The organism is Paenibacillus sp. NAIST15-1, from assembly GCF_001894745.1.
GTDB classification, from domain to species: Bacteria; Bacillota; Bacilli; order Paenibacillales; family Paenibacillaceae; genus Paenibacillus_B; species Paenibacillus_B suaedae.
Window position 1 is genome coordinate 57,672 of record NZ_BBYF01000013.1, and the last position, 57,671, is coordinate 115,342.

A 57,671-nucleotide genomic window follows, 5' to 3' on the forward strand; every position below is an offset into this window, starting at 1 on the left:
TGGATATAAATAGAATTGGGCAAGATGTAAGGCTGAAAATTCTGGCCCAGGGCGGCATAACTCCTTCTATGAACAGAGTAACACGACCGAACAATAATATACTGTCAGTGCGTGCGATCGTTTTACAAATTTGACCATGTTTTATTGTGCTATTTTATCACAGCCCTGGGCGACTGTATTGTGTAATTCTGCCCGTTAACTTAATGAAGTATCGTCAGTCTACCACTTTATTTTTCAGTCTAGAACTTTATTTTCTTCTGACAGTATGAGTTAATGGAATACATCATGAGGAAACACCGATGAATCAGTCTGCAATAATTGTTGCAGGCTTTTTTTGTGATTCAAGGCTTGTACTCCAGCTATTTTTCGAATATGGTTCAATATGGAATCCAATAGTATGATATATGCAGTTATTCCTTGGTCATAGAAGGTTTAATTATGCAAATGCCTGTGAATATCGAATGAGGAGGCGGCCGAGATTCAAAACGTTACATTTGTTTATGCCACGACCAAATCAGATATGCCGTTTGGTGATGCTCCTCTCTGGAAATCCAGACTATACCGAACCAGAAATGAAGGATGAGCTCGCTAAGAAATTAGAGGAGAACATGATCAACGGGAGAATTGGGTTCAAGGAACAAAAATACATCTGGAGTGCTGTGAAGCCATAGGCTTTTTCCATAAAGCTGATGTCATTATTTTAGTGGGGGAATCAGATGAAGGTTCTATATGGGTTTTTAGCGTTGCTTGGGATTGTGCTGCCGTACTCTCAGTTCATTCCCTGGATATACGAACATGGATTGCAGTTACCTTTGCTTATCGAAGAAGCAGCGAGAACCCGAATTGGCTCATTTGCCTGGTTAGATGTCATTGTATCTGTGATCGTATTATTAGTGTTCATTCGATACGAGGGAAAACGAACCGGGATGAAAATGAGTTTGTGCTGGATTCCGATACTTGGCACATTAACTGTAGGAGTTTCTTTTGGGCTGCCTATGTTTTTAATGTTGCGAGAACTGCATTTGAAAAAGATGACAGTTGAATAACCCTACGTATAATACCTCTGAAATTCGCTGGAATGGCTGCAGATAGGGGAAATTAATGTGGTCACATTTGTGAAAGACAAAAATTATCTTACGGAAAAAGGGCTCAACCTTCAACCTAATAATCATAACTTGTAGTAAAAAACGGCAAATTAAAGTACGAGGCAACGGCTGTGGAGCATTCGTGAGCAACAGCTTGATGCTGCTCGGTCTAATACCTATATTTACTCCATGCAGATGGATGGCCAATTAATAGAACCATCTAATGTATGTAAAATATCCCTTTTAGAAGTGAACTTTTTATTACTTGCACAGACGCTGCTGACAATGATGATGCCAGCAGCGTCGTTGTAACATGGAGAAGAGAGGCTTTATATCGAATATTCCGTTGAATATCCATTGAGCGTGTTAACGTAATTTCTAATAAACTTCTTGGTTCTTTCATTTTGCGTGTGCAAAAATAGCTCCTCGGGTGTTCCTTCCTCGATAATGTAACCATCTGCCATAAAAATGACGCGGTCGGCTACATTTCGAGCAAAATCCATCTCGTGCGTAACGATAATCATGGTCGTATTTTTCTTCGTAACTTCTTTAATCACATGCAGCACTTCTTCCACTAATTCCGGATCCAATGACGATGTAGGCTCATCGAATAAGATCACATAGGGATCAAGCGCTAATGCTCTGGCGATACCAACTCGCTGCTGCTGTCCACCTGAAAGTGCGGCTGGATAATGATGCTCTCTGCCTTCCAATCCGACCTCGTGCAGCAGCTGCATGCCAATCTCAATGGCCTGCGCTTTATTCATCTTGCGAGTGACGATTAGGGATTCCGTAACGTTCTCCAGAGCTGTTTTATGCTTGAATAGGTTATAATTCTGGAACACCATCGCCGTTTTCTGTCGCAGCTGATAGACATCCTTCTTCGTATATTTCTCCGCGTTGATCTGAACACCATCGATTGTAATGTTGCCTTTCTGAGGCTGTTCCAATAAGTTGAGCGTACGTAAAAAGGTGGACTTTCCTGAGCCAGATGGGCCGATGATGGCGATAACTTCTCCCTTATCGATTTGAAGATTGATCCCTTTTAACACATCGGTATTTCCGTAGCTTTTATGCAAATTGTCGATTGTAATCATATGTTGCTCCTCCTATCGATAAGGCTTCTCCATTCTCCATTCAATTCGGGATTGAATCGAGGAGAAGATTGCAGTGACGACCCAGTAGATGAATCCAACTGCCAGAAATGCCTCCAGGAACTTATAAGTAACAGCCGCTTCCAGCTTGGCTTGTCCCAACATGTCTGTGACCCCAATTGTAAAGGCGAGCGAGGTTTCTTTGAAAATCATAATGAAATAGTTCCCGGTTGGCGGGATTGCGGTTCTTGCAGCTTGTGGCAGTACAATTCTTCGAATTGCTTGCCATCTTGTCATACCGACGGATAAAGCTGCTTCAGCTTGCCCTTTATCTACCGATGCCAACGCGGATCGGAAGACTTCCGATAGATATGCGGCGTTGCGCAAGCTTAATGCGATGATGACGGCTGTAACTGCATCCATCGAATTCATCCACGGGAACAGCTGCGGCATACCAAAATAAAAAACAAAGATTTGAATGAGGGACGGCGTTCCCCTGAAGTAAGAAATAATTACGAGTAAGATCGGATAAATGATCTTTGTTTTATTTGAAATGATCCAAGTAAACACCATGCCTAGCAAAATAGCGAATAAGAAAGCCAGCAGCGTGATATACAGGACGAGCGGCAAATATTCGAGCAGCGATGGAAACAGCCCAAGCATATACTTCACATCGAAATTCATGGATAGACACCACCAATTGTAGTCTTAATTCATGTTGAATAGGGAATGAAGAAACCCCCTGAAATAGGGGGATCTGTAACATCTAATTATAAGCTGAATGACGAGCTTTAAGGTTTCGTCACGTCAATCTCACTCCATTTGTCCGAAAGCTCCTTCAATTTGCCGGAGTCTTTCAACTCTTGCAGCGCTTTGCTGAACTGCTTAATGAACTCTTCATTCTCTTTGCTCTTCACAAATGGAAATGCATTCTCGGTTGTGTAGAGAGGCTTCTCCGAGAAAATCTTCAGCGGTAAGCCTTCCTTTTTAATTCGAGAGTGCGCAACAAAGTTACTGTCAATGAAGGCGTCAATCCGCCCCATATCCACTTCTTTATATGTACCGCTTACGTCTTGATAGGCACGGATATTGATCTCATTCCCATGCTCTTCATTCCACTTTGTTGCATACTTATGCATATTGTTGCCAAGCAGGGCACCTAGGTTTTTCCCTTTCAAATCATCCATGGACTTGATATCATCACGGTCATTTTTGACGACGAGAGTAACTGAATAATATGCATAGGGATCGGTAAAGTCATATTTTTCTTTCCGTTCATCGGTAACGGCAATTAGGTTGGCGATAGTGTCGATACGACCGCTGTCCATCATGCCGAATAATCCGGAAAATTCAGCTACCGTCCATTCAATTTCATAGCCTAGTTTTTCGCCAACTAGATTCAATACATCGACATCATAGCCTTCAAGCTTTTGGTCCTTACCTTTTGATACAAACGGCGGATAAATGCCAGAAGTCCCGACGCGAAGCACTTTTTTCGGTGATGCTCCTTGGGCATCCTTCGCGATATTCGAATTGGCAGAATCGCCAGTTTTACCTGCACCACAGGCGGTTAGAAATACGGCAAAGATCGTTAACGTTAACAATAGACGATAGGATTTAGATAAATGCTGCTTCATAATGTCCTCCTGTAGATTGTGCATGCTTGCATCTTATGTGTAGTGTAAACATATGCGTAAAGTCGGAATTGATAGATAAGGAATTCAACAAAACGAATGAAATGAACGTGCTCTAAGAATATATGTTCAGAGCTTTGGCGACAAAGAGATTACTTTGCCAGGAGAGCTTCGATTTCAGCCTTCAATTCGTCTGCATCAATTTCTTTAGGGAACTGATATTCTTTATTGTTGATAAATACAGTAGGAACCATCCTCACGTTTCTGCGAATGGCTTCTGCCGTGACATGCAAGCTAATTTCCGTGTTATCCGGCTCTTCTTGCAGTTGATAGTTGGAAGCTAGTAGATTTTTGATTTCCTGATTGTTCAACTGATCCCATTGGGATTGGGTTTTGAACAATTCTTTGATAATCTCTCTTGCACGAGCAGGATTTCTATAGTCCAAGAACAAGTTAACCAGCGTTCCATTTAACAGCATCTCTCTAGGCTTATCATAATGCTTGACGATAAATTCAACTTGACCTTGTTCCAAGAAGGCTGGCAGAACATCTTCCGCGATGCCGAAGAAGGTTGCGCAGTAAGGGCAGGTTAAATTCAAAAATACCTCAACCTTAATAGGGGCGTCTTTCTGTCCAAAACTCAATTGTCTGTTCTCAATGTGATTGGTCATGTTTAACCCGCTTTCTTAGAAGAATGTTGATACTAGTAAACTATAATTATTCCGACCTATATTGTCAACATTAATTGCTATCGGTTAAAAGCTAAGTTACCATACTACAATCCATTATCGAATAATTTGACTTATCGCAGCTGCCCCTCTAATATATTAGGTATCTAACATATTTCAGAGGGTGAGCTGCGTGAACATCTATGAACAAGTAAAACAAATTAATGAAGCTGATTATGCCATTAACCGCTTGATTTTTAAACACTATGAACCATATTTAGCTAGCTCTATCACCACTCAGCAAGCCGTGTTGCTGGATATTGTATATGCAGCCAACAAAATAACGGTAGGTGAGATTGCTATAGAAATGAACATTAGTTCTAGTGCAGTAAGCCAGCTTATTGCGAAGATGGAGAAAAACCAGTTTATTCATCGTGCTATCAATCCTGATAATCGCCGAGAAGTGTTTATTACGCTAGGAATTAAAGGCGAGGAGTACTTTGAAAAGCAAGAATATGTCGAGCGCTCTGTGGCCGATCGTTTATTTTCTAAACTAACTGTTGCCGAACGTAACGAGTTAGAAAGAATTACGAAAAAATTGAAACAAATTGCAGCTGAAGAGTTCATTTGAGTTCTTCTCATCCAATATGTTAGACAACTAATATATTTAGGAGGCTTAATTATGTTTAACTCTATTTATTCTACGCTTGAAAAAATCCAGTTCAATGGTGCAGTTTATGTAGAAACGAGCAATAACGAAATTGTAGATGTGACAATAGGTTTTGCAGATATGAAGAATTCAGTTCCGATTACGGGGGAAACACTATTTAACATTGCTTCTTTAAGCAAAATGTACACTGCTGTAATGGTTCTTCAATTAATAGAGCAGAAGGTGATTCATTTTAAAGACAACCTAACAAAGTGGTTTGATACAAGTATCTTTAAAGATGTAACGATTAAAGATTTGTTGATGCATACATCCGGTATCCCAGAATATATCGATAATTCTTCAGTTGAGAAAATTGAAGATATTTTACATAACAAGGAGCCTTATTTCCTACCAGGTAGCGGTTGGCTTTATACAAATACAAATTATGTTTTGCTAGCTAAAATTATCGAACAGGCAAGTCAACTTTCTTATGAGGATTATTTACAAAGAATGATCGCCCAACCTCTTCAACTTCAAAACACGACAACGAAGCCAAAATTGAAACTAACTGCTGTCGGTAAGCTATTTGATTTTATAAATCAGAAATATATCCATGCAACAGACGATCCGATTTTTAAAGATATCGATAAGAAACACGATTTTTATGGTGACGGAGGCATTTATGCAACAGCTCAAGATATAGCCCGATTTGTAAAAGGGTTTCTTCAAGGTAAATTAGTATCGCTTGAAATGGTGAATCGCGCCCTTACTCCTTCACCGTTACATAGCTCATATGGTTGTGGGTTTATCATTCAAGACGGTTCTATTGGTCACTCTGGTGGTTGGCCTGGCTATTCGTCGCATTGCTTATGTTCCGTGACAAGCGGAGAGGTGACGGTTCTCTTAACGAATGAAGAGGTAAGCCCTTTTTACGAGCAGCAAATATTAGAATTCTTAAACCAAGCTAGTGAAAGTAAAGAACCTGATGCTCCAAAGCATCCTAGTATCATGAAATTCAATAGTGCTGATAATCTCGCAGGTACTTATCAACTCGCTGATGAATATCAAACATCCTTCATAATTAAAGAGGGAATAAACTCGTATATTATTTCTTTCCATGACCAACATGATACCCATTTATTTAAAGTGGAACCGAACCTGTATTGGATTCGAAATACGATGAGTTATATCGATATTTCTGAAGGAATCTTTATTGATGAGGGTGTAGAAATACCGTTTCATAAACTATAGATTAAGGAGTGAAACTTGAAACAAATATTAATTTGTATGTTTCTGTCGAGTCTTCGAGATTGTAAATGGTAGGTAGCAACAACATCATCATCAACAACTGCAACAGTAACTGCAAATGAAAAGGCTACTGTATATGGAACAATCGTATCTCTATCACCACAGAATCAAGTCGTTAGGGGAAAAATAGAGAAAACTGCACCGTGGGAATCAATGAATTCTAATGATGTAGAATCTATATATGTTTTTGTAAAAAGAATTCTGATGTACATGTTAAAGTTCAAGTTATTTTAATTTGTTTCTATTTAAATTAGTTTCTTGAAAGCCGACAATGCCATTCAAGTCGAAGTAATCTAGTCCATTAACAGTTAAATAATACAATGAGGCTACTCCAGTCCAAGGTGACTTAGGTGGGAGCCTCATTTTATTTACAATGAGGGTTTGGATGGTATGACCTGATCCAAACAAAAATCAATGACTATCCATACATTTATGTTTAAAATCAATACTAACAAATGGATTTTTTTATGTTATGATAATATTAATCCTCTAAAGGAGTCACGGCACCCCAGATATACAGCAAATGAGGAGATTCAATGGCTTTTGAATCTAGAGTTTAACAAAGGGGTCTCAATTGATATTCCTTTCCACTGAGAACATGGATCTTTGCTCTCAGGTTGAATTTTTTGCTGTTAAGATTGCTGTTTACAAGTCGTTGGTGAGAAAAGCATATTGGGGATGATCGCTAATCCAAAATTGGTGGTACCACGATGTTATTGCGAAGAGCATTTTTCAAGTCCAAAAAAGCAGTACAGCGCAAACTAGGGGGCTCGCAGGGCGGTTATTCACTGGAATCGGAGCAAACCAAAGCAACATTCCTTGCAAGTAGTTGGGAGAAGGCCTTGGTTTTTATGCATCCCGATTGACTATCTGGATGAATGAGTCAAGCAGGCAGGTGCGCCTATATCTTTTCTACAAATACATTAGCATGTAAGGACGGTAAAAATGATCAACAGACAAACTAAAACAGACGTTATCTTAATTGGTGCCGGAATTATGAGCGCGACTTTGGGGACAATGCTGAAAGAATTAGCACCGGATTGGGAAATTACAGTTTTTGAAAAGCTCGCTAACGCAGGAGAAGAAAGCTCTAACGAATGGAATAATGCAGGAACAGGGCATGCTGCGCTGTGTGAGCTTAACTACACCGTCGAGAAGAAGGACGGAACTATAGATATTAGCAAGGCGATTAAGATTAATGAACAATTCCAGCTTTCAAAGCAATTCTGGGCTTATCTCGTAAGCAGCAATTTAATTCGTAATCCGCAGGATTTTATTATGCCCTTGCCTCATATGAGCTTAGTCCAAGGGGAAAGCAATGTCGCCTTTTTAAGAAAACGTTTTGAAGCGCTATCAAATAATCCGCTGTTTCAAGGTATGGAATTCTCCGATGATACGGCCAAACTATCGGAATGGATTCCGCTTATTATGAAAGGCAGAACGACGAATGAGCCGATGGCAGCTACCAAAATTGACACCGGAACGGATGTTAACTTTGGCGCTTTAACGCGCATACTGCTTGACCATCTGAAGAGCAAAAACGTTGCGATTCAATACAAGCATAGTGTGGATGATCTGAAGCGGACGAAGGATGGCTTATGGGAGCTGAAGGTTCGGAATCTGCAAAGCGGTACCGTCGAACGCTATTCGGCAAAGTTTGTCTTTATCGGCGGCGGGGGTGGCAGTCTTCATTTGCTGCAAAAATCAGGAATTCCTGAAGGCAAAGGCATCGGTGGCTTCCCGGTAAGTGGATTGTTCATGGTATGCAATAATCCGGAAATAGTAGAGCAGCATCATGCCAAGGTATACGGGAAGGCTCCTGTTGGCGCTCCGCCAATGTCTGTCCCGCATCTGGATACTAGATATATTGATAACAAGAAGACATTGTTGTTCGGACCGTTTGCTGGCTTCTCGCCAAAGTTCTTGAAGACGGGCTCCATGTTCGATTTGATTACATCGGTGAAGCCGCATAATCTCTTTACGATGCTAGCAGCTGGAGCGAAGAACGTCCCATTGACAAGATACCTTATTCAACAAGTCATGTTATCCAAAGAAAAGCGCATGAAGGATTTACGGGACTTTGTCCCGGACGCAAAAAGTGCGGATTGGGATTTGGTCGTGGCAGGTCAGCGTGTGCAAGTTATTAAAGATACGACACACGGCGGCAAAGGCACACTTCAATTCGGCACAGAAGTAATTAGTGCTGCTGATGGATCGATTGCGGCTTTGCTTGGTGCATCTCCAGGTGCTTCAACAGCCGTTCATGTCATGCTGCAGGTCATTAAGCAATGTTTCCCACAGTATGTGAAGGAGTGGGAGCCAAAAATCAAGCAAATGATTCCTTCCTATGGTGTAGCGCTTGCGGAAAACCCGGAGCTATTTAAAGAAATTCATGCGTTAACTGAACGTACGCTTGGTCTTAACAGTGAGCTTCAGCCCGTTGTGTAGACGATAAACATAATGAAGAGGCCTTAGTCCTGAGATTTACAGGATCAAGGCCTTTTTAGTAATCAAATATATCAGCTTATATGCCCATTTGTTCTGGGCGATGAGTTATGGATTTGTTGTCTCGAAAGACGCTGCCGCAGCTGCGAGATAATAAGCCAACCCAGTCTGCTGACTTTCGAGCATGTTAAGATGAAAATCATCACTAAGAAAAAATCGAGTCTGTGCTGCAAAGTCTTTAGCAGACGTATTGTGCCCATGGTTATTCATAAACACCAAATGGTATCGAATAAGACTGACTATTTCCTCATCGTTATGCTTAATTCCATCTCGTAAGGAACTAGCCATTTTGTTCATGAATGCCATGGCTTCAATTGCTTGTTCATTGATATTCTGAACTTTCTCAGGAGCAACCTCCAGAGAATCCATCCCGTAGGATGCCTTCAAATACTCATTTTGATCAGTCAGCGCTTTGTTCCACTCGTCTTCGCTTGCAAACCCTTTGAACATTTCCTTGTTATCCATAGTTTCCCCATCCTTTATACACCCAATGGATTTACGCAATGTTTGAACAATGGTGTCCAACCTGTCTTTACGATGGAGGAGCAGCTCCTCCTGCTGGGCAAGAATAGATAGTCGATCTGAATGATGTTCCATCATATCCTTGATTTGATCTAAGGAAAAATCTAATTCTCTGTAAAATAGAATCTCTTGCAGACGTTCAAGCTCTTTCGTTCCATATAACCGATATCCAGCTTCGCTTCGCTTGCTTGGCAAGAGGAGACCAATTTTGTGATAATGATGAAGCGTTTTGATTGTAATATTGGACATCTCGGATACTTCTTTTACGGTGTACAAACGATTGCTTCCTCCCTTCCTTATGTAGTGTAAGGCCTTCCCTAAGAGGAGAGTCAAGACGATTAGCTAGTGTTTGTTTTTTCGCAGGATTTCTAATAATGATTCCGTTTCCGTTCTTCCGAAGCGAAGGTGAAAGGGAAGCAAAAACGTCAAATTCCCTCAGATGTAAGCAAATATCTTTTGTCATAACACAATTGAATGTATAATCGTGGAAGGTGTTGTGGCTGCAGCATCTCGGCCTAAGATCTGCTTATCATGTACAATTAACAGCTAGCAATAGGAGAGGGGACAACCACTATGACCGCGTCCAATAAAACGCTAAGAACATGTAAACAGGGACATCAATATTATAAAAGCACAGATTGTCCAACTTGTCCGGTTTGTGAGCAAGCGCGCAAGCCGCAGGAGGGGTTTCTAGCGATTCTCTCAGCACCAGCTAGACGTGCGTTGGAGCACAATGGAATAACCACGTTGGAGGAACTGGCTAAGCACACCGAAAAAGAGATTATGAAATTTCACGGAATGGGCCCAGCGTCATTGCCTAAGCTTAGAAATGCATTGCAGGAAGCGGGCTTGTCATTCAAATCATAAACAATCGAACAGCAGAATGATCCTGATTATACTTCAAGTTGAAAGTTGAGGAGAATGTGGATGTCGCTGTGGGCTCAGATTTTACTATACGGAGTAGTAGGAGCAGTGCTGTACTGCGGATTTTATGTTTGGACGCCAAAGCTAGTGAACAGGGGAGCCTCCCTTTTGTTTTCGTTCTGGTTCTTTTTATGGGCACCTGTCATCATGCTGTTGCCGGTAAGTATTTTGCTTTATTGGTTAGATGGCGGCGTTCTGTCTCTAGCATCCTTCATAGAGCGATTCCGCTTAACGCCTATTGATAGCCAGGACTGGCTGTGGGTCATTGGCGCCGTTTTGTTCACAATTTTATTTGATCAGTTATTAGAACCGGTAGGTAAATATTTCGCACGCAAACGCCTTTTTGCTCCACCTCCATACCTTCCGGCGCCTTTCAATCCGCTCAAGAAGTTTTCCATACCGCCTACTGAATTTTTTCATACACCGCTGCGTCGAAATGGGAAGCTGCTTGCTTGGTTCATTCCGCTGCATTTGATTGCTATGTTCAGCGAAGAGCTAATGTGGAGAGGGTATATGCTTCCCTTGCAAATCGATCTATTCGGTTCATACGCTTGGGTCGTTAACGGATTGCTGTGGGCTTGGTTGATACATGCATGCTTAAAATGGCATTTTATCGGAATGCTTCCGGGCATGCTCATTGCACCATGGATTGCACAGTATACGGGTTCGACGTGGGCTTCGTTCGCTGCACATGCAATTGGCAATGCGCCACTCTGGGTCTTGCTATGGATTGGCGTTATGCATACGCCGACTACGAAGGTGGATAAAGGCTGCTAAAGGAGAAACTTCATCTGCACAGCAGTCCAGCAGCTCAGATGCTTCAGTGTAGCAATATCGAAGTGCCGCTCCCATCGCATTCACGTAGACAAGAGAAAGTGGGTTCAATCCTGCATTCGAAGATATAACGGGAACTATGTATGGTGTGGAGAGTGTGCACATGGTTAGTAACGAAGGAGCAACAGCCTCCACTTCTGGAAGACGGTTGCTCCTCCTTCCAATGTTATCGAATTAGACTGCACTACATCCGGATTTATTGCAGCGCTTTAATCGCATATTCCAACTCCACATCTATACTATCAACATACTTGGCCTTAAACGTTTCTCTTGTTAGCGGAATTTGAATATCTGGGGTAACGCCTCCTTTTCCGCTAAAGTCGCTGTCGACTTGAATCTCATGGTTGCGGTTCAATGATCTGCCATCTGGCAATTGTACGACATATCCCTCTGGCAGCTGAATGGTAATCGGAGCTGTGTATAGACCAAATGAGCCATTGGTAGGCGTAAATCCAATGATTTTGACATTGGGCAGTCCTTTCAAGGCTAATGGAATTCCTTCTCCAGAGCTGACCGTTTGACTGTTGATTAAGATGGCGATTTTCCCGTTGAACGATGGTTCTGTTGGCGTGAGCGTTCTAGTTTCATTATGATCCAGCTCGAATTTGTGGGTATACCTGTTATAATAGCTCGTAATTTCGTAAAAGCGTTCCTCCTGTACAAAATGCCGGGCTATATCCGCTACTAATTGGTCTTCACCGCCTCGATTATCTCGAACATCAATGATCAATCCTTTCATTTGATGATCCAGATATGCCTGCAACTTGGTAATCAATATTTCTTCCGGACTTGTAGCGAAGAGCTCCTTCTGAAAAGAATTAATCTTCAAATAGCCGTACCCGCTGCTTAATAATTGACCTTCAATGATGTCCTGTCCAGCATTCTCCCTTTGTAAAGTTAAAAAGTTGTCGTCGTATGCCTGAAGTGTAACTTTTTGGGTTTTCGTTTCGTTTAGATTGATAAAGGCGACTTGCACCTCTCTGCCAATTGGGGCTCGCGTCATAAGCAGACCTTGATGATGCATCTTCGCTTGTTCTGTGGCTAAAGAGGTAACAATGAAGCCTGAGTTATTATAAGCTTCTTTCGCATCACGGCCATCCCAAGTCACAATCTCTGCACCGACTTTGATTCCTATCTGTTCAGCAGGACTATCCTTAATGACCTTGTTCACGAGTATCGTACCATCATCCAGCCGGATCGCGGTTATGCCGAATCCGCCTCCAATTTCAGCCTTAAGCTCTGCCTTATTTTCTTTAAGTCCGACATGACCATCGGGAATGGAACTGACGTATTCCTTCAAGGTCTGGTAATAGAGCGCTTTATCCTGATTTTTCTCAGCTTTTTGGAAGATAGGCTCGAACTTACTTCTTAGCGCATCCCAATTGATTTTTTTCCAATCACTGAACGGGTATTCCACTGACAGTCGCTCATTCATCTCCACAAATGCTTGGGAGTAGCTCAGGCTGCTTAAGTCGCTTACCGGATTGTACCTCAATTGCCCTGCGAACATCAGTGCAGCTACAAGCGGGATCACCCCGACGATACAAACTATAATCCGCCATATTCGATACTTAGGAACAAGGATGCGTCGAGAAGGCTTGAATACCTTTTTGATGGTACAAATGAATACGAGGAATGTCCAAGAATAGATGATCAAGGATAGATCTGAAGTATTCCCATCTAGAATGCTTATCACTGCTCCAAGAAGGGTGATACTCGGCACAAAGTCTAACCACCTGTAATATTTCTGAATCGGTACAGCATACCAGATCAGAACAAATAAATTCAAAGCGCTAAGGATTAAATCCCAGACCGTAAACCACTTGATGGAATCAATCGTGCCGTAAAAGCTCATGAAAGAGCACCTCTCCCCATAAAATCAGTTTCTATATAATGCCATTCAGAAGCTGCTTGAACGATACATAAATTGTTCCTAAATTTTCGCACGCTCGTGAATACTGCTCTACAGTGTGTCTGGTCTAAACAGCAATCTTATTTTGAAATGAGCTGATACTTATGCATAAAGGAATCTTTACATTACTGCTTTTATTAATGTTGTTAGGCATTACCGGTTGTGGAAGTAAATCCATAGTTTCTATAGAGCTAGAGTGTCAAGGGTTGGAACGAGTGGAGAAGTGCAGCAATTATAGCAGTAGTAATGAGCAGATCATGAAGAAGTTCGAAAGGGCAACCGATACAGCGACGAAATTGCCAGGCGCATTAGATTACGCAGCAGAATATCGCATGACCATTACTTATTCTGACCATACGATTGCTAAGTACGATTTATCATTAGGTGCAGAGAGAGGAAAGAAAGGCTTACTAGTCGACCTGAATCATTCTGAAGTAGGATACGAAATAGGAAAAACCTATGCCAATCAACTGCGGGAAGTTATCAACAAATCGGGGAAGAGCGAGTAGAAGAAATACGACTGCTTGAACGTACCCATGTAGAATTTCGAATCTGATAAAAATAAAGGGGTGAATACGATGCCCAACTCATCTATGATCTCATTTATCGTTCTTTTTATAGTGCTGCTTAAGTCGGTACTCAGCAGATTGATTATCGGGCCCGAAAAAACGGAGATTCGTGAAGAAGGCAAGAAACTACAATGGTGGGGCTTGATCATAGTAGCGATTATCTATTTAGGTGTATTCTTCTTCTATTATGATTACATCTATTCCAAGACCATCGTATTGAAGATGTTTTGGATATCATTTTTGACGATTACAGGAGCGTTCAATTTTTTTATCGAATGGAAGTATTCCAGCAATCGAAAACAGTGTATCGTAACCGCGATCATTATACCACTAGCAGCATTACTGGTTGCCGTTGTTATTTATGAACCTTGATTTCGTACAGACGGCTTCATTTTGGTTTGTGCTTCACCATTTGTAGCCGAAGATGTTGATTATACCGTGCAAGAGTTGTTTGTATTGAAAAGATATCGGGGTACGAACATTGCATCGATCACAGTAGAGAAGGTGCTTGGGCAGCTTTCTGGGAAGATTTCCATCTGTCAGTTAGCAGCAAACCAACGAGCGGTAGCCTTTTGGAAGAAGTATTATCGGGAACATCATATTGATTACGTTGAAACTCAAGAGCGTATCCCGGTAGATGGACTTGAAGGATTGCGAGAAATTATTTCTCAATCCTTTGAAATCCAGCGCACATGTTGAGTCCATATATGATAGATCTCTAGGTACGATGCTTGCTACCCTCAGGCAAATCCAAAGCATGTATCGGGAATAAGACTTGTTCGATTAATTCCTTAATCATTCGATGTATAAGCCACCCTCACGATACCCAACATTCTCCTATTTATTTAGAAAACTTTAGGTGTTACACTAATTTGTCGATAGCGTAACGGATATTCATTATGTCTATTCTTATCAAGAGTAGCTCAAGGTAACAAAATACAGTCATCAGAGGGAATGATCATCATGAAGAAACGTGCTGTAAGCTTACTTATTTTTATTTTTCTCCTAAGTTTGGCCCTTCCAGGACAAGCTTCGATGGAAGCGGTTAGCCAAGAACCGATTATTAAAGATGGAAATCTCGAAAAATCGATTCGTTCATGGATAGGTAAAAAAGACGATGACCCACTTACCAAAACGGATTTAGAATCTCTCACCGTTGTATCTTTGTCAGGTAAAGGAATTAAAGATCTGCAGGGATTGGAGTATGCCGTCAATATCACAGATCTCGATTTAGACATTAATGAAATTACTGATCTTGCACCGCTAAAGAAACTCTCAAAGATCCATACTCTCAGTCTCAAAGCAAATCAAATCTCATCGATTGAGGAATTGTCAGCTATGAAGGAGCTGAAATATCTAGAAATAAGTTGGAATCGGGTCTCATCCCTAGATGTAGTGAAACAATTGCCTCGTCTAATTGAGTTGGGCGCCGCCCACAATCAAATTTCGAATGTTCCAGCACTCTCTAGTGCCGCAGAATTAGCGTATTTGAAAATGGACGACAATGCGATAGAAGACATAGCTCCTCTCGGCAACATGAAAAAGTTGACATATCTTAATGTATCTAACAATAAAATTAAGGATTTCTCGCCGCTACGAATGCTGTCCAAAAGTCTGACATATCTGGGGATTGATGGACACCAGGTAACTGATCTTAAGCTGCTAGAAGGATTCAACAATCTCGAAGGTCTCTCTGCTAACAACAATAACATCGAGAGTCTTGCTCCTTTAGCAAAATTAACTAACTTGTCTACTTTGGATCTTTCTTCTAACAAGATTAAAGATATAGAACCATTAAACCATTTGAACAAGTTGGATTCCCTCTACTTGAATAACAACCGAGTGTGGAATTTGGAACCGTTAAGAAATTTGAAAGCCCTAAAAATCCTACATTTGAACAACAACCGGGTGTGGGATTTGGAGCCGATTCAAAATAATAGTTATGATTTTCATTGGGATACGGGGGCAGAACGATACGGACTGCAGTTGAACGATAACTACTTGGACTTAAGCCAAGGCACCCAAACCTAGAAAATATTTAAAAAATTAAATGCGGATAACTATGGTATTAAGTCTCAGCGTAAGACTCAACGCTTGGTGATCGGCAGCAAGACAGCCTATGTGGGCGACAGTATCTACAATCTAACAGCAGCGCCATTCATTCAGACAGGCCGTACCTACGTACCTATCCGTTTCATTTCCGAGAAACTTGGGGCAAATGTAAGTTGGAACCAGAGTACGAAGGAGGTAACGATTCAAAAAGACAGCAAAACGATTCGTTGGGTTGTGGGGAATAGGCAAGTTAAGATAAACCAGCGAACTGTGATGTCCGACGCTCCTTTACTACTGAGAAATAACAGCACGTTTGTTCCAGTTCGCTTTGTGTCGGAGCAGCTTAATACTTCGGTTGAATATTTAGGCAGCAAAAAAATGGTCATCATATTCCCAGAATAAGACCGCATAACAGAACTCAATTTTGGACGCATCTAAGGACAACTGGATTGCGTCCTGTTTCTTTACTTGCTGTTACAGACAGCGCGGAGAATATGGCGGAGACATTTTTTGAAAAAATCGAGTTAATCGACAAACGTTAAGAAAGTCCATCCTTAAGCAGGATGGACTCTAATGTCCCTTAGTTTTTACCATTCTTTTGGCTCATAATTTAAGTCTCTAAATAATTGAGATAGCTCCTTCTTTGATAAATCTCTCCATTGTCCAACAGGAAGGTTGGCTAAATGAATATTCATGATTCGGATTCTTTGCAATCGGCGAACGCTGTATCCTAATGCAGTGCACATGCGGCGAATTTGACGATTAAGCCCCTGTGTCAAAATGATTTGAAAATCAAATCTTGATAATTGAACTACTTTACAAGGCAGTGTTGTTGTACCTAATATTCTGACACCCTCTGACATCCTCTTCAAGAATTCAGGAGTAATTGGCTTGTCTACTGCAACGATATATTCCTTTTCGTGCTTATTTTCAGCACGCAGAATTTCGTTAACAATGTCGCCATCGTTTGTAAGTAGAATTAGGCCCTCTGAATCTTTATCCAGGCGTCCAATATGAAATATTCGTAATGGATGGTTGACGAAATCAACAATATTCCCCTTTACACCTTTTTCTGTTGTACTAGTGATGCCTACAGGTTTATTTAAGGCAATATAGACATTATGCTTTGCTTCTCGGTTTTGGATTGGATTGCCATCTACTCGAACGTCATCCCCAGCTTCAACTTGGCTTCCTATAGTTGCAAGTTTACCATTAATAGTAACTCTTCCATCGGTAATTAATTTATCGGCACCTCGTCTAGATGCTTTTCCAGATTCACTTATATATTTATTAATACGCATGCTGACACATCCTTAATGAGAGGATTATTTAATTAGATACTAACTATACTTTATTTTAAGGATGAATCACATACTATTATTCAGATATAACGGATAAAAATTTGTTCCAAAAGTATCCATCCTTTTATTTACATAGAAGCTATTCACCCGTATATCCAACGGTAGATATTGTTGTTTCAGCCGATGGACATAAATTAGAACTAGATTCGATAACGCTGACATTTTATCAAGCACCTGGTCATACGAATGATGGTTTATTTACAGTGATCGAACCATATGGTCTATTTTGTTCTGGAGATTACCTGTCAGATGTTGAGTTTCCGTTCATCTTTAGCAGTTATGAAGACTATGTACATACGATCAATAAAGCAGAAAATATTTTGCTAAATCATCAAATAACGACTCACATACCTGGACACGGATCGACAACACAGAATCAGGAGGAAATTCAAAAAAGGATAAACAGTTCAAAATATTACTTAAAACAGCTTCTTCATGATAACGGAGAGTTAGAAAAATACTTAAGCAGGGAGTATCCATTTTTTGAAGGAATGAAGAGCATTCATGCTGACAATAAAGAGATGGTCAAGGTGCCTTCCCCTCCTTCAAGCGGCTAAATGTCTGCATGAACTGCTCCTTCGTAATCGATACGGTCGATCCAATTTGGTTAAATACAGCATGCGATTGGCGGATTGGAGCGTTTTGCATCGCCCCGCTAGATGAAGGGATTGGATGCAACAACGTCGTATATCTAGAGAGACATTTGTTAATACCAGTCTATGTGAACACCATTTAATTAACCAGCAAATTTACCAGTCGAAATTTTCCCTTGAATCATCATTTTTGGCATTATATTTGGTAAGAGAATTAGGAAACCAAAGAAAGAGAAATGAGGGATCGAAGTGTCGTATATCGTTGATTTTAAAAATGTGTCTACGGTTGGTTTAGAATCTTCACCTGTAGCAGAAACACTTGCTGGTTTACGTGCTAACGAAGCCCGTTACTTCATGAATAAATACAAACATGAATTTACGGTTGTACCAGCTAGCGAAAGTCAGGAGAACCTTGATTACGTGAATCGAATCTTGAAAGAGGAACGTGATATTGAGTTTGCGGCCAAACCTTTAGAAACGTCGCACTTTCAAGTGGAAAATATTCAAATCACCTACGTTTTTTATGAGGATGGTCTTGGGCTCAATGTCATGTATACGGTGGATGACCCGAAGAAGCGAGCTGTTGGATTTAAGCTTTCTGAGGGGATGGAGGTACCAAAGGAGTTAGAGGGGAAGTTTAAGTTTGCCAGACAGAAATCAAAATTGGCGGGAACAATTCGAGGCTCGTATTTTGTGATTAAAGGAGAATATGAATATACATTGTGACAATATGCAGGCCATCCACACTGGATGGCCTTAAAATTTGCCGTTAAAGAAGCGCGATGAACTGTATTACAGGTAAGGCGAGAATGAGTTTTGAGGGATGTGAATGTTCAGCCTCAGCAGCTAGTACGTGGGGTAAGTAACGTTTCATGATATCGAACATTTGTTCTTTTCTGGGGAAGGCTATGATGGTACAATACTCGTATGTGAAGCAGTAATTACATGATGAGGTGTGCGCAAATGAATGATTATATCGTGATCAAGAAGCATAGATCCAATTATCCCAATCCGCTGACGTTAATAAAGGGACAATCCGTCATTATGGGGGAAAAATATGAAGGGCCTGAGAATTGGGAGAACTGGATTTTCTGCACGACGCAATCAGAGGGAAACCAAAAAATCAGCGGATGGGTTCCGATGCAGCTCCTTGACACTAAGGGGACAGAAGCAATTGTCCTTGAGGATTATACCGCACGAGAATTGAATGCAGGAAATCTACAACTTGCAGATGATTATTTTTTATAAGGGGTGGTTGGCGCATTGAGTAACTCGCATATTCTAACAAGGACGGAAATAGAAAGACTCCTCGTTTTCATTGATTGTTTTCAGGACGCCGATCATGAACATATTCGAATCGTGAACGGGTATCCTTGTGAAAGTGAAGTGGTTACCGCATTTCGAAAAGCGCTTGAAGATAGTGGATTTTTGATTGTGTTTGATTGGAAAGCTTGGCTCGCGGCGCACGAAACCTATCAGGACATCAGGAATAATATCGATGAGCAAATTAGGAACGCGGATATCGATACTCTTCGTAAACTTATGACCTGCTATATTCGTGGCGATCGATTCAATGAAGGAATGTTCGCAGCCGTTATTCAAAATGGGAATGTTTCGATAATTTTGCGTCGATTAAGAGAGTTATTTCCGGAGGAATAAAGAGCACTATTAGGTGTCTAGTCAACGAGTTATGGCGAAAAAACGATAACTCGTTTTTTATATCCATAAACATTATAACGTTATATTGACGTCGGTAACATGCGGTGCTACTATGAATTCAAACATTATAATGTTTCGCTTAGTCTTTATCCTTCCAATGTGAAATCAAGTTGTTAGATTGATAGATTGTTTACGCGAAGCGAGGTGAGCAGCATGAGCGAACGGATCGTCATAAGAGGCGTGAAGTATGTGGACGGTACAGAAATAGACATCGTAGTCGATGATGGAACTCTCTCCGCCATCACGGAAGCAGGCAAGGGTCAAGGTGGCCGGATATTGGATTACAGCGGAACGAATACATACGTGTCAAGCGGCTGGATTGATATGCACGTCCATGCCTTCGAGGAATTTGATCCTTATGGCGACGCTATTGATAAGATTGGTGTCGAGCAAGGCGTTGCGACCATCATTGATGCCGGAAGCTTGGGGGCAGAGCGAATAGGGGAACTGAAGGAGAAGGCGGAACAATCTGTCACGAATGTGCTGGCATTCCTTAATATCTCCAAAATTGGACTGAAGCGTATCGATGAATTGTCGGATATGTCTTGGATCGATGAATCAGCGGTGAAGGAAGCGGTAGAACAATATAAAGACTTCATTGTTGGCCTCAAAGCTCGGATTAGTCGAAGTGTTGTGCTGGACGGCGGCATTGAACCGCTTCGCAAGGCACGGCAGTTTTCCGAAGACAGGGGGCTCCCTGTTATGGTGCACATCGGGTCGGCACCTCCGGATATTGAAGAGATCGTTCCTTATTTGCAGCAGAAGGATATCATCACACATTATTTAAATGGTAAAGCAAACAACTTATTTGATGCGAAGGGAGAACCACTTCATGTGTTGAAGGAGGCGGTAGCACGCGGCGTCCATCTGGATGTTGGACACGGTACGGCGAGCTTCTCCTTCAAGGTAGCGGAAGCGGCTAAGTGTCATCACATTCCCGTGGATACAATCAGCTCGGACATTTATCGCGGCAACCGGCAGAACGGTCCTGTGTACAGCTTGGCGCATGTGCTGTCGAAGTTCTTGTACTTAGGGTATACGCTCGAAGAAGTGATCGATGGCGTAACGAAGCGTGCTGCGGAGTGGTTAGGCAAACCGGAGCTTGGTCGCATCCAAGTAGGAGATCGCGCGAACTTGACGCTGTTCGAAGTACGCAATGAGCCAATTGAACTCATCGATTCAGAAGGCGATGTCCGTATCGGGCATCAACATATCGTAACCAAGGGAGTGTTTGCAAATGGCGAGTACGTTGCATGTAAAGTACGGACTGAAGCGCGTCATTAATGCCAGCGGACGCATGAGTATTCTCGGTGTATCGGCTGTGTCCGATACAGTAATGGAAGCGATGAAGGTCGGCGGACAGAGCTATGTAGAAATTGCCGACCTCGTCGATAAAGCAGGCGATTACGTTGCAGCGCTCATCGATTCCGAAGCTGCCGTTATTGTCAACTCAGCCTCAAGCGGGATTGCACTGTCTGTTGCGGGAATCGTGACACAAGGCAATCGCCGCAAGAGCCTCCGCCTGCATCAAGATCCGATTGAGAAGAACGAGATCATTATGTTAAAAGGTCATAATGTCCAATACGGTGCACCTGTCGAGACGATGGTCTACTTAGGCGGCGGGAAACTCGTGGAGGTTGGGTATGCGAACGAAGGCAAGGCCGAGCATATCGAGGATGCTATTCATGAGCATACCGCGGCAATTCTCTATGTGAAATCCCACCATGCTGTGCAAAAAAACATGATATCCGTTGAGGAAGCTTGGGAAGTCGCGCAGCGTAATGGGGTACCGCTCATCGTCGATGCGGCTGCGGAAGAAGATTTGCACAAGTATGTGCAGGTATCTGACCTTGCGATCTATAGCGGCTCCAAAGCAATTGAAGGTCCAACGACAGGCATAGTGGCGGGCAAACGTCAAGCCATCGAATGGGTGAAGGAACAGCTTCACGGGATCGGGCGGAGCATGAAGGTAGGCAAAGAATCCGTGTTCGGACTGCTGCAGGCTTTGGACGAATATATGGTGAAGGAAGACAAGAGCGAACAGGAGAAGGCAGAGCTTGCCAAGCTTATGCCGCTGAATGAGCTCCAGGGTGTCACATGCACGATTGTACAGGATGAAGCGGGGCGTGCAATATACCGTGCTCGCATTCAGATCGATCCTGCTCTGGCCAGCACGACGGCGAAGGACGTTGTGAAGGGCTTGCAAGAAGGGGAGATCGCCATTTATACCCGTGACTACGGGGTTAGACAAGGATACTTCGATATCGATCCGCGTCCGCTTATGGGGGATGACATGGACGTCATTGAGTCACATATTCGCAAATTAGTGGGAGGGCCTACTCATGTCTAATATGGATAAACGTTTATACAAAGGACGCGCGGCGCTGAATGTGCTGGCAAACAGTGTGGAAAATGCAAAGGAAATTTTCGAGGCGGCAGAAGGTCATGTACTTGTTGGCGTCCTGTCCAAAAATTATCCGACGGTTGAGTCTGCTGTAGAAGCGATGAAGGAATATGGCGCAGTGATTGACGACGCAGTTTCAATCGGACTCGGAGCTGGCGACAATCGTCAGGCGGCTGTAGTGGCAGAGATTGCGAAGCATTATGGCGGCGGTCATATCAATCAAGTATTCCCTTCGGTTGGGGCAACACGCGCGAACTTGAATGGCAAGGATAGCTGGATTAACAGCTTGGTATCGCCGACTGGGCAGGTGGGATACGTTAATATTTCGACAGGCCCAGTTAGTGCGGATCAGGCAGACAAGGCCATTGTTCCTATTAAGAGTGCAATTGCGCTTGTACGCGACATGGGCGGGAATGCATTGAAATACTTCCCGATGAATGGGCTTGCTTGCGAAGAAGAGCTTCGGGCGGTTGCAAAGGCGTGCGGTGAAGAAGGGTTCGCACTAGAGCCGACTGGCGGCATTGATCTGGATAACTTTGAAGCGATCCTGCGCATTGCACTGGAAGCGAAGGTGCCAATTGTCATTCCACATGTGTACTCTTCAATCGTGGACAAAGCAACGGGCAACACGAAGGTAGAGGATATTCGCACTTTATACGCTGAGATGAAGAAATGGGTCGAGTATTATGCCTAATGTGCCTAAGCTGGGCATGAAGAAGGTAGCGGCCTTCGGCGAAGTGATGATGCGACTGACGGTGCCTGGCGTGGAGCGATTAAGCCAAGCAAGTCATCTGGATTACTCGTTTTCGGGTACAGGCGTCAACGTTAGCTCGCAGCTTGCTCGCTTCGGCCATGATGCCTATTTGATATCGCGGCTGCCAGACAATCCGCTTGGCGAAGCTGCGGAGGCATATCTGCGCAAGCTCGGGATAGGCACGGCATTCATTAGCCATGGCGGCAAATACATCGGCATGTACTTTTTAGAACAAGGATTCGGTCCCCGTCCTGGGCGCGTAACTTATACAGATCGGCTTGGAAGCAGCTTCAATACGGCGCCCGATGATGTGTATCCATACAGTGAGATTGCTGGCAGCATCGATGCGATTCACTTCTGCGGCATTGCACTCGCGATGAATGATGGTGTTCGACAACATATGAAGGCATTAGCTGCCGCCGTCAAGGCTGCGGGAGGTACTGTCATCTTCGATTGCAACTATCGTCCTGCGCATTGGGGCGAAGAGGGCTATGTGAAGGCAAGAGCACATTATGAAGAGATGCTCAGGTTTGCGGACATCGTCATGATGAATGAGAAGGACGCGATGCTGACGCTCGGGATGGAGACGGAGAAGACGGAGCGGCGTGAACAGCTGGAGGAGTTGATTCCTCGAGTTGCGAAGCTGTATAATATTTCGGTCATAGCAGGTACTCATCGCGCTATTCACGAGAATCAGACGCATTCCTTGCAAGGCTTCATGTATAAGCAGGAATCCTTTACCTTCTCGGAACGATTAACGTTTGCGGTTCATGATCGGATCGGAGCGGGGGATGCCTATACATGCGGTATTTTGCACGGAGAATTCCAAGGCTTTGCTCCAGAGCAGACGGTAGAGTTCGCCGCTGCTTCCAGCATGCTTGCGCACACATTTGAGGGTGATACACCAATGGCCACGGAGCGTGAGGTGCTGCGAGCTATGGTGGAGTCTGGGATAGATGTAGAAAGGTAGGCAGTAACATTGAGATTGTCACGCAACAAACGTCCCTTGTACGTACAGGTAAGAAATATTTTGCGAGAGCGCATTTTGCACGGTGTATATCCGCTAGGGACATACATCCCTTCGGAACCGCAGCTTGAAGAAGAGTTCCAAGTTAGCAAAATTACAGTACGCAATGCAATTATTGAGCTTGTGCAGGAAGGGTATGTGGAAAAAGGAAGCGGCAAGGGAACCAAGGTCATTCGCAATACTTCCGTCTCGAAGCTGTCCAAATGGAAGCGGTTCACGGAAATCCTAGTCGAAGAAGGCCACAAAATTCAGAAAAGAGTCATTCGGGCCGAGGTCATACACAATGAAGCAGGAACGATTCCATTTCCATTGTTCGGGGGACATTGCCTGTGCATTGAACGGGTATATGATTTGAACGGAACGCCATATATTCACTATACCCATTATGTAAGGCTGCAGGAGGAAGGGCTCGATCTATCTGAATTGAGCGAGCAGTCGCTGTATGAATGGCTCGAAGATCAGCATATCGAGCTTGGAAAATATAAAGACGAGTTTGCTGTTGCGACTGCACCAGAGGCTGCGAGATCAATACTTGAAGTCAGTCACGAAATGCCGCTATTAAAGCGTTCCCGCTATTCTTATGACATTGACGGGGCGTTGATTGAATATAGCGAAGGGTATTATCATACGGAACTTCATAGCTATGTTGTCAATTATGATGGTTAAATCCATGCATGTTCGAATCAGATATACGTAAATTCATAAAAGACAGAAGCCCGCTCTTCATGCAAATTTCAGTTCGCTTGCATAGAGGAAGAGGGGCTTCTGTCTTGTTTTGTTTTAGGGGATTGTGCAGCAGTGGGTGAATTGTGAAAAATGATTGACAAAAAACGGTGATCATTTACAAAAAATTAAAGAATTATGCTAATTTATAGTAAATGATATTGTTAATGGCCTCAATACTGTATATAATACGTTATGGAAATCATTAACTTTCTCTACAAAAGGTGCATCTTCTTCCTCCATAGAATTACGCATGTAGAGTTTTATATGAGGAGGTGTCCAGCATCACAAGCAATGCCTAATTTGAGCCTCATAAATGTCTATATTCGTTTCTGCCTCTACACTACTTCGTCGCAATTTGTCAGGAACAGGTTTTGCCCGTAATCCAACTTAGATCCCCATCACAGTTTACGATTTTTCAACAATAACCTTGATAGCCACGATCATGACGAGCAATTATAACTTCATATAGCCATGGATCTTATCTCTTCTGCGGATATGATTGTGAACTCTTTTGGAACAGAATCCACTGATGATGTTTCCGGACGCTTACGAATATTTTTCGAATAGGGGAGAGTCAACGTGAACGCGAATCCTAACGAATGGTATCCTTTGACGCAAGCGCAGCGCAGAATCTGGTACACAGAAATGATGCATCCTAATACGTCAGTTACTACCGTTGCTGGAACAATGTACATACGAGGCAAGGTAGACGTTGAGATTTTGAAAATGGCGATATATCAAGTGATCATGCAGCATGATGCCTTCCGAATACGAATCGCAATGACAGACAATCAGCCGAAGCAGCAATTTGCTCCCGTAGAGCAAATCGTCCCTCACGTTGATTACTTAGAGTGGGATAATCAGAATGAAGCTGAGAGCTGGTTACAGCGATTTAATCATATTCCTATCCATATGTTCGACCCAGCGTTATATCACTTTGTCGTATTTAACGTCAATGATGAGGAAGCATGGTTCAATTTGAAAATGAATCATATTGTAACGGATGGAGTCTCTTCTCATCTTATCGTTTATAAAATCATGAAGAATTATACAGCAATATTGAGTGGCAACGCGGACTCGGACGAACAAGAGAGCACTTACCTGGATTACATATTCGCGGAACGAGAGTATGAACAATCTGATCGATACGCGAAAGATAAGGCATATTGGCTGGATAAGTTCAGCACAATGCCAGAAGTGATAGGTATCAAATCTTACCCTCCTCATTCAATCGGCACTGAGGCCAGTCGGACAAGCACCACGGTTAGCGGAGAAATGTACGAGAAGCTTTACCAATTTAGCCAGCAGCACAATATCAGTCTCTTTACTCTATTTCTAGGTTCTTTATACGCATTTCTATATAAGACGACAGGGAACAACGATATTGCTGTCGGTGCCGCTTATGCGAATCGAACTTCCAGGCAAGACAAGGATGCTCTGGGCATGTTCGTAAGCACGGTAGCCGCTCGTTTGACGATTACCCCAGACCAAGATGTACTAACCTTCCTACATAACGTTGCCAAAGAGCAAAAAGCAATTTTGCGACATCAGAAGTATCCTTACAACCAGCTTATTCTTGATTTAAGAGAGCAAAATAATAGTGTTGAGATTCAGGATTTGTACCGTATTTCCATCGACTATATGCCGATACGCTGGTTCAGTCACGGAGAACTAGCCGCCCGCCAACGCAGCAGCTTTTGCGGTCATGAGGTAGACGATTTTGCAGTTCACGTAGAAGATATGATGGATGATAATCAGATCATTTTCAATATCGATTATCGCAAACAGTTGTTCGAAGAGCATGAAGTCATTCGTATCATCGATCAAATGATGACCATCGTTGATCAGATGTTGAGTAATCCGAGCCAGAGCTTGCAGCAGTTGTCCATGATCAGTGATAAGGAAGCTCAGATCATCCTGACACGCTTCAGCAACGGGAATTGGTCAACGCCGCAGCCAGTTGGACGAACGATTCACCAGTTGTTTGAGGAACAGGTCGAACGCACGCCTGATCAGGTTGCTGTCGTGTTCGGAGATCGGCACCTAACCTACAAGGAACTGAACGAACAAGCCAATTGCTTCGCTCGAACATTGCGAGCCCATGGTGTAGCAGCAGAGCAATTCGTAGGCATCATGGCAGACCGCTCGATTGAGATGGTCGTCGGTATACTTGCAATATTGAAGGCGGGTGGAGCCTACGTTCCGATAGATCCTGAATATCCAGAAGAGCGCATTTTATATATGCTGGAAGACTCTAATGCAAGAGTACTCGTATCGCAAAGTCATTTACAGACACGGCTCGGTTACACAGGAACATGGGTATTGCTTGATGATGAGAACGACTATGAAGCAAACCGCGATAACTTGGAGTCGGTCAACGAAGCACATCATTTGGCTTATGTCATCTATACATCCGGTACAACTGGAAAGCCGAAGGGCGTCATGATTGAGCATAAGCAGATTACAGCCTTGGGGGATGCATGGAAGCATGCCTATCAATTAGGCGAACCGGGAATTCGGACGCTGCAATGGGCAAGCTTCTCCTTCGACGTATTTACGGGAGACATGGTGCGAGCGCTGCTGTACGGAGGCGAGCTTATCATCTGCCCAAGCGAAGCGCGAGCTAATCCTGAAGCGATATGCGAGCTAATCGCAAGACATCGCATCCACATATTCGAATCAACCCCAGCCCTCGTTATTCCGTTGATGGATTATGTGCATGAACAAGGGAAGGATGTAAGCAGTCTGCGCCTGCTCGTTGTGGGCTCGGATCATTGCCCGGCTGCGGAATATCGCAAGCTGATGGAACGATTCGGCTCGCAAATGAGAATCCTGAACAGCTATGGCGTGACTGAGGCTTGCGTCGATGCGTGCTATTACGAGAGAAATGGTAGTGTGGATTTCATCACCATGCTTCCGATTGGTAAACCACTGCCTTCGGTATCCATGTACATTCTAGACGAGAACAAGGCGCTTCAGCCAATTGGAATTGTAGGAGAGCTCTACATAGGTGGAGCCGGTGTCGGCAGAGGTTATTTGAACCGTGATGACTTGACAGCAGAAAAATTCGTTGATGACCCCTACTCACAAGGAAAGATGTATCGGACAGGTGATTTGGCAAGATGGCTGCCGGACGGAAACATCGAATACCTTGGAAGGCTCGATCATCAAGTCAAAATTCGGGGTAACCGGATAGAAATAGGGGAAATTGAAACGCGCATGCTGCAAACATCACTCGTGCGGGAAGCCGTTATCGTAGCGCGCGAGGATGAAAATGGACTGAAAGCTCTGTGCGCCTATTATGTTGCCGACAGCGAGATATCCGTACAGCAATTGCGTTCAACCCTAGCAGAACAAGTACCGGATTATATGATTCCGTCTTATTTCATGAAGCTGGAACGATTGCCGCTTACGCCGAACGGCAAAATCGATCGGAATGGATTGCCTGCACCGTCTGGTCAGGACTATTCCGGCAAGATTTATGTGGAGCCTCGTAACCAAGCGGAACAAACGCTGGCTAGCATCTGGCAAATGGTGCTTGGAGTCAAGCGAGTGGGTATTTTGGATCATTTCTTCGAGCTAGGTGGAGATTCGATCAAGTCCATTCAAGTATCTTCTCGCATGCAGCAAGCTGGATATAAGCTGGATATCCGGGATCTGTTCAAGTATCCGACCATTGAACAAATAAGTCCACATCTGGTGGAGGTTCAGCGAAAAGCTGAGCAGGGAGAAGAGAGTGGTGAGGTTGGGCTCACTCCTATATTGCGCTGGTATTTTGATCGAGATGAAGTGAGTCTGCATCATTACAATCAATCCATAATGCTGCATCGCAAGGATGGATTCGATGAAGCGGCACTTCGCAATGCATTGCACAAGATAACGGAACATCATGATGCGCTGCGCATGGTATTCCGCCGCACGGAACAGGGAGAATACGCGGCCTGGAACCGGAGAATCGAAGAAGGCGAGCTTTACCGTCTTGATGTGTTGGATATCAAGGAACGTTCCGCTGGCGTAGAAAGCGAAGAATCTCTTCACAACATGCTCATAGCTGAAGCCGATGTGATTCAGGCGGGGTTCGATATAGAGGCAGGGCCACTTGTAGGCGCAGGATTGTTCCGCTGCCCAGATGGAGATCACCTGCTTATCGTCATTCATCATGCTGTTATTGATGCCGTATCTTGGCGCATTTTGCTCGAGGATCTTGCCGCCGGATACGAACAGGCACTTCAAGGCAGCGAGATTCGTCTCCCTGACAAGACCGACTCCTTCCGGTTATGGTCAAGACAGCTTTCAGCATATGCGCAGCAGTCTAACATGAACGAGGAGCTGAAATATTGGCACCAAGTCGCACAGACGACGATTACTCCACTGCCGACGGATTACGCGGGAATTGCTCTTCAACGAGATAGCGAATCGGTCACGGTTGAATGGAGTGCTATTGAGACCGAACTGCTGTTGAAGCAGGCGCATCGGGCCTATAACACGCAGATGGACGATCTTCTCTTAACGGCACTCGGCATTGCATTCCGGAGATGGTGTGGGCATGGGCGCATCCGAATTAATTTGGAAGGACATGGTCGGGAGTCGATCCTGCCAGATCTTGATATCACACGCACGGTAGGCTGGTTCACGAGTGAGTATCCGCAGCTTCTCGAGGTGGGCTCTGAGGAAGAACTGCCGCGAATCATCAAGTCGGTCAAAGAAGATTTGCGAAGCATTCCGAATAAAGGGATCGGTTACGGCATTTGTCGATATTTATCAGACGCGGGTATGCAGGATGATTGGGGAACAGCACCTGAGGTTAGCTTCAACTACTTGGGGCAGTTCGACCAAGATTTCCAGAACAGCGGGTTTTCTCCATCGCCGTATTCTACAGGCAGCAATATTGGGGGAGATCAGCTAAGACCTTATCTGCTGGACATGAATGGCATGGTCTCGGACGGCAAATTGCAGCTCGACATCAGCTATGGACGGACACAATATCGTGTCGAGACGATTGAGCGATTGGCAAGCTTGATTCGGGACAGCTTACTTGAAATCATCGATCATTGTGTGGCCAAGGAGCGAACAGAGCTCACGCCAAGTGACGTGTCATTGCAGCGCATTAGCATTCAAGAGCTGGAGCAGATCGTTGAACGGACAAGCGGTATCGGTGAAGTAGAGGATATCTATGCATTAACGCCGATGCAGAAGGGAATGTGGTTCCATACAGCAATGGACAGCCAGGCGGGGGCCTATTTCGAGCTTACACGCTTAACGCTTGAGGGAACGCTGAACATCGAAGCCTTCGCCGCAAGCTGGAATGAACTGGCGGCTCGGCATGCTGTATTCCGTACCAACTTCCTCGTCGATTCGAACGGCGAGCCGTTGCAAGTTGTATTTCGGAGCAAGCGCATCAGCGTAAAGTACGAAGATTGGCGTTCTCTGAATCCAAATGAGCAGGCTGTGGCGATTGGGAACGAAGCGGCCAAGGAACGCGCACAAGGCTTTGTCCTTGAGAATGGGGATGTCATGCGCGTGTCCGTACTCCAGACGGCAGACGAGGTGTATGAAGTTCTGTGGATCTCCCATCACATCGTCATGGATGGTTGGTGCCTCCCGCTCGTCGCTGCTGAAGTATTCAGTACGTACTCCGCACTGGTGGAAGGCAACAAGCCGATTCTTGCTTCGGTACCTTCCTATAATCAATACATTCAATGGCTGGAGCGGCAGGATGAATCCGCAGCCGCGGCCTATTGGAACAATTATTTGTCTGGATTTGAAGAGACGACAGAACTTCCGCATAGCAAGGGGCGCAGACATTCTGGTCAATATGAAGCAGGTCAGGTTCAGATCGATCTAGGCACAAGCCTGAGCCTCGCTCTCAATCAAGCTGCAACGCAGCATCAAGTGACATTGAATACATTGCTGCAGGCATCATGGGGAATTTTGCTCCAGAAATACAACAGAACTTCAGATATTGTATTCGGCAGCGTTGTATCCGGCAGACCAGCAGAACTAGTCGGAATCGAAGAGATGATTGGTTTGTTCATTAACACGATTCCCGTGCGTGTGAGCAGTCAGGCGCACGAAAGATTTGCAGAAGTAATGACGCGTATGCAAGAAGATGCATTGTCATCTGCCAAGCACGACTACTATCCGTTGTATGAAATCCAAGCACAGTGCACCCTGAAGCAGGATCTCATTACTCACATCATGGTGCTTGAAAACTATCCGATGGAGCAGCAGCTCGATCAATTTAACAGTTCAGACGGCAGTGGACTGAAGCTGACAGACGTTACCGTAACAGAACAGACGAATTATGATCTGAACCTCATCATCATACCTGGCGACAATATCGTCATTCGCTTCGATTTTAATAAACAAGCACTCGAAGAAGCGGATATGAATGTGTTGAAGCAGCATCTGTTGCATGTACTGGAACAAGTTGCATCGAATCCGCGGATATCCATAGGAGAGCTGCAGCTGGCGACGGATGAAGAGCGTGCCGTAATGATGAGCGAATTTAATGATACGTTCGTGGCTTATCCGCGCGAGAAGTCGATCCATCGATTGTTCGAGGAGCGAGCTGAACATGAGCCAGACGCGCTAGCTGTCGTGTCTGGAAATGAACAGATGACCTACGGAGCGTTGAATGCCGCAGCCAATCGAATGGCTCGGAGACTCCGGCATGCCGGGGTAACGAGCGGTGAACTGGTTGGCATTTGCGCGGATCGATCGCTGGATATGGTCGTTGGCTTACTGGCAATTATGAAGTCCGGCGGGGCTTATGTACCGATCGACCCGGCTTACCCTCAAGAGCGGATTAGTGCAATGCTCGAAGATACATCCATTACGACGATGGTTACACAGAAGCATCTGTGCAGCTTATGGCCTGAACATCTTAACGTGATCGTGCTGGATGTTAACGAGACAGACGTAAGCAACTTAATGGAAGATATAGAAAGTACAAACCTGTCTATTGATGGGGCTGGAGACGATTTGGCATACATCATCTATACGTCAGGGTCTACGGGAACACCGAAAGGGGTTTGCGTAACGCACCGCGGGGTGGTCAGGCTCGTATGCGGCGCGACGTATGTCGAGATCGACAGCTCGGATGTCTTCTTGCAAGGTTCCACAATCTCGTTCGATGCAGCAACCTTTGAAATATGGGGAAGTCTGCTGAATGGGGCTGCGCTGGCCATCTTGCCTCCTGGCAATGTGTCGCTTACAGATTGGAGCGAAGCGATTCAGCGTCATCGGGTGACGACGTTGTGGATGACAGCTGGTTTGTTCCAGGTCATGGTTGAACAGCAAATCGAGGGCTTCTACGGAGTCAAACAGCTGCTGGTGGGTGGAGATGTTGTATCTCCTACGCACGTGCGCAAAGTGATGGAGAAGCATAACGGTATAAGGGTGATTAATGGCTACGGGCCGACGGAAAATACAACCTTCACCTGCTGCCATACCATTACGGCTGCTGATTTGGATCGAGGCTCGATTCCGATTGGCCGACCGATTGGCAATACGCGAGTGTATGTGCTGGATGAAGCTGGGGACGTTCTTCCCGTTGGCGTATGCGGCGAACTGTATGCGGGCGGAGATGGCTTGGCACGAGGATACTTGAATCGTCCGGAATTGACGGCAGAGAAATTCGTGAATGATCCATTTATCCCAGGCGAACGCTTGTATCGGACAGGCGATTTGGCGAGATGGCTGCCAGATGGTTCGATCGAATTTATCGGGCGCTGCGACGAACAAGTGAAGATTCGCGGTTACCGGATTGAACCAGGTGAGGTATTAGCCTATCTTCTGCGGGTCGATGAAGTAGGAGAGGCGGCTGTAATCGCGCGGGAGGATTCGAGTGGACAGAAGGAGCTATGCGCCTATTTCACAGCGGAAGTTGAGCTATCGGCTAGTGGACTAAGGGAGACACTGGCTCGTGAACTGCCAGCTTACATGATCCCGTCGCATTTTATTCAGATTGAAGAACTTCCTTTGACACCTAACGGCAAGGTGGATCGCAGAGCCCTGCCTCAACCAGGGGAAGGAATGCGTTTGAATATGCAAATCCAGCCGCGCACGGAACTGGAAGCTAAGCTCGCACTCATCTGGAAGGATGTGCTTGGTCTCGAGAACGTAGGCGTTACAGATTCATTCTTTGAACTGGGCGGCCATTCCTTGCGCGCGACGACCCTCGTCAGCAAGGTGCATCGGGAGTTGAGTGTTGTGCTGCCACTGCAGGATGTATTCCGCTACCCGACGATTGAACAAATGTCTCTCGCCATACAGGGGATGCAGAAGGAAAGCTTTGCATCCATACCTCGGGTGGAAGACCGAGAGTGGTACCCGGTATCTTCCGCGCAGAAGCGGCTGTTCGTTCTTCATCAGATGGAGGGCGCAGAACTGTCCTACAATATGCCGGGCGTCATGGCGATTGAAGGCAAGCTCCATCGCGATCGCTTGGAGGCGGCATTCCGCAGCTTGATAGCAAGACATGAAGTGCTGCGTACCGGGTTCGAAATGCACAACGGGGAACCCATGCAGCGAATTTACAGCGATGTAGAATTTACTGTCGAGCATTGGACAGTTGGAGCTTCCTCGGAAGCGGAGTCAGTCATTCGCTCGTTCGTACGGGCGTTCCAATTGAATAAGCCACCGCTGCTTCGGGTCGGACTGATCGAAGTGGATGCGGATCGGCACCTGTTGCTGTTCGATATGCATCATATCATTTCGGACGGGGCATCCATGGGCATTTTGCTGGATGAATTCGTTGCACTGTATAGCGGCGAGGAATTGCCTGAATTGCGTCTTCAGTACAAGGATTATGCTTCGTGGCAGCATTCGGAAGCATACTTGTCCAAGATGGAAGAACAGAAGGCGTATTGGCTGGAGTCATTGCGAGGCGAGCTTCCGGTTCTGCAGCTTCCAGTGGATTACACTCGGCCTGCATTCCGCAGCTTTGCAGGAAGCACACTGGAATTCATTGTTCCTGCCGACAAGGCGGATCAGCTTAAGCAGCTTGGAGCGGGTTCGGATGCCACGATGTACATGGTGCTGCTGGCGTTGTATACGGCCTTGCTTCACAAGTATACCGGACAAGAAGACGTCATCGTGGGGATGCCGATAGCCGGTAGAACGCATGCAGACATCGAGCCGCTTATCGGTATGTTCGTCAACACACTTCCACTCCGCCATTATCCGGCTGGAGAGAAGACGTTCCGCTCCTTCCTAGGGGAGGTTCGGCAATCCACATTACAAGCATATGAACACCAGGAATATCCGTTCGAGGAGCTTGTTGATCATATTCAACCGACAAGAGATGTAAGCCGTAATCCAATATTCGATACTGTGCTCGTCCTGCAAAATACAGAAAAAGGCGCATGGTCCATCGATGGACTTGCCGTGACGCCGAATCCGATTGAGCATGCCGTTGCTAAGTTCGACCTTACACTTCATGTCGAAGAAGATGTCGATGGCCTGGCGTGCAGCATTGAATATGCAACCGCCTTGTACAATCGAGAAACGATTGAACGGCTGGCATGCCATTTCAATCAATTGCTGGAAGCAGTCATAAGCAATCCCGATGCTCGGTTGGAGCAGCTTGGCATCATAACGGAGACAGAGAAGCAGCAATTGTTGGAACAGTTCAACGATACGTCAGCGGATTATCCGCGTGATAAGACGATTCACCGACTGTTCGAGGAACAGGTCGAAAGAACGCCTGATGCGATTGCTGTAACGGGAACAGACGGACTCTTGACTTACCAGGAGCTGAATGAACGGGCTAACAGCTTGGCGTGGGTACTGCGTGCAGAAGGCATCGGGGCAGACAAGCTGGTAGGCATCATGGCCGAGCGTACGACTGATATGCTTGTGGGGCTAATCGCCATACTCAAGGCGGGAGGAGCTTACGTACCAATCGATCCCGAATATCCAGACGAGCGCATCAGTTATATGCTGAGCGATTCCGGGGCAGATATTTTGCTATTGCCTCGACATCTGCGGGATCAAGTCGCCTATGAGGGCACCGTGTTGTTCCTTGATGACGAGCAGACATACAGCGGGGACAAGTCCAACCCGCCATCAGTCAACAAACCTTCCGATCTGGCTTATGTCATCTATACATCGGGAACGACTGGCAAGCCGAAGGGTACATTGATTGAACATAAGAACGTCGTGCGGCTGTTGTTCAACAGCAGAAATCTGTTCGACTTCCGTTCAACCGATACATGGACGCTGTTCCACTCCTTCTGCTTCGACTTCTCGGTATGGGAAATGTACGGCGCTTTACTATACGGAGGGAAATTGGTGGTTGTACCGCAGCTGACAGCCAAAAACCCTGCGATGTTCCTGCAGCTGCTGGCTGAAGAGCGGGTAACGATTTTGAATCAGACTCCGACCTATTTCTATCAATTAATAAGGGAAGCACTTACGGATGGAAGCCCAGAATTGAACATTCGAATGGTGATCTTCGGCGGAGAAGCGCTGAGTCCGCAGCTGCTTAAGGACTGGAGAGCGAAATATCCGCGCACGCAATTGATCAATATGTATGGGATTACCGAGACTACGGTTCATGTCACGTACAAAGAGATCACGGAAACCGAGATTGAGCAGGCAAGAAGCAATATCGGATTCCCAATTCCGACCTTGCGCATTTATATTCTGGATGCGAATCGACAATGCGTGCCAATAGGCGTGGCTGGGGAAATGTTCGTCGCAGGAGAAGGGCTTGCACGCGGATATTTGAATCGCCCTGAGTTGACCGCGGACAGATTCTGTGACAATCCATTCGAACCGGGCAGCAAGATGTACAAGACAGGCGACTTGGCGAAGTGGTTGCCAGACGGCAACATTGAATACCTAGGCCGGATTGATCATCAAGTAAAAATTCGCGGGTATCGGATCGAGCTAGGCGAGGTAGAAGCCCAAGTAACGAAGGTAGAATCGGTTCGTGAAGCCGTTGTTGTTGCACGAGAGGAGAATGGCGAAAAGCTGCTGTGTGCTTATTTCGTGGCGGATCGGCAACTGACCGTAGGGGAAATGAGAGCCGAATTGGCGCAGGAGCTGCCAGCTTACATGATTCCATCCTACTTCGTGCAGATGGAGCGGATGCCGCTTACCTCCAACGGGAAGGTTGACCGCAAGGCGCTGCCTGCACCGGAAGGCAGCATCAACACGGGCAAGGAATACGTAGCGCCGCGTACACCAATGGAAGCTAGCTTAGCCCGCATGTGGGAGGAACTGCTTGGAATTGAGCAGGTCGGCGTGACAGACAATTTCTTCGAGCTAGGCGGACATTCCTTAAGAGCAACTGCGCTGGTTAACAGGGTGCACCAAGAGATGAATATCCAGTTGCCGCTGCGCGATGTGTTCCGCTTCTCTACGATAGAAGAACTGGCAGCTGCCATGTCCGAGATGGCGGAGGAATCCTATTCTTCGATACCAGTTGCTGAGGTTCAGGATCATTATCCGGTATCTTCCGCTCAGAAGCGGCTGTACATCCTTCACCAGCTTGAAGGGGCAGAGCAGGGCTATAACATGCCTGGTATCATGCTGCTCGAAGGCGAGTTGGATCGAAGCAGGTTCGAGGCTGCATTCCGCAAATTGATTGCGCGTCACGATATTTTGCGTACCGGCTTCGAGCTTGTGCAGGGAGAGGCTGTACAGCGAATACACGATACTGTGGATTTCGCGATTGAATATCGGAAAGTCGAAAAACAAGAGGTTCAGCAGCAAGTAAAACAGTTCATCCGCACATTCGAGCTTGATAAGCCGCCGCTGCTTCGTGTCGGGTTGATCGAGATTGCGGAGACGAAGGAACAGCATGTGCTTCTGTTCGATATGCATCATATTATTTCCGACGGCGTATCGATCGGTATCGTGCTGCAGGAAATCATGCGGCACTATCACGGGGGACAGGTATCGCCGCTTCATATTCAATACAAGGATTATGCGGCATGGCAGCAATCAGAAGCCCAGAAAGAACAGTTGAGGCATCAGCAAGCATATTGGCTTGACCAATTCCAAGGTGAATTGCCGATATTGGAGCTGCCAACAGACTATGCTCGTCCGGCCATGCAGCAATACGGCGGTCTCACGCTGCCATTTAGGATCGATAAGGACGTGGCAGATGGTTTGAACCGAATTGCCGCTGACACCGGAACGACATTGTACATGGTTCTCCTAGCTGCTTATACCGTCATGCTGCACAAGTATACGGGCCAAGAAGACATCGTGGTCGGAACACCGATTGCCGGCAGAACACATGAAGAACTTCAACCGTTAATTGGCATGTTCGTCAATACGCTTGCCATTCGTGCTTATCCGGAAGGTGCTAAGGCATTCCGTTCATATCTGGATGAGATTAGAAGCACAATGCTGGGGGCTTACGAGCATCAACAGTATCCGTTTGAGGAATTGGTGGAAGGTCTGCAGTTGACTAGGGACTTAAGCCGCAATCCGCTGTTTGACACCATGTTCGCCCTAGACAATACGGACATGATGGCTGATTCCCTGGGCGAGCTTCAAATGAAGCCATATCCGCTGGAATACACAATATCGAAGTTCGATGTGAGCTTGGATGTGAAGGCAGATGAGGCGGGGCTGGATTGCAGCTTCGAGTATGCGACTTCCTTGTTCAAATCAGAGACGATCCACCGCATGGCAGAGCATTTCAACCAATTGTTGAAGAACATCGTCAATCACCCGGATGCGCAACTGGGCGAACTAGGGATGCTTACCATGCACGAGAGCGACGAGATCTTGCAGGTGTTCAATCCAACTCGCTCATTGAAAGCTCCTGACGGAACGATTCATCGATTGTTCGAAGAACAGGCAGAACGGACACCGGAGCAACCTGCAGTCGTATTCGGGAATAAGCGCATGACTTACCGCGAGTTGAACGAACGGGCGAATAAGCTTGCGAGAACATTGCGGGCAGAAGGTGTGGAGCCAGATGACTTAATTGGCGTTATGGCCGATCGCTCGATTGATATGGTCGTGGCAGTTATGGCCGTCTTGAAGTCAGGCGGAGCTTATGTCCCGATTGATCCGGAATATCCGGAGGATCGCATTCGCTACATGCTGGAAGATGCGAAGGCAAGTATACTTCTGACGCAGTGTCATTTACAAGATAAAGTGACCTTCGAGGGAACGTGGGTGCTGCTGGAAGACGAAGCTTCCTATCATGAGGACGATACGAACCTGGAGCCGAACTGCGAGCCAGACCATCTCTGTTATGTCATCTATACATCGGGTACAACCGGCAATCCGAAGGGAGTTATGATCGAGCATCGTCAGCTTGCTGCGATGGCAGAGGCTTGGAAGGCCGAGTATGAATTGCATGAGCTGGGCATTCGCTGGCTGCAATGGGCGAGCTTCTCGTTCGACGTATTCTCAGGTGATCTCGCTCGCACACTGCTGCATGGAGGAGAGCTTGTACTCTGCCCGAGCGATACAAGAGCGAACCCAGGTGCATTAGCAGAGCTTCTTCGCAGCAGCGGCATTCAGATGTTCGAATCGACACCTGCTCTCGTCATTCCGCTTATGGAGCATGTGTATGAGCATGGCCTGGACATCGACAGCCTGAGATTATTAATTATTGGCTCCGATCTGTGTCCTGCAGATGAATTCCGCAAGCTGCGCGATCGCTTCAGTTCACACATGCGCATTATTAACAGCTATGGCGTCACGGAAGCTTGCGTTGATTCGAGCTACTATGAGCCGATTTCATCAGATTCAGTACGCTCTGTGCCAATCGGTAAGCCGCTTCCTTACGTATCGATGTACATTCTCGGTGAGAACTTGTCGCTTCAGCCTGTTGGTCTGGCTGGAGAGCTGTATATCGCAGGCGCCGGAGTCGGACGCGGATACTGGAATAGGCCAGAAATGACAGCAGACAAATTCGTGCGCGATCCGTTCGCTGACGGTCAACGCATGTATCGTACAGGGGATTTGGCGAAATGGCTGCCGGACGGCAACATTGAATTAATCGGGCGCACCGATCATCAGGTGAAAATTCGCGGCTACCGCATCGAAATCGGAGAGGTCGAATCGAAGCTGCAGCAAACGCCGCATATCCGCGAAGCAGCCGTCGTCGCGCAGGAAGATGGGGGAGGGCGGAAGGTACTGTGTGCTTATTACACATCCGATCGTGAGCTGACGGCAGGTGAATGGAGATCTGCATTGGCGAAGGAATTGCCGGCCTACATGATACCGTCGCACTTTATGAGGCTTGAGCGGATGCCGCTTACGCCTAACGGCAAGCTGGATCGCAAGGGACTTCCAGCACCGGAAGGCGCGGCGTATACGGGGACGGAATATGAAGCTCCACGCACGGATGCAGAGATTGCGCTGGCTGCCGCATGGCAGAGTGTCTTGCATGTGGAGCGGGTTGGAACGAATGATCATTTCTTCGAACTGGGTGGAGATTCGATCAAATCGATTCAAGTGTCATCGCGTCTGCATCAGGCTGGATACAAGTTGGAAATACGCGACCTGTTCAAATACCCGACGATAGCGCAATTGAGTCTGCAGCTTCAGCCGATCGGCAGGATAGCCGATCAAGGCGAGGTGTCTGGCGAGGCTGAGCTGACGCCAATCCAACGCTGGTATTTCGGACTGGATCTAGATGACATGCATCATTATAACCAGTCGTTCATGCTGTATCGGCAGGACGGATTTAATGAGGAGGCTCTGCGCAAGACTTTACGAACCATCGTGGAGCATCATGATGCGCTGCGAATGGTATTCCGTAAATCAGACGCTGGGGTTACGGCTTGGAATCGGGCAATTGAAGAGGGGGAGCTGTTCGACTTCCTTGCCTTCGATATCGCAAACAGTGGAAATGCTGAACAGGTTATCGAAGCGAAAGCGAACGACATACAGGCTAGCATCGATTTGCAAGGCGGGCCGCTTGTGAAGGCTGGATTGTTCCGCTGCGAGCAAGGCCATCATCTGCTCATCGTGATCCACCATGCTGTCATGGATGGAGTATCATGGCGCATCCTGCTGGAGGATATCGCGACAGGCTATGAGCAAGCGTGCAAGGGTGACGACATCCGCTTGCCTTCGAAGACCGATTCTTATGCTACGTGGTCACGGAGTTTGGTCGAATATGCTGCACACACGGATTTGGGTCATGAGCGCAGCTATTGGAGACACGTCTTGAACGCTGGAGCGAATCCGCTGCCGAAGGACTTTGACACAGAATCAAGTCTGCAGCAGGACAGTAATTCCGTCACCGTAGCTTGGAATCAACAGGATACGGAGCATTTACTGAAGCGGGTGCACCGAGCCTATAACACCGATATGAATGAGATCTTGCTGGCCGCTCTCGCGATAGCCATACAGAAATGGAGTGGGCACAATCAAATTCTCGTCAACCTAGAGGGTCATGGACGTGAGCCAATCGTAGGCGAATTAGATATTTCACGGACAGTCGGCTGGTTCACAAGCGAATATCCGGTTCTGCTGCAAGCGGAGCGAGATCGAGGTTTGGCGTACCACATCAAGAGAGCGAAGGAAGAATTGCGGCAGATTCCGAACAAGGGAATCGGTTACGGCATATGCCGCTACTTGTCTGAGCCGCAAGATAACTTGGAATGGGGAGCTGCCCCAGAGATTAGCTTCAACTACTTGGGACAATTCGATCAAGACTCGATGGGAAGCGGTATGATGTTGTCTCCATATTCGAAAGGTTCCGATGGAAGCGCCTTGCATACACGTCAATATGTCCTCGACATCAATGGCGCCATAACTGACGGCATATTGACCTTGGATATGAGCTACAGCGAGAAAGAGTACCGCAAGGAGACGATGGAACTGCTGGCAGGCCATTTCCACGAGAGTCTGCTTGAGATCATCGACCACTGTGTCTCACGTGAGAAGACAGAATTGACACCGAGTGATCTCCTGCTGCAAGGACTGAGTATCGAACAGCTGGAGCAGATTGTTGTAGAGACGAAAGAGCTTGGCATCATCGAAAATATGTACATGCTGACCCCGATGCAGAAGGGGATGTGGTTCCATAACGCTCTCGATGGTCAAGAAGGCGCATCGGGTGCTTATTTCGAACAAACCCGATTTACGCTGCGAGGTGAGCTTGATCCTGCCCTGTTTGCCCAGAGCCTGCACGAGCTGGCTGCCCGGCATTCCGTGCTGCGGACGAACTTCTGCAGCTTGGACGGGGAACCGGTACAGGTGGTGTTCAGGGAAGGACGAATTACATTCACGTACGAGGATCTGAGCCAATTGCCAGCTGATGAGCAAGCAGTTGTGATGGAACGTGTTGTCGCGAGCGACAAGCTGCAAGGGTTCGATCTGGAACGCGATCCGCTTGTTCGCGTCACATTGATGCGTACGGAGGCATCTAGCTGCCATGTACTGTGGAGTTCTCATCATATTCTGATGGATGGCTGGTGCTTGCCGCAGTTGACGGACGAGTTGTTCCGCATATACTCAGCTGTCACGAATCATGCAGCCGGAACTACTGAAGCTACTGGAACGGTCGGAATTCCCGGATCTGCCGAATCCATGCGGAACAAAGAGGCCAACCTGCCTGACTATAGCCGATATATCGAATGGCTGGCAGAGCAGGACATGAGTGCGGCGGCAGAATATTGGAACGGGTACTTGGCGGGCTACGAGCAGCAGACTCGATTGCCAAATGGGAAGATCACAGGCAAGGATAAGCCATATGTGCTGGAACAAGCGTCCCGCAAGCTCGGAATTGATCTTACTTCCCGTATGATTCGGATTGCCAAGCAGCATCAAGTTACGTTAAATACGCTGCTGCAAGCCGCTTGGGGGATCGTGCTTCAGAAGTATAACGGGACGCAAGATGTGGTGTTCGGCGGAGTCGTATCGGGTCGACCTGCTGATGTTCCGGGTGTCGAATCGATGATTGGACTATTCATTAACACGATTCCGGTTCGTGTAAGCTGCGAAGCCGGCGCAAGCTTCTCAGACGTGATGGAGCAGCTGCAAAATGCGGCACTCGAATCTGGGCGATATGATTATTATCCGCTCTATGAGATTCAATCGAGAACGTCACAGAAGTCGGAACTAATCAGCCACATCATGGTGTTTGAGAACTATCCATTGGACGAACGAATGGAGCAAACCGGAGACGGTAACGACGGAGCTCTCGCTTTAACCGATGTTCAAGCAGCTGAACAGACCAATTATGATTTCAATCTAATGGTCGTGCCGGGTGATGAACTTATCATTCGCTTTGATTTCAACTCGGAAGTGTATGATCGCGGTCATATGGAACGGCTGCATCATCATCTGATGCATGTACTGGAGCAAGTAACAGGCAATCCTGCAATCTCCATTGCTGAAGTGCAGCTCGCTACCGAAGCGGAGAAGGCAGAAGTCCAATCTGCATTCAATGACACAGCTGTCGACTACCCTCGCGAACAGACGATTCATCGGATGTTCGAAGAGCAGGTGCAGTGGACGCCGGATGCTGCAGCAGTGCTGTATGGGGATGACGTCATAACCTACCGAGAGCTGAACGAACGTGCGAACCGGCTGGCAAGGACGCTGCGTGCGGCAGGGGTTGAACCCGATCAGATTGTCGGTATTATGGCAGAGCGTTCTCTGGAGCTAATGGTTGGCATTATGGGGATTCTGAAGGCAGGAGGCGCCTATGTGCCTATCGCACCGGATTATCCAGAGGATCGCATTCGATATATGCTGGACGATTCCAAGGCTCAGGTGCTGCTTGTTCAAGGAAGCGCGGGAGAAGCGGTTGACTTCGCGGGCCGCATCATCAATCTGGATGATGCAGAAGCATACGATGAGGACGGTTCGAATCCTGAGCCAGTCAACAAGCCGACCGATATCGCCTACATCATCTATACGTCGGGAACGACCGGACGTCCAAAAGGGGTTATGGTCGAGCATACTTCGGTCATCAACCGCTTGCTGTGGATGCAGAAGCGCTATCCGATAGGATCGGAAGATACGATTATGCAGAAGACGGCGATCACGTTTGACGTATCGGTCTGGGAGCTGTTCTGGTGGGCATTTGTCGGCTCGAAGGTGCTTATGCTTTCAGTCGGTGGGGAGAAGAACCCACATGCGATTGTGGATGCGATTGAGCGTCACCGAATAACGACGATGCACTTCGTTCCATCCATGCTGCACGCGTTCCTTGAGCATGTGGAGCAAATGACAGATGCAGAGCGTGAGCGCGGTCTCGCACCGCTGCGGCAGGTGTTCACGAGTGGCGAGGCACTGCTTGCCTCACAGGTCGAGCGGTTCCACCGTTATATTGCACCTGCAAGCGGAGCGCAGCTTATTAATCTATACGGGCCGACTGAGGCGACGGTGGACGTAACGTACTTCGACTGCGAGCCAGGCCAGACTTATGTAAGTGTGCCGATTGGCAAGCCAATTGACAATACGAGCATTTATATCGTGAATGAGCATAATCAAGTGCAGCCGATCGGCGTTGCTGGTGAACTGTGCATCGCGGGAGTAGGGTTGGCGCGCGGTTACTGGAACCGTCCAGATCTGACAGCAGAGAAATTCGTTACAATTCCTTCCGTCGGCGAACGGATGTATCGAACCGGAGACTTGGCACGGTGGCTGCCTGACGGCAATATCGAATACTTGGGCCGAATCGACCATCAAGTGAAAATCCGCGGATATCGGATTGAATTGGGCGAGCTGGAAACTGCTCTGCTGAATGTCCAAGAAATTCGGGAGACGGTTGTAGTTGCGCGAGAAGAGGAAGACGGACAGAAATCACTCTGCGCCTATTATGTCGCAGATGGCGATCCAACGGTAGGTAACCTTAGAGCGGCGCTTGCTGCTGAACTGCCAAGCTACATGATTCCATCGTACTTCATTCAGCTGGAGCAGATGCCGCTGGCGCCGAACGGCAAGCTTGATCGTAAAGCGCTCCCTGCTCCGAAGAACGTGATTCGGACGGGAACTGATCACGCCGCACCACGAACAGCATTGGAAGTGAAGCTCGTTCGCATATGGCAGGAAGTACTCGGTCTCGATCAAATCGGAGTGAAGGACGACTTCTTCGAATTGGGAGGGCACTCCTTGCGCGCAACTGCGTTGGCAAGCAAGGTAAGCAAGGAAATGCACGTTGCTCTTCCGCTGCGGGATATTTTCCACTATTCGACGCTGGAAGCGATGGCGCAGGCGATCGGCGAATTGGAGAAGCAGGAGCACCGAGCGATTCCTATCGCGTCAATGGCCGAGCATTATCCATTGGCTTCAGCCCAGAAGCGGTTATACATTCTGCACCAGGCTGAAGGAGCGCAGCAGAGCTACAACATGCCGGGGGCGATGTCCGTCAGTGGACACATCGATCGAAATCGACTGGAAGCGGCGCTTCTGCAATTGATTACACGCCATGACACACTGCGCACAAGCTTCGAAATGGTTGATGGTGAGCCTGTACAGCGCGTACACCAGCACGTTGATTTCGCGTTAGAGTATTCGACTGCGAGAGAGAAGGATATCGATCAGGTTGCCGAGCAGTTTGTCCGCGATTTTGATCTGGAGCAGCCTCCACTACTGAGAGTCGGACTTGTCCAACTTGAGCAAGAAGAACAACATCTATTGCTGTTCGATATGCATCACATCATTTCGGACGGGATCTCTATGGACATATTGGTTGATGAGCTTGCTCGCTTGTACAACGGGGAGGAACTTCCTCCACTTGAAATCCAGTACAAAGATTATGTGCTGTGGCAGCAAGCAGAAGCAAGCAGCGAGCAGATGAAGGAACATGAAGAATACTGGCTGCGGACATTGGGCAATGAACTTCCGTTACTGGAGCTGCCGACCGAATTTGCAAGAGGCGAACAGCGCAGCTATGAAGGAGATAAGCTGCACTTTGCGATTGATGGGCAGTTGAACGAGAAGCTGCAGCGCTTGGCATCCCAATCGGGAGCAACCCTATATATGGTGCTGCTGGCGGCTTATACGACCTTGCTTCATAAATATTCAGGACAAAATGACCTGGTTGTGGGTACCCCAATTGCGGGCAGAACCCATGTAGATGTAGAACCGCTAATTGGGATGTTCGTCAATTCGCTTGCGATTCGCAATTACCCAAATAATGACAAGACGTTCCGCAGTTATTTAGAGGAAGTGAAGGAATCGACGCTGAGCGCCTTCGAGCATCAGGATTATCCGTTCGATAAGCTGGTGGAGCAGTTAGAGGATGCTTGGGTTCCAGGCCGTAATCCGGTATTCGACACAATGTTCGTCCTGCAGAACGCAAAAGCGCGCACGATCAACCTGGGAGAATTGGCCTTCGAGCCTCTAATTCCATCACACACGGTTGCGAAATTCGATTTAACCTTGGAAATGGCTATCGAAGACGGCATGCTGAGCGGGCAGTTTGAATATTGCACAAAGCTGTTTTCCGCCAACATGATTGCGAATTTCGCAGAAGACTTCTTGGAAATTCTATCTCAAGCTTGCGAGCAGCCTGACATCCGCTTGGAGGATATTCAACTGAGCGGCAGTGCTTATCAAGAGGAAGAATTGGAAGAAGAAATTGACTTTGCATTCTAAATCGCTGCATTTGACACTGTTGTTCGGTTGTTAACGCGTCATTCATGACACTAGGATTGGATTTCGTTCATTCGGGCTGCGTGCAATGGATTTACAGGCACGTACCCGGATGGACGGATGCCGTCCTCTAGGGGCTTTACTTGATTTGAGAGGGGAGATGATCAGAATGGCTTTTGATAAAGAAATCGAATTTTGGAAAGCGAAACTCGATACTGAAGATACGCCTACGACTTTGCCCTACACGAGCACTCCAAGCAGTGAAGCGGCACGACATTATTCCGTTTCTGTTACGATGCCTGCTGAAATTTCGGAACGAATTATTCGCATGTCTAAGGGCTCGCATCAAGCAGCCTTCATGATTTTACTAGGTGGCATCCAATGCTTGCTGCACAAATACACGAGTGAGAATCGCATCGTCATCGGCATGCCTATCGTGCGAAAAGCAGGGGAGAAGAGACTTCCCATCAATCAAGTCGTCCTATTGAAGGAGAATGTCAATGAAGAGCTCACGTTCAAATCCTTGCTTACTTCACTGAAACAATCCTTTACAGAAGCGATTCGACATCAGCATATCCCCTTCCGGCTCATAACTGAGCAGATGAATGTACAAGAAAAGAATGGCTTGCCTGTCATCAATACGATGGCAGCTCTGAAGAATATACATACCGTTAACTTTATTCCAACGGTTGTTGCAGATGTATTGTTCCAATTTGAGTTCGAAGCTGAGAACCTCCTTTTGAGCGTTGTATATAACGAACGTGTCTATGACTCGGTATTTATATCGCAAATCATTGAGCATTTGCAGCGCGTGCTGAGCATCGTATTGCTTGAGCCAAATACGAATTTAGGGGATCTTCGCTTACTTTCGGATGAGGAAACATCGCTGCTCCTGCACGGATTTAATACGACGGCTGCAGAGTATCCACGTGACCGAACAATTCATGAACTCTTCACGGAACAAGCACGTCGCACGCCGAATGCTGTTGCGGCAGTTTATGGGCAGCAACAGTTAACATATGCCGAGCTAAATGGAAGGGCGAACAGGCTGGCGCGTACGTTACAGAACGCTGGCGTTCGATCCGATCAGCTCGTTGGCATCATGGCCGAACGGTCGCTCGAAATGATTGTAGGCTTGCTAGCCATCATGAAGGCTGGCGGGGCCTATGTTCCGATCGACCCTGAATATCCGCAGGAGCGCATTCGTTATATGCTCGAGGATTCGGGAGCGCAGACGCTAATGCTTCAAGACCATCTTCGCGAGCGTGTCACCTATGAAGGCACGATCGTGGATATGAATAGCGAACATAATTATCATGACGACGAGACGGAACTTTCCTCTGTGTCCGATTCAAGCAACTTGGCATATGTCATCTATACTTCGGGCACGACAGGCAATCCGAAAGGGGTCATGATTGAACATAGAAGCGCAGTCAATGCGCTGTTGTGGAGAATTCGGACATACGGGCATTCTTCCTTCGACCGGGTTCTGCAATTGTTTTCATTTTCCTTTGACGGCTTCGTCATGAGCGCGTTCTGCTCATTATTGTCCGGCGCAGGTTTATTTTTACTTAAGGAAGAAGACGCGAAGGATCCGCTCGCCTTGCATGGCGCTATCAGCCAATCGGGAATCACGCACTTCATTTGCGTACCAAATCTATACGGAGCGCTGCTCAATGTGATGCAGGCCGAATCTGTGTCTACGCTGCGTACAGTGACATTGGCTGGCGAGAGTGTCAGCAGTGCATTAGTAGCTAGAAGCAAGGAGCAGCTTCCTGATGTAAAGCTGTTTAATGAATATGGACCGACAGAGAACAGCGTCGTGGCGACCTGCGCAATCGGCCTCGAGAAGGATCAACCCATCACCATTGGTACACCGATCTCTAATGCGAGTGTACTGATTTTGAATACTTCTGGAGAGTTGCAGCCGTTACATGTGCCGGGCGAATTATGCATAGCCGGTGAGGGACTGGCGAGAGGTTACTTGAACCGTCCGGAATTAACGGAAGAGAAATTTGCGGCTCATCCATTTGTGCCAGGTGAACGCATTTACCATACTGGTGATTCCGCCAGATGGCTGCCGAACGGCACAATTGAATATTTGGGACGGATTGATCACCAAGTCAAAATCCGTGGATTCCGTATCGAGCTGGGCGAAATCGAGTCGAGCTTGAAGAAGGTAGCGGGTGTGCGAGAGGTCATCGTGGATGCTAGGCCGGACGGTAATGGCCAACATATGCTGTGTGCGTACATGGTAGCTGACGCTGAGCTTACTGTGACGGAATTAAGGGAGGCGTTGTCTTCCAATCTGCCGGATTACATGATTCCTTCTCACTTTGTGCAAATGGAACAGCTGCCACTTACGCCAAGCGGCAAGCTGGATCGCAAGTCATTGCCCGATCCCCAAGCTAACATGGCTATTGGCACGGAGTATATTGCGCCTCGTACTCCACTTGAAGAACGACTTGCGCAAATCTGGCAGGAGTCGCTTGGTGTGGAAAGGGTCGGCATCAAGGATAATTTCTTCGCCCTTGGCGGACACTCGCTGCGGGCAGCTACATTGGCAAGCAAGCTTCACAAGGAGTTGAACGTCAATGTGCCGCTTCGGGATTTGTTCCGCAATCCGACGATCGAAGAATTGGCTTTGCTTATGGAAGGGATGGAGCAGCAGGAGTTCAGCGCGATTGAACGGGTAAAGGAAAGCGAGTATTATTCGGTATCTTCAGCGCAAAAGAGGCTGTATGTCCTGCAGCAGCTCGAAGGTGCGGAACAGAGTTACAATATGCCGGGTGCCATGCTGCTGGAGGGACTGCTGGATAGAGAACGCCTCGAAGCCTCATTCCGCAAGCTGATTGCACGACATGAGACACTGCGTACCGGATTCGAGCTGATGGACGGAGAACCGGTGCAGAAGGTGTATCAGGATGTAAGCTTTGCCATTGAGTATATGCAGACAAGCGAGGCGGAAGCGGCGCAGAAAGCCCGCGAATTTATCCGAGCGTTCGACTTGATGACTCCGCCGTTGATGAGGGTTGGCTTAATTGAAATGGCGCCGGATCGACATGTGCTCCTCTATGACATGCACCATATCATTTCTGACGGTGCATCTATGGGAGTCGTAGTAGAGGAGTTCGCTCGGTTGTATGGGGGTGAGGAGCTGCCACCGCTGCGTATTCAATATAAAGACTTTGCCGCTTGGCAGCAATCGGAAGCACAGCAGAAGCGCTCGAAGCAGCAGGAGGCCTACTGGCTGCAAGCATTTAGCGGCGAACTTCCTGTACTTGAGCTTCCAACGGATTACGCGCGCCCAGCCATTCAGAGCTACGAAGGGGAGACCTATGAATTTACGGTCGATTCGGATATAAGTACGGCATTGCAACGCCTCGCAGCGGATAGCGGAACGACGTTATACATGGTTCTGCTCGCAGCTTACACGGTGCTGCTGCATAAGTACACGGGTCAGGAAGATATTGTCGTCGGCACGACGAACGCAGGGAGAATGCACGACGATTTGCAGCCGCTTATTGGTATGTTCGTCAATACGCTCGCAATTCGCAATTATCCGGCTGGAGAATCGACTTTCCGTGCTTATTTGGAACAAGTGAAGGAGCAGGCGTTAGCTGCATTTGAACATCAGGAGTACCCATTCGAAGAGCTTGTTGAGAAGCTTCATGTTACAAGAGACATGAGCCGCAACCCGCTGTTCGATACGATGTTCTCCCTACAAAATATGGAGAACAAGGATTTTGAACTTCCAGGACTCCAATTGAAGCCGTATGGCTTCGAACACCAAATATCCAAGTTCGATCTCAGCTTGGACGTTGCGGAAGGAGCGGATGGGCTCGCTTGCAGCTTGGAGTATGCTTCGTCCTTATACAGACAAGACACAATCGTAAGAATGGCGGATCATTATCGACAGCTGCTTCATTCAATTGCACAGTCGCCTGAGGCGCAAATCTCCGTGCTCGGGATGTTGACGACGGGTGAGCAAGAGCAAATTCGATTCAAGTTCAATCATGATCCGTCAGAAATGGAGCAGAAGCACACGGTTCATCAACTCTTTGAGGAGCAGGCCGCTCTTACACCGGAACGAACTGCGGTCGTGCATGAGAATGAACAACTGTCGTATCGGGAGTTGAACGAGAGGGCGAACCGTCTGGCACGTACGCTTCGTCAACACGGCGTGCAGCCGGAGCAGCTCGTCGGCATCTTGGCAGACCGTTCGCTGGACATGATCGTGGGCATTATGGCGATCTTGAAGGCAGGCGGCGCTTACGTTCCAATTGATCCGAAATATCCGGAAGAACGTATCCGTTACATGCTGGAGGATTCCAAGGCAAACGTATTGGTGACGCAGAGCCATTTACAGTCTCTCTCATCGTTTGACGGTACATGGGTTCTGCTTGATGAGGAGTCATCCTATGCTGAGGATGCTGCCAATCTTGTGTCCATCACTGAACCACAACACCTGGCTTACGTCATTTATACATCGGGCACGACCGGACAGCCGAAGGGTGCCATGATTGAGCACAGACAACTGACAGTTATGGCGAAGGCTTGGGAATGTGAATATCGTCTGCGGGAAGAAAGCATTCGCTGGATGCAATGGGCGAGCTTCTCATTCGACGTATTTTCAGGTGATTTGATTCGTGCGCTGCTGCATGGCGGGGAACTGGTTCTTTGCCCTGAGCATGCACGTGCGAATCCGGCTGCAATCTACGAATTGATCCGGAAGCATCGTCTTCATATGTTCGACTGCACGCCGTCTATCGTCATTCCGCTTATGGAATATGTGTATGAGAACAAGCTGGATATCAGCAGCTTGAAGCTTGTCGCCGTTGGATCGGACTATTGCCCGCCGGATGAGTTTCAGAAGATGCTGGATCGATTCGGTTCGCAGTTCCGCATCATTAATAGCTATGGCGTGACTGAGACATGCATCGATGCCAGCTATTATGAACCAACGACTCCAACTGTTCCAAGAGCGCTACCGATTGGAAAACCATTGCCGGGTGTAACGATGTACATTATGGACGGACAACGTTCCTTGCTTCCGGTTGGTGTCATCGGTGAGCTTTATATCGGCGGCCCATGCGTCGGTCGCGGGTATTGGAATCGCCCAGAGATGACGAGTGAGAAATTCGTCGCAGATCCATTCCTGCAGGATCACCGAATGTACCGCACAGGGGATCTGGCTCGTTGGATGCCGGATGGCAACATCGAATATTTAGGCCGTATCGACCATCAAGTGAAAATACGTGGTTACCGCATTGAGAACGGCGAAGTCGAGTCCAAGCTTCTCAAGGTGGAGACTGTTCGGGAGAGTGTCGTCGTGGCGCGTCAGGATCCGAACGGGACAAAAGCATTATGCGCTTATTTCGTTGCGGATCGCAATCTGACGGTGAGTGAACTGAGAAGCGCATTGGCCGATGAATTGCCCGCATATATGATTCCATCCTATTTCGTTCAACTGGATCGCCTGCCGCTCACACCGAACGGGAAAGTCGATCGCAAGGCGCTGCCTGCCCCGGAAGCGGGTGCGCACACGGGGATTGAATACGTGGCGCCGCGCACGGAAGAGGAGTTAGCGCTGGCGAATGTATGGCAAACCGTCCTTGGTATTGAACGAGTCGGTGTGCTGGATCATTTCTTTGAGCTTGGAGGCGACTCCATCAAGTCTATCCAAGTTGCTTCCCGATTGCAGCAAGCAGGCTATAAGCTTGAAATTCGGGATCTGTTCAAGTATCCAACGATTGCCCAACTGGGATCCCACTTGCAGAGGGTAAGCAAGGTTGCAGATCAGGGCGAAGTATCAGGTGACGTGCCGCTTACACCGATTCTTGGATGGTTTTTCGAACAGCAGTTTGCCGACGCGCATCACTATAACCAGTCGATCATGCTGTACCGGAGAGAAGGCTTTAACGAAGCGGCAATCCGCAATGTACTTCAGGCAGTAACGGAACATCACGATGCGCTGCGCATCGTATTCCGACGGAATGATCAAGGTGATTATACAGCTTGGAATCGCGCAATCGAAGAGGGAGAATTGTTCCATCTGGAAGTTCTGAACCTTACTGGCTCAGCATCAGGTGATCATGAGCAGAATGTACGGCAGATCATTGAAGCCAAGGCCACGGAGATTCAGCGCGGCTTCGACCTGCACGATGGGCCGTTGGCAAGAGCCGGATTGTTCCGTACCGATGAGGGGGATCATCTTCTGCTTGTTATGCACCATGGCGTTGTTGACGGTGTGTCCTGGCGCATCTTGCTGGAGGATATCGCTACTGGATATGAACAAGCGTTGAAGGGAGAGCCTGTTCGGCTGCCTGCCAAGACGGACAGCTTCCGCACATGGGCGAATCAGCTCGCGTCATATGCACGAAGCGAAGCCATGATAGAGGAACAAGTCTTCTGGGAACAGGCAGAAGCGAATGCAACGAGTATTTTGCCTTTGCCGAAGGATTTTGAAGCGAAGACATCCTTGCAACAGGATAGCGAGTCGGTCGTAGTGGAATGGAGCCGGGAGGAGACGGATATGCTGCTGAAGCATGTTCACCGGGCTTATAACACGGACATGAACGACATTCTGCTCGCGGCGCTCGGCATGGCTATACAGCAATGGTGTGGACATGAGAAAGCCCTAGTTACACTTGAAGGACACGGCCGCGAAAATATCATGCCGGAGCTTGATATTTCGCGCACTGTGGGGTGGTTCACGAGTGAATATCCATTCCTGCTCGAGAGCGATCCGAACAAGAGTTTGTCCTATCGAATCAAACGAATGAAGGAAAATTTGCGACGTATTCCGAATAAAGGCATCGGTTATGGCATTCATCGATATTTATCGGACTCAGGTACGGAAAATGTATCACGATCAGAAGCATCAGCTCAGCCAGAAATCAGCTTCAACTATTTGGGACAATTCGATCAGGATTTGCAGAACAATGAGATGGAAGTCTCTTCATATTCGGGCGGAGCAGAGATAAGCGTTCGTCAGGCTCGTAACACCACACTTGATTTTAACGGGATGATATCGGCTGGGGTTCTTGCATTGGAAGTGAGCTACAGCAGCAAGCAATACCGCCGCGATACGATCGACCGACTGGCAGGATTGCTGAAGGGAAGTTTGCAGGAGATCGTTGCCCACTGCGCATCGAAAGATAAGCCAGAATTGACACCAAGTGACGTATTGGTTAACGGGCTTGGTATTGAGGATCTGGAGCGTATTGCGGAGCAGACGAGGGATCTCGGGGACATCGAGAACATTTATGCACTGACGCCGATGCAGAAGGGAATGTGGTTCCATAACGCGATGGACGGTCAAGCGGGCGCTTATTTTGAACAGACTCGCTTTTCGATTCAAGGAGAGCTTGACGTTCAGCTATTCGCAAGCAGCCTAGATGTAATCGCGACGCGCCATGCGGTGCTTCGCACCAATTTCTTCAGCGGCTGGAACGGAGAATTGCTGCAAATTGTATACCGGAATAAGAATCTGGAATTTAGTTACGAGGATCTAACGGAATTGCCGGAGCATGAGAAGCAGGATCGAGTTGAAGCGATGGCGCAAGCTGACAAGCAGCGGGGCTTCAATCTGGAGCGCGATGCGCTCATGCGGGTGTCCGTGTTGCGGACGAGCGTGAACTGCAGTCATGTCATTTGGAGCTCTCATCATATTCTGATGGATGGCTGGTGCTTGCCGCAGCTCACGCAAGAATGGCTCGAGACGTATTCCGATTCCGTAAATGGACGGTCAAGCAGCCGATCGGGAGCATCGCCATACAGTCTCTATATTGAATGGCTGTACAGGCAGGATTACACAGCTGCATCTCAGTATTGGAGTGACTATCTGTCGGATTACGATCAGCAAACGGTTCTTCCTCAGAAGAAATCGAGCGGGCGCAGCGATGTATATATTGCTGACAATCTCGTATTTGAACTGGGCGAGGCTTTAACTGCGAAGATGCATCGGGTAGCGAAGCAGCATCAGCTGACGCTGAACACGCTAATGCAGGCGGCATGGGGCATTATTTTGCAGAAGTACAACAATACCGGCGACGCTGTATTCGGCGGAGTCGTATCGGGCAGACCGGCGGAAATCCCAGGCATTGAATCCATGATTGGACTATTCATTAACACCATTCCGATTCGTGTTGTGTGTGAAGCGGATGACAGATTTGCCGACGTGATGAAGCAACTTCAGGAGAAGGCACTGGAGTCAGGGCGGTATGATTATTATCCGCTGTATGACATACAGGCGCTCAGCGCTCATAAGCAGGATTTGATTAATCATATTCTGGTGTTCGAAAATTACCCGATGGAAGAGCAAATGGAACAGGCTGGTGATGAGCGGGGACAATTGAACATTACTGACGTGCGGGTGGCCGAGCAGACGAGCTATGATTTCAATCTCGTAGTGATGCCTGGCGAGGATATGATGATTCGCCTCGAGTACAATGCCGCCATGTATGTTCGAGCAGATATGGAGAGAGTGCGGCAGCATCTGATTCACGTCCTTGAGCAGGTAACAGCTGATCCGGCCATTGCTGTGAAAGATGTCCGTCTGGCGACCGACGTCGAGAAGGCAGAGCTTCTGACGGCATTCAATGATACGGAAGTCGAATATCCTCGCGAACAGATGATTCATCGGATGTTCGAGGAGCAGGTTCAGCGGACGCCGGATGCGGCGGCGGTGTTGTACGGAGCAGATACGATGACCTACCAGGAGATGAATGATCGTGCCAATCAGTTGGCGCGGACACTGCGAGCAGCAGGCGTTGTTCCGGATCAGATCGTCGGCATTATGGCGGAACGATCGTTAGAGCTAATGGTTGGCATCATGGGGATATTGAAAGCTGGCGGCGCTTATGTGCCGATCGCGCCGGATTATCCAGAAGAACGCATCCGATATATGCTGGACGATTCCGAGGCTCAAGTACTGATTGTTCAAGGCAGCGTGGGTGAAGCAATTGATTTTGCTGGCCGCGTTATTAATCTGGATGATGCTGACTCGTACGATCAGGATAACTCAAACCTTGAGGTGGTCAACAAGCCAACCGATATCGCCTACATCATCTATACATCTGGTACGACCGGACGTCCGAAAGGGGTTATGGTCGAGCATACGTCAGTCATCAACCGCTTGTTGTGGATGCAGAAGCGGTACCCGATTGATGCGAATGACACCATTATGCAGAAGACGGCGATCACGTTCGACGTATCTGTTTGGGAGCTGTTCTGGTGGGCATTTGTCGGATCGAAGGTGCTTATGCTTCCAGTTGGCGGAGAGAAGAATCCGGCAGCAATCGTTGAGGCGATTGAACAGTACGATATTACGACCATGCACTTCGTGCCATCAATGCTGCACGCCTTCCTCGAGCATATCGAGCAGCTGCCTGAGGCAGAGCGTGATCGTCTGTCTCCACTCCAGCAGGTGTTCACGAGCGGTGAGGCGCTGTTGGCATCGCAGGTCGAGCGATTCCATCAGTATGTTGTACCTGCCAGCGGAGCACGACTCATCAATCTGTACGGTCCGACAGAGGCAACGGTTGATGTCACGTACTTCGACTGCGAACTAGGCCAAACGTATGTGAGTGTGCCGATTGGCAAGCCGATTGACAATACACGCATCTATATCGTGAACGAGCACAATCAAGTACAGCCGATCGGCATCGCGGGCGAACTGTGCATCGCGGGCGTCGGATTGGCGCGCGGATACTGGAACCGTCCAGAACTGACAGAAGAGAAATTCGTATTGGTGCCTTCCGTGGGTGAACGGATGTACCGAACAGGTGATCTCGCGCGGTGGCTGCCAGACGGCAACATCGAATATTTAGGACGGATTGATCATCAGGTGAAAATCCGCGGCTATCGAATCGAGCTTGGCGAGCTGGAGACTGCGCTGCTGAATATTGACGCGGTTCGGGAGACAGTCGTCGTTGCGAGGGAAGACGAGAGCGGACAGAAGTCACTTTGCGCCTACTATGTAGCAGACGGAGAAGCAACAGTAAGTGACCTGCGAGCCGCACTTGCCGCCGAACTGCCAAGCTACATGATTCCATCATACTTCGTAAGGCTGGAGCAGATGCCGCTGGCGCCGAACGGCAAGCTGGATCGCAAAGCTTTACCGGCTCCAGAGAGAAGCCTTCAAGTTGAATCGGAATATGTTGCTCCGCGCACGGAAGCGGAACAGATGCTGGCAACCGTATGGCAAGCCGTACTTGGCATCGAACGTGTCGGGATAACCGATCACTTCTTCGAGCTTGGCGGAGATTCCATCAAGTCCATTCAAGTGGCAGCAAGAATGCAGCAGGCGGGCTTCAAGCTTGAAATTCGCGACTTGTTCAAATACCCAACGGTTACACAGTTGGTTCCATACATGCAGCCGATTAATCGAACGGCTGATCAGGGAGAAGTCGTCGGTGAGGTGCCGATGACACCGATTCTTCATTGGTTCGAGCATCAGCAGTTTGCGAATCCGCATCATTTCAATCAGTCGGTAATGCTGTATCGCAAGGATGGCTTTGTCGCAGATGCAGTGCGCAAGGCGCTTCATAAGTTGGTTGAACACCACGATGCGCTTCGTATTGTAATTCAGAGAACGGAACAAGGAGAATTTTCGCTCTGGAATCGATCCCTAGTAGAGGGCGAACTCTTCAGTATGGAAGAGATCGATTTAACGGATCAGTCGGATTTTGCCGCAGCGATTGAAGCGGAAGCAAACCACATTCAAGGCAGTATTGATCTACAGGCAGGGCCTTTGGTCAAGGCAGGCTTATTCCACGGCAGTGATGGTGATCACTTGCTGCTCGTTATCCACCACGCAGTCATCGATGGCGTGTCTTGGAGAATATTGCTTGAGGATCTCGCATTAGGCTACGAACAGGCGCTGAATCAACGCCAAGTACGTCTGCCGATGAAGACGGACAGCTTCCGTACATGGGCGGAACAGCTAGTAGAGTATGCGAATAGTTCAGCGATGGATAAGGAATCTGCTTATTGGCTCGGCGTCGCGCAGACGAAAGTGGCCGCCCTGCCTAAAGACAGCGAGTGCACGGTTTCCTTGCAGCGCGATAGTGAATCCGTCGTGCTCGAGTGGAATCGGGAAGATACAGAACGGCTTCTGAAGCATGTTCACCGTGCTTACAACACCGAAATGGATGATATTCTGCTCACAGCGCTTGGCAGGGCACTCATGAAGTGGCGCGGCATCGAGCGCATACTGGTTACGCTGGAAGGTCATGGTCGCGAGTCCATTATACAAGGCATGGATATTACGCGGACGGTTGGCTGGTTTACGACCGAATATCCGTTTGAGCTCGTGACGGAAGCGAACGACAGTCTTGGATCTCAGATCAAGAAGGTAAAAGAGGATTTGCGCCGCATTCCGAACAAAGGAATCGGGTACGGTCTGTTCCGGTATTTATCCAATTCGGGCAAACAGGCTTGGAATGATGCGCCAACTACACAAATTCGTTACAACTACCTGGGACAGTTCGATGCGGACTTGAGCAATAACGAACTGAGTGTATCTCCATATGCAAGCGGTTCGGAGATTAGCGATGAGCAGGAGCGCAAGTATCCGCTCGATATTAACGGCGTGATCGCAGAAGGCCAATTGACACTGGGATTAAGCTACAGCGTCAAGGAGTATCGCAAAGAGACTATGGAGAAATTGGGCGATTTCCTTACAGAATCACTGAAGGAAATTATCGCACACTGCGAATCACAGGAACGGACGCAATTGACGCCAAGTGATGTCTTGTTTAAGGGACTTAGCTTGGAGTGGCTGGATCGGATATCTTCGCAAATGCAGCATATCGGCGAGATCGAGAATGTATATGCATTGACGCCGATGCAGAAGGGAATGTGGTTCCACAGCGCGATGGACAGTCTGACGGGGGCGTACCATGAGCAGACGATGTTCACATTGGAAGGTACGCTTGATGTGGAACTGTTCTCCAGCAGTCTGAACGAATTGGCGAAGCGGCACGCTGTGTTGCGAACGAACTTCATTAGCGGCCCTCAAGGCGAACCGGTACAAGTCGTATTCCGGAACAAACCAATCGGATTCTCGTTCCAGGATGTGCGCGCTTTGAATGAAGAGGAACAGCAATCCTTCATTAAGGAAGCGGTCAGCAGTGACCAACTGCTTGGCTTCGATCTCGCACAAGGTGCCCTGATACGCGTATCGGCTATCCGTACAGGGGAATTGAGCTGCCGTGTACTGTGGAGCTCTCACCATATCCTGATGGACGGCTGGTGCCTGCCACAGCTGATGCAAGAGCTGTTCGATACGTATGCCGCCTTGCTGCAGAAGAAGTCGCCGGATAGAACAGCGGTTCCAGCTTACAGCCAATACATTGAATGGCTAGGGCAGCAGGACGAGGAGGCGGCCGGGACTTATTGGTCTGCATACTTGGCTGATTACGATCAGGTAACAGAGATCCCGCAAGAATCATCGGCGGGAATCGATAGTGAACCATATAAGGCTGAAAAATGGAGTCGTGAATTGGATGCTGGCTTGAGCGCATCCATTAGCCGGACGGCGAGACAGCATCAGGTTACGCTTAATACTTTACTGCAAGCGGCATGGGGCGTTATTTTGCAAAAATACAATGGCACAAATGATGTTGTGTTCGGCAGCGTCGTATCAGGCAGACCAGCAGAGGTGCCAGGCATTGAGACGATGATCGGCTTATTCATTAATACGATTCCGATCCGCGTCAAGTGCGAGGGAAGCACCAGCTTTGCGGAACTGATGGGGCTGCTTCAAGAACAAGCGCTGGAGTCCGGC

The 57,671-nt window shown here is 47.4% G+C and carries 31 protein-coding genes (1 of these 31 only partly in view); 24 read left to right on the forward strand and 7 right to left on the reverse strand.

Annotation, left to right across the window (positions count from 1 at the left end; all coding sequences use genetic code 11):
- Positions 1-500 precede the first annotated feature (500 nt).
- A complete protein-coding gene (locus PBN151_RS31465; RefSeq protein WP_175560777.1) occupies positions 501-671 on the forward strand; it encodes a hypothetical protein in 171 nt (56 codons plus the stop codon).
- A gap of 45 nt (positions 672-716) precedes the next feature.
- On the forward strand, positions 717-1,046 hold the full coding sequence (locus PBN151_RS22540) for a DUF2834 domain-containing protein (protein ID WP_072730780.1): 330 nt from the start codon (positions 717-719) through the stop codon (positions 1,044-1,046).
- Between the two features lie 368 nt (positions 1,047-1,414).
- Here the strand turns inward: PBN151_RS22540 and PBN151_RS22545 are convergent, their stop codons facing one another.
- The 4 genes from PBN151_RS22545 to PBN151_RS22560 all read right to left on the reverse strand — a co-directional run bounded on the left by PBN151_RS22545 (position 1,415) and on the right by PBN151_RS22560 (position 4,484).
- Complete coding sequence (locus tag PBN151_RS22545; RefSeq protein ID WP_072730781.1) at positions 1,415-2,182, reverse strand: amino acid ABC transporter ATP-binding protein; 768 nt, start codon at positions 2,180-2,182, stop codon at positions 1,415-1,417.
- 12 nt (positions 2,183-2,194) lie between these two features.
- Positions 2,195-2,863, reverse strand: coding sequence for an amino acid ABC transporter permease (locus PBN151_RS22550; protein ID WP_065293289.1), 669 nt, complete (start codon positions 2,861-2,863; stop codon positions 2,195-2,197).
- Positions 2,864-2,970: 107 nt separating this feature from the next.
- Positions 2,971-3,816, reverse strand: coding sequence for a transporter substrate-binding domain-containing protein (locus tag PBN151_RS22555; RefSeq protein ID WP_072730782.1), 846 nt, complete (start codon positions 3,814-3,816; stop codon positions 2,971-2,973).
- A 149-nt stretch (positions 3,817-3,965) separates the two neighbouring features.
- Positions 3,966-4,484: a thioredoxin domain-containing protein gene (locus PBN151_RS22560; protein WP_072730783.1), complete on the reverse strand. Its 519-nt coding sequence runs from the start codon at positions 4,482-4,484 to the stop codon at positions 3,966-3,968.
- Positions 4,485-4,674: 190 nt separating this feature from the next.
- Here PBN151_RS22560 and PBN151_RS22565 point away from each other — a divergent pair, with 190 nt between their 5' ends.
- The 4 genes from PBN151_RS22565 (at position 4,675) to PBN151_RS22575 (ending at position 8,886) form a co-directional block, all read left to right on the forward strand.
- Positions 4,675-5,112 carry a MarR family winged helix-turn-helix transcriptional regulator gene (locus tag PBN151_RS22565; RefSeq protein ID WP_072730784.1) on the forward strand — a complete coding sequence of 146 codons (438 nt, stop codon included), beginning with the start codon at positions 4,675-4,677 and terminating at the stop codon, positions 5,110-5,112.
- A gap of 51 nt (positions 5,113-5,163) precedes the next feature.
- Complete coding sequence (locus PBN151_RS22570; protein WP_072730785.1) at positions 5,164-6,381, forward strand: serine hydrolase domain-containing protein; 1,218 nt, start codon at positions 5,164-5,166, stop codon at positions 6,379-6,381.
- A gap of 767 nt (positions 6,382-7,148) precedes the next feature.
- On the forward strand, positions 7,149-7,304 hold the full coding sequence (locus tag PBN151_RS31470; protein WP_155987265.1) for a hypothetical protein: 156 nt from the start codon (positions 7,149-7,151) through the stop codon (positions 7,302-7,304).
- A 79-nt stretch (positions 7,305-7,383) separates the two neighbouring features.
- Positions 7,384-8,886: a malate:quinone oxidoreductase gene (locus tag PBN151_RS22575; protein WP_072730786.1), complete on the forward strand. Its 1,503-nt coding sequence runs from the start codon at positions 7,384-7,386 to the stop codon at positions 8,884-8,886.
- 105 nt (positions 8,887-8,991) lie between these two features.
- Here the strand turns inward: PBN151_RS22575 and PBN151_RS22580 are convergent, their stop codons facing one another.
- Positions 8,992-9,741, reverse strand: a complete 750-nt coding sequence (locus PBN151_RS22580; RefSeq protein ID WP_072730787.1) for a MerR family transcriptional regulator — start codon at positions 9,739-9,741, stop codon at positions 8,992-8,994.
- A 297-nt stretch (positions 9,742-10,038) separates the two neighbouring features.
- Here PBN151_RS22580 and PBN151_RS22585 point away from each other — a divergent pair, with 297 nt between their 5' ends.
- Together PBN151_RS22585 and PBN151_RS22590 are read left to right on the forward strand one after the other, a co-directional pair.
- Positions 10,039-10,332 (forward strand): RNA polymerase alpha subunit C-terminal domain-containing protein, encoded by a 294-nt coding sequence (locus tag PBN151_RS22585; protein WP_072730788.1) that lies wholly within the window; start codon positions 10,039-10,041, stop codon positions 10,330-10,332.
- Between the two features lie 60 nt (positions 10,333-10,392).
- Complete coding sequence (locus PBN151_RS22590; RefSeq protein ID WP_072730789.1) at positions 10,393-11,166, forward strand: CPBP family intramembrane glutamic endopeptidase; 774 nt, start codon at positions 10,393-10,395, stop codon at positions 11,164-11,166.
- Positions 11,167-11,419: 253 nt separating this feature from the next.
- On the opposite strand, the gene PBN151_RS22595 is transcribed toward PBN151_RS22590, so the two are convergent.
- Complete coding sequence (locus PBN151_RS22595; protein WP_072730790.1) at positions 11,420-13,078, reverse strand: S41 family peptidase; 1,659 nt, start codon at positions 13,076-13,078, stop codon at positions 11,420-11,422.
- A gap of 197 nt (positions 13,079-13,275) precedes the next feature.
- Between PBN151_RS22595 and PBN151_RS31475 the strand changes: the two genes are divergently transcribed.
- From PBN151_RS31475 to PBN151_RS32055, 5 genes are all read left to right on the forward strand, one after another.
- Complete coding sequence (locus PBN151_RS31475; RefSeq protein WP_483310748.1) at positions 13,276-13,644, forward strand: YhfM domain-containing protein; 369 nt, start codon at positions 13,276-13,278, stop codon at positions 13,642-13,644.
- A 69-nt stretch (positions 13,645-13,713) separates the two neighbouring features.
- Positions 13,714-14,076, forward strand: coding sequence for a DUF4181 domain-containing protein (locus PBN151_RS22605; protein ID WP_072730791.1), 363 nt, complete (start codon positions 13,714-13,716; stop codon positions 14,074-14,076).
- A gap of 84 nt (positions 14,077-14,160) precedes the next feature.
- Positions 14,161-14,403, forward strand: coding sequence for a hypothetical protein (locus PBN151_RS22610; protein ID WP_139295404.1), 243 nt, complete (start codon positions 14,161-14,163; stop codon positions 14,401-14,403).
- Between the two features lie 264 nt (positions 14,404-14,667).
- Complete coding sequence (locus tag PBN151_RS22615) at positions 14,668-15,735, forward strand: leucine-rich repeat domain-containing protein (protein WP_227774963.1); 1,068 nt, start codon at positions 14,668-14,670, stop codon at positions 15,733-15,735.
- A 66-nt stretch (positions 15,736-15,801) separates the two neighbouring features.
- Entirely contained in the window at positions 15,802-16,158 is a 357-nt protein-coding gene (locus PBN151_RS32055; RefSeq protein WP_370510446.1) for a copper amine oxidase N-terminal domain-containing protein, read from the forward strand.
- A 185-nt stretch (positions 16,159-16,343) separates the two neighbouring features.
- Here PBN151_RS32055 and rluF read toward each other — a convergent pair whose 3' ends face one another.
- Positions 16,344-17,057 carry a 23S rRNA pseudouridine(2604) synthase RluF gene (rluF, locus tag PBN151_RS22620; protein ID WP_072730793.1) on the reverse strand — a complete coding sequence of 238 codons (714 nt, stop codon included), beginning with the start codon at positions 17,055-17,057 and terminating at the stop codon, positions 16,344-16,346.
- 101 nt (positions 17,058-17,158) lie between these two features.
- On the opposite strand from rluF, the gene PBN151_RS22625 reads away from it, so the two are divergent.
- The 11 genes from PBN151_RS22625 to PBN151_RS22675 all read left to right on the forward strand — a co-directional run.
- Positions 17,159-17,674 carry an MBL fold metallo-hydrolase gene (locus tag PBN151_RS22625; protein ID WP_227774965.1) on the forward strand — a complete coding sequence of 172 codons (516 nt, stop codon included), beginning with the start codon at positions 17,159-17,161 and terminating at the stop codon, positions 17,672-17,674.
- Between the two features lie 285 nt (positions 17,675-17,959).
- Positions 17,960-18,436 carry a hypothetical protein gene (locus PBN151_RS22630; protein WP_021252564.1) on the forward strand — a complete coding sequence of 159 codons (477 nt, stop codon included), beginning with the start codon at positions 17,960-17,962 and terminating at the stop codon, positions 18,434-18,436.
- A 237-nt stretch (positions 18,437-18,673) separates the two neighbouring features.
- The gene (locus PBN151_RS22635) at positions 18,674-18,958 is read left to right on the forward strand and encodes an SH3 domain-containing protein (RefSeq protein WP_083545288.1); all 285 of its coding nucleotides are present in this window, start codon (positions 18,674-18,676) and stop codon (positions 18,956-18,958) included.
- A 3-nt stretch (positions 18,959-18,961) separates the two neighbouring features.
- On the forward strand, positions 18,962-19,369 hold the full coding sequence (locus PBN151_RS22640; RefSeq protein ID WP_227774967.1) for a DUF6508 domain-containing protein: 408 nt from the start codon (positions 18,962-18,964) through the stop codon (positions 19,367-19,369).
- 213 nt (positions 19,370-19,582) lie between these two features.
- Complete coding sequence (locus PBN151_RS22645) at positions 19,583-20,713, forward strand: amidohydrolase/deacetylase family metallohydrolase (RefSeq protein WP_072730795.1); 1,131 nt, start codon at positions 19,583-19,585, stop codon at positions 20,711-20,713.
- Entirely contained in the window at positions 20,667-21,779 is a 1,113-nt protein-coding gene (locus PBN151_RS22650; protein ID WP_072730796.1) for a DgaE family pyridoxal phosphate-dependent ammonia lyase, read from the forward strand. Before PBN151_RS22645 ends, PBN151_RS22650 begins: the two co-directional genes overlap by 47 nt.
- Positions 21,772-22,527: a 2-dehydro-3-deoxy-phosphogluconate aldolase gene (gene dagF, locus PBN151_RS22655; protein ID WP_072730797.1), complete on the forward strand. Its 756-nt coding sequence runs from the start codon at positions 21,772-21,774 to the stop codon at positions 22,525-22,527. The genes PBN151_RS22650 and dagF overlap by 8 nt, the downstream gene beginning before the upstream one ends.
- Positions 22,520-23,557: a sugar kinase gene (locus tag PBN151_RS22660; RefSeq protein WP_083545289.1), complete on the forward strand. Its 1,038-nt coding sequence runs from the start codon at positions 22,520-22,522 to the stop codon at positions 23,555-23,557. The genes dagF and PBN151_RS22660 overlap by 8 nt, the downstream gene beginning before the upstream one ends.
- 9 nt (positions 23,558-23,566) lie before the next feature.
- The gene (locus PBN151_RS22665) at positions 23,567-24,280 is read left to right on the forward strand and encodes a GntR family transcriptional regulator (protein WP_065293309.1); all 714 of its coding nucleotides are present in this window, start codon (positions 23,567-23,569) and stop codon (positions 24,278-24,280) included.
- A gap of 639 nt (positions 24,281-24,919) precedes the next feature.
- Positions 24,920-44,881, forward strand: coding sequence for a non-ribosomal peptide synthetase (locus PBN151_RS22670; protein WP_083545290.1), 19,962 nt, complete (start codon positions 24,920-24,922; stop codon positions 44,879-44,881).
- A 166-nt stretch (positions 44,882-45,047) separates the two neighbouring features.
- Positions 45,048-57,671, forward strand: the 5' portion of a protein-coding gene (locus PBN151_RS22675) for a non-ribosomal peptide synthase/polyketide synthase (protein ID WP_072730798.1). The gene runs 6,654 nt beyond the window's last position; 12,624 of the gene's 19,278 nt are visible here — the first part of the coding sequence; the start codon lies at positions 45,048-45,050; the stop codon falls past the right edge of the window.

Coding starts and splice junctions, on each gene's coding strand:
- PBN151_RS22660 (WP_083545289.1), top strand. CDS start 22,520: ATGCCTAATGTGCCTAAGCTGGGCATGAAGAAGGTAGCGGCCTTCGGC.
- PBN151_RS22550 (WP_065293289.1), bottom strand. CDS start 2,863: ATGAATTTCGATGTGAAGTATATGCTTGGGCTGTTTCCATCGCTGCTC.
- PBN151_RS22615 (WP_227774963.1), top strand. CDS start 14,668: ATGAAGAAACGTGCTGTAAGCTTACTTATTTTTATTTTTCTCCTAAGT.
- PBN151_RS22645 (WP_072730795.1), top strand. CDS start 19,583: ATGAGCGAACGGATCGTCATAAGAGGCGTGAAGTATGTGGACGGTACA.
- PBN151_RS22555 (WP_072730782.1), bottom strand. CDS start 3,816: ATGAAGCAGCATTTATCTAAATCCTATCGTCTATTGTTAACGTTAACG.
- PBN151_RS22560 (WP_072730783.1), bottom strand. CDS start 4,484: ATGACCAATCACATTGAGAACAGACAATTGAGTTTTGGACAGAAAGAC.
- PBN151_RS22540 (WP_072730780.1), top strand. CDS start 717: ATGAAGGTTCTATATGGGTTTTTAGCGTTGCTTGGGATTGTGCTGCCG.
- PBN151_RS22570 (WP_072730785.1), top strand. CDS start 5,164: ATGTTTAACTCTATTTATTCTACGCTTGAAAAAATCCAGTTCAATGGT.
- PBN151_RS31465 (WP_175560777.1), top strand. CDS start 501: ATGCCACGACCAAATCAGATATGCCGTTTGGTGATGCTCCTCTCTGGA.
- PBN151_RS22585 (WP_072730788.1), top strand. CDS start 10,039: ATGACCGCGTCCAATAAAACGCTAAGAACATGTAAACAGGGACATCAA.
- PBN151_RS22605 (WP_072730791.1), top strand. CDS start 13,714: ATGCCCAACTCATCTATGATCTCATTTATCGTTCTTTTTATAGTGCTG.
- PBN151_RS22635 (WP_083545288.1), top strand. CDS start 18,674: ATGAATGATTATATCGTGATCAAGAAGCATAGATCCAATTATCCCAAT.
- PBN151_RS22595 (WP_072730790.1), bottom strand. CDS start 13,078: ATGAGCTTTTACGGCACGATTGATTCCATCAAGTGGTTTACGGTCTGG.
- dagF (WP_072730797.1), top strand. CDS start 21,772: ATGTCTAATATGGATAAACGTTTATACAAAGGACGCGCGGCGCTGAAT.
- rluF (WP_072730793.1), bottom strand. CDS start 17,057: ATGCGTATTAATAAATATATAAGTGAATCTGGAAAAGCATCTAGACGA.
- PBN151_RS22590 (WP_072730789.1), top strand. CDS start 10,393: ATGTCGCTGTGGGCTCAGATTTTACTATACGGAGTAGTAGGAGCAGTG.
- PBN151_RS22650 (WP_072730796.1), top strand. CDS start 20,667: ATGGCGAGTACGTTGCATGTAAAGTACGGACTGAAGCGCGTCATTAAT.
- PBN151_RS22545 (WP_072730781.1), bottom strand. CDS start 2,182: ATGATTACAATCGACAATTTGCATAAAAGCTACGGAAATACCGATGTG.
- PBN151_RS22575 (WP_072730786.1), top strand. CDS start 7,384: ATGATCAACAGACAAACTAAAACAGACGTTATCTTAATTGGTGCCGGA.
- PBN151_RS31470 (WP_155987265.1), top strand. CDS start 7,149: ATGTTATTGCGAAGAGCATTTTTCAAGTCCAAAAAAGCAGTACAGCGC.
- PBN151_RS31475 (WP_483310748.1), top strand. CDS start 13,276: ATGTTGTTAGGCATTACCGGTTGTGGAAGTAAATCCATAGTTTCTATA.